This window comes from Streptomyces sp. NPDC017890 (genome assembly GCF_044328675.1).
GTDB lineage: Bacteria > Actinomycetota > Actinomycetes > Streptomycetales > Streptomycetaceae > Streptomyces.
The window spans coordinates 170,229-227,899 of record NZ_JBIRHU010000001.1 but is presented as its reverse complement, the minus strand read 5'-3'; the positions used below and the strand labels follow the sequence as shown (position 1 = coordinate 227,899).

The window sequence follows — 57,671 nt, the reverse complement described above, 5'->3', positions numbered from 1 at the left end:
CGCGGAGAAGCGTGCCGCGGGCACCTCCGCCTACTTCTACGTCGACACCCTCGACTACCTGCGCCGGGGCGGCCGGATCGGGGCGGCCCAGGCGCTGTTCGGTTCCGCGCTCGCCGTGAAACCGCTGCTGCGGCTGGACGACGGCCGCATCGAACCCCTGGAGAAGGTCCGGACGGCGTCGAAGGCGATCGCCCGGCTGGAGGAGATCGTCGCCGACCGGGCGGGCAGCGCACCCGTCGACATCGCCGTTCACCATCTCGCCGCCCCCGACCGGGCATCTGCCCTGGCGGACCGCCTGCGGGACCGGGTGCCCGGGCTGACCGACCTCCATGTGAGCGAAGTCGGAGCGGTGATCGGGGCGCACACGGGGCCGGGGCTGCTGGGGGTCGTGGTCTCGTCGCGTTGAAGGGCTGTCGGGTCGGCGTGCGGGTCCCGGCACTGTGAAGGGCCGACGTGTGTCACCCGTGTGGGGGCCGGAGTTGTCCCCAACCCGACGGTAGTCCCCGGAAATCGATCATGATCATCGCGGCTGTGCCGAGGTGACCGATCCTCGTCGCATGGCTCTTCGATCACGCTCACGCACGGCGACCGCGACCAGTGGCCCGGGCCGTGCACCGGCCTCCGACAACCGGCTTCGCCACCGCCGTTCACCTCGTTCCCGTTCCCTCGGTCGGGCACGGCACGAGCGCCGTCACGCACCGGCGGAGGAGCTCCGCCGGCGTGCGGAGGCGCTCTTCGCCGATCACGCCGGTCACGCCGAGCACGGCGGTCACGCCGGTCACGCCGATCACGGCGGACTGGTCGATCACGTCGATCACGTCGATCACGCCGAACACGGCGGACTGGTCGATCACGTCGAACATGGCCGACACGCTGGTCACGCCGGTCGGCGGGGCGAGTCGGGGAAGGGGCCGCCGCCGTGGAGGGAGGCGGAAGGAGCGAGGCAAGAGGGGGCGCGGGAAGCGGGGACGCAAGGAGAGGGGGTACCGCCGGACGCCGCCGCGCTGACCTGGCGGGCGCGGGGAGGGCAGGTGCTGCGGGAGCGGATGCCGGTGTGGCTGCAGACGCGGTGCGGGATGGAGCGGCGCAGCGTGGCCGCGCTCACGGTGCTGCTCCTCATCGTGGCGGCCTTCGCCGTGCAGCACTTCTGGACCGGCCGGACCCAGCCCGTGGCGGCCCCCGAGGTGGTGCGGGAGGCCACGGCACACGGCGCGGAGGGAGAGGGCGAGGCGGCCGGGGACCCCGCGACCGGCGCGCACACGGGCACGGCCAAGGGCACGGCCACGGCCGCAGTCGGGGCCGAGATCGTGGTGGATGTCGGCGGTAAGGTCCGCAAGCCCGGTATCCACCGCCTCCCGGCAGGTTCACGTGTCGCGGACGCCCTGCGTGCCGCCGGAGGCGTGCGGTCCGGTACGAGGACCGACGGGCTGAACCAGGCGCGCTTCCTGGTGGACGGCGAGCAGGTGATCGTCGGTGCCCCCGGGCCGGCCATGGGGTCCGGCACCGGCGGCACCGCTCCGGGCGGGACCGGCGGCCCGGCGGCGGGTGGGGCACCAGCGGCACCCGTCTCCCTCAACACGGCGACCACCGATCAGCTCGACACCCTGCCGGGCGTCGGACCCGTGCTGGCCCGGCACATCATCGACTACCGCACCCAGCACGGCGGTTTCCGCTCGGTGGACGAGTTGCGCGAGGTCAACGGCATCGGCGAGCGCCGCTTCGCCGACCTGCGGAATCTCGTGCGGCCGTGAGCACGGAGACGAGCACGGAGGCGAGTCGGCCGAGCGGACCGGAGGAACGCCACGACCGGGCAGCGCCCCCGCGCGCGGCCGTGCACGCCGCTTCCGGGCACCGGCTCGGCGCGGCCCATCCCCGGCAGGAGGGGCCGACGGATCTGCGGCTGGTCCCGCCCGCGCTCGCGGCCTGGGCGACTGCGGCGCTGGTGCTGGACGCACCGGCCGACCGGGCCGTGGTCCTCGTCATCGGGAGTTCGGTCCTGGCGGTGGCGCTGCTGCTGAGGCCGGTGCGCGGACGGCGCACGGTGCGCGGACGGCGCACGGTGCGCGGACGGCGCACGGTGCGGGGACGGCGCACGGCGCTCGGACGGCCCCACGCCGCGGTCGCCGCCCTGCTCCTCTGTGTTGCCGCGTCCGCCGTCTCGGCCGCGCTGCACGGCGCGGACCTTCGCCGTGGTCCGGTGCCCGAGCTGGCGCGGCAGTACGCCACCGTCACCGCGGAGGTGGAGGTCACCGCCGACCCCCGTCTCACCCGGCCGCGCGTCCGGGGAAACCGTGCGGTGCCGCCCACCGTGCTGATCGAGGCCGACGTGCGGCGGGTGACGGAGGCCGGCGGAAGGGAGGTGATGACGCGGACGCCGGTGCTGATACTCGTCGATGTGGGCGATGGCGAGGAGTCACCGAGACGCGCCTACGCGGGTGACCCGGACGGCTCGCGGCTCACCCGGGCCGGGCCGGGCGCCGCGCGCTGGCTGGGACTGCTGCCGACCACGCGGCTCGGCGTCACCGCCCGGACGGCGCCTCCGAGGGCGAGCGGGGACCGGATCGCCGCCGTGCTGCGGGTACAGGGCGGCCGGAAGGCACCGGAGGTGGTGGCCGGGCCGTCGGCGGCGCAGCGGCTGGCCGGGCGGCTGCGGGCCGGGCTGCGGGAGGCCACCGACGGACTGCCGCCGGACGCGCGGGCGCTGCTGCCGGGGCTGGTCGTCGGGGACACCTCGCGTATCACGCCGGAGCTGGAGGAGGCGTTCGAGGAGACCGATCTCGCCCACACACTGGCGGTATCCGGCGCCAACTTCACGATCGTGCTCGCCCTGCTGCTGGGACCGCCCGGACTGGCCCAGCGCAGCGAGCGCCGGGGGCTGGCGCCCCGGCTCGGCCTCTCCCTGCGGACGACCGCCCTGCTCGGCGGCGTTCTCGCACTCGGCTTCGTCGTCGTGTGCCGGCCCGACCCGAGCGTGCTGCGGGCCGCCGCGTGCGGGTCCGTCGCCCTGCTCGCCCTGGCCACGGGACGTCGCAGGTCGCTGCTTCCGGCGCTGGCGACGGCCGTACTGCTGCTGGTGCTGTACGACCCGTGGCTGGCCCGCAGTTACGGCTTCCTGCTCTCCGTGCTGGCCACGGGGGCGCTGCTCACGCTCGCTCCGCGGTGGAGCGGTACGTTGCGCCGGCACCGGGTGCCGCCTCGGCTGGCGGAGGCGCTGGCCGCCGCGGGTGCCGCGCAGGCCGTGTGCGCGCCGGTCGTCGCCGTGCTCTCGGCGCGGGTGAGCCTGGTGGGGGTGCCGTGCAACCTGCTCGTGGAGTTCGCGGTCGCGCCGGCCACGGTGCTGGGCTTCGCGGCGCTGGCGACGGCACCGGTGGCGATGCCGGTGGCCGAGGGACTGGCCTGGTGCGGAGGCTGGCCGGCCGAGTGGATCGCGGGGATCGCCCGCACCGGGGCCGCGCTGCCCGGCGCGGGAGTGGACTGGCCGGGCAGCTGGACCGGGGCGGCGCTGCTCGCCCTGGTGACGGTGGGCGTGCTGCTCGTCGGCCGGCGGCTGCTGAGACACCCCTGGTGGTGCGGTGTCTGCGTGGTGCTGCTGGTGCTGGCGGTGGTGCAGCCTCCGCCCTTGGCCCGGGTGATCACCGGGTGGCCTCCGCCGGGCTGGCGGATGGTGATGTGCGATGTCGGCCAGGGCGACGCCATGGTGCTCGCGGCGGGCGGGGGAGCGGGGGTGGTGGTGGACACCGGGCCCGACCCGGCGCTGGTCGACCACTGCCTGCGCTCGCTCGGCATCACCCGCGTCCCGCTCGTGGTGCTGACCCACTTCCACGCGGACCATGTGGCGGGACTGCCCGGAGTGCTGCGGGGACGTTCGGTGGGCGCGATCGAGACGACCGCCCTCGAAGAGCCCGCGGACCAGGCCGCGTCCGTCCGGAGACAGGCATCGGCGCGGCGGATTCCCCTGCGGCACGCCGCCGCCGGGGAACAGCGACGGGCCGGCCCGCTGTCCTGGCAGGTGGTGTGGCCACCGCCGAGCCCGCCACCGGGCCCGCCGACGACCGGGGTGCCGGGCCCGCCGACGACCGCGGTGCCGGACTTCCCGACGACCACGGAAGGCCCCAACGACGCCAGCGTCACCCTCCTGGTGCGGACGGCGGGGCTGCGCCTGCTGCTGCTCGGGGACCTGGAGCCCCCGGCACAGCGGGAGCTGGCGAGATCACCGGCGGCGGCGGCGCTGGACGGGGTCGACGTGCTGAAGGTGGCCCACCACGGCTCCGCCCACCAGGATCCCGGCCTCATGCGGAAGGTGGCCCCAAGGCTGGCCCTCATCAGCTGCGGCGAGGACAACACCTACGGCCACCCGGCTCCCGGCACGGTAGCGGCGCTGCGCGCCCACGGGGCGAGGGTGCTGCGGACGGACCGGGACGGGGCCCTGGCGGTCACCGGCACGGACAGGGCGTTGCGGGTGGCGGGAGACTGAGGGCATGGATTCAGCACAGGTCGATGCCTACCTCAGCCGTCTCGGAGCCGAGTACCCGGCGTGGCCCACCGTCGACGCCCTGCGCGAGCTGCACCTGCGTCATCTGCGCAACGTGCCCTTCGAGAACCTGTCCGTCCATCTGGGAGAGGAGATCACGCTGGAGCAGGAGCGGCTGCTGGACAAGGTGGTGGGCGCGCGCAGGGGCGGATTCTGTTATGAACTCAACGGCCTCTTCGGCGCGTTGCTCGCGGCGCTCGGGTACGAGGTCACCCTGCTGGCGGCGCGGGTGTACGGGGACGGGGGCCGGCTCGGGATCCCGTACGACCACCTGGCGCTGCGGGTGCGGACGGTGGACGGGGGCGACTGGCTGGCCGACGTCGGGTTCGGGGCGCACAGCCACGGTCCCCTGGAGTTCGGGGAGCGGGGTGAGCAGGAGGATCCCGGCGGCACGTTCCGGGTCGCCGAGGCGGGACCGGACGAGGCCGGGGTGCGCGGCGGGCACGACTCCGCCCGGGCGGCCGACCTGGACGTGCTGCGGGACGGGAAGTCCGTGTACCGGGTGGAGCTGCGCCCGCGGGTGCTCGGCGACTTCGTGTCCGGCGCGTGGTGGCACAGCACCTCGCCCCAGTCGCACTTCCTCCAGTCGCCGGTCTGCTCGCGGGTCACGGAGGACGGAGGGAGGGTCACGCTCAGCGGCCGCAGGCTCGTGTCCACGACGGCCGACGGCAGGCGGGAGGAGCGTGAGCTGGACACGGACGAGGAGGTCCTCGCGGCGTACCGGGACCGTTTCGGCATCATCCTCGACCAGGTGCCGGTCGTGCGCCGGCCGTGAGTGACCCGGCTCCGACCGCGAGGCGACCCGGTTCCGGCTGTCAGGAACGCCGTCCGGGGCGCCCAATTCGGACCACAGCGGGCCACAGCGGGCTACAGCGGGCCACAGAGGGCCACAGCGGGGCTACTCGTGAGTACTCCCAGCACATGCGTCGGTTTCCCGTGATGTGGTCCTGTGTTGCCTCGAAAGCCCCATCGGTGATCGAATGTTACTTCGTCAACTAGTTTTTCACGTCGCGCAGAGGATGTCGTAGATGATCGGCCGTTGGCTGGGAAGCCGAACGAAGCGGATGCAGCGGACGGGTCCCCTGGCGGCGGTGCGGACTCCGCCGAACGCGGGAGTGCTGAGCTGCCGGGTCCTCGACCCCGTCAACGAGCCGGTTCCGAACGCGGAGTTCGCGGTCAGCGACACCATGGGCCGCAAGGTGGTCAGCGGTGGCACGGACCCCTTCGGTTCGTTCGTGGCGACGGTGCCCACGGGGGAGTACCGGCTCGCGGTGTCCGCCGAGGGGTACACGCCGTACCGGGCGTCCGCCACCGTCACCGAGGATGCGCTGGCCTCGCTCGGCGACGTGACCCTGCAGGTGGCCCAGCCTCCGGAGCTGCCCGCGCCGGGCGACTGGGACATCGAGCCGGCGCACTCGTCGATCGCGTTCACCGCCCGGCACATCGGGCTGGCCCGGATCCACGGCCGGTTCAACTCCTTCGCGGGCGCGGTGCGGATCGCCGACGACATGGAGCAGTCGGCGATGCACGTGGTGATCGACGCGGCGTCCATCGACACCAACGTGAAGATGCGCGACGACCACCTGCGGTCTGGGGACTTCCTGGACGTGCAGCGGTATCCGACCCTGGAGTTCTACAGCGACCGGTTCACGCACCGGGGCGGCAACCGGTGGGCTGTCACGGGGGCGCTGTCCCTGCACGGCGTGACGCGCACGGTCACCCTGGACGCCGAGTATCTCGGCCTCGGCAACGGGATGGAGGGCGAGGTGCGGGCGGCCTGCCGCGCCACCACCGAGCTGCACCGCGACGACTTCACGGTGAGCTGGCAGACGATGCTGGCACGGGGCATCGCCGTGGTCGGACCCAGCATCAGGATCGACCTCGACATCCAGATCGTGCCCAAGGGCTGACCTGGCACCGACCCGGGGGTCCGGCTGCCGCGTGGTGTCCGACAATGGCACTCGTGAGCGATGTGAGACATGTGCTGGTGCTGCCCGACCGCGACGCCGCGGAGGAGGTGGTCCAGGTGCTCGGGGAGCGGTTCGGGCTCGACGAGGAGCCCCGGATCGTCCGTGACGCCCTGGCCGGCGAGGACGACGCCGAGGACGCCCAGTGGATCGTCGTCCTGCGCGACGAGCGGGAGCGGCTGGATCCCGGTGAGCTCGACGAGTTCGCGGGGGAGTGGGAGGGCTGGCGGGAGGAGCCCTAGCCCGGCGCGACCTCGCGAGCAGGGGAATACCGGATTCCTGTGGGCCGGGCCTCGTTGTCAGTGGTGCGTGCGATGCTTGTCGCGATGGCCAGGAAGACTGCGAATGACGACCCTCTCGCCCCGGTGACCCTTGCCGTGGGCCAGGAGGACCTCCTGCTCGACCGTGCCGTGCAGGAGGTGGTGGCCGCCGCGAAGGCCTCCGACGCCGACACGGACGTACGCGACCTGACCCCCGACCAGCTGCAGCCCGGCACGCTCGCCGAGCTCACCAGCCCCTCGCTCTTCGCCGAGCGCAAGGTCGTGGTCGTACGCAACGCGCAGGACCTGTCCGCCGACACGGTCAAGGACGTGAAGGCCTACCTCGGCGCACCCGCGGAGGAGATCACCCTTGTTCTGCTGCACGCGGGCGGCGCGAAGGGCAAGGGCCTGCTGGACGCCGCCCGCAAGGCGGGGGCGCGCGAGGTGGCGTGCCCGAAGATGACGAAGCCCGCCGACCGGCTGGCCTTCGTCCGGACGGAGTTCCGCACCACCGGGCGGTCGGCCACCCCCGAGGCGTGCCAGGCGCTGGTCGACTCGATCGGCAGCGACCTGCGGGAGCTGGCCTCGGCGGTGTCCCAGCTGACCGCGGACGTCGAGGGGACGATCGACGAGGCGGTCGTCGGGCGGTACTACACCGGACGGGCCGAGGCCTCCAGCTTCACGGTCGCCGACCGGGCGGTCGAGGGACGGGCGGCGGAGGCCCTGGAGGCGCTGCGCTGGTCGCTGGCGACCGGAGTGGCACCAGTGCTGATCACCAGCGCGCTGGCACAGGGCGTACGGGCCATCGGCAAGCTGTCCTCCGCCCGCGGCGGGCGCCCTGCCGACCTCGCCCGCGAGCTGGGCATGCCGCCGTGGAAGATCGACCGGGTCCGGCAGCAGATGCGCGGCTGGACACCGGACGGCGTCTCCGTGGCCCTGCGCGCGGTGGCAGAGGCTGACGCGGGGGTGAAGGGCGGCGGGGACGACCCCGAGTACGCCCTGGAGAAGGCCGTGGTGACCATCGCGCGCGCGGCACGGTCGAGAGGGCGGGCGTAAAGCCGGCTCCGTCGGCCTCAGCCTTCGTCAGCCCCGGCCCCAGTCCGTCAGCCCCAGCCCCGTCCTCTCATCCGTCAGCCCCAGCCTCGTCCCTCTCACCCCCGGCCCTCGTCGGCCCCGGTTCCCGCCGGCTTCGAATCCCGGGCAGACCGAAGGCCCCGGTGTCCGTCCTGGGGAAGGACGGCCACCGGGGCCTTCGGATCAAGCTCGGCGGATCCATGCCCGCGTGGCGAACGCAGGCCGCGCATGGATCCTGGGTGCCGGACGGGAGCGGATGAGAGAGGGCCCGCTCTGGGTCCTTCCGGCGATCAGACCAGATGAGGGGTTCAGCCCTTGAGGGCGCCGACCTTCTGCGACAGCGCCGACTTCTTGTTGGCGGCCTGGTTCTTGTGGATGACGCCCTTGGAGACGGCCTTGTCGAGCTGACGCGAAGCGACGCGCTGGTACTCGGTGGCCTTCTCGACGTCACCCGCGGCAGCGGCCTCACGGGCCTTGCGGATCGCGGTCTTCAGAGAGGACTTGACGGCCTTGTTGCGCAGCCGGGCCTTCTCGTTGGTCTTGTTCCGCTTGATCTGGGACTTGATGTTCGCCACGAATGAGCCTTTGCAGGTTCAGGCACGGGGCCGCGAGGGCCGCGTGCCGATGATTTCTTGAAGGAGTGCCTCGTGCTGAGAGGGCAAGAGACACAGCTCCTCACACTACCAGTGGCCCGTCGAGCAGCCCAAACCCGGCCCCGCACCCGTCCCCAAACCGGCCCCACACCCGTCCCCGAAGCCGACTCCGGACCCGACCCCGAATCCGCCCCGGCCCCGGTCCGCGTCCCGCCCCGGCCCCGGACCGCGTCCGCCCCGGCCCGGGTACGAATCCGCCCCGACCCACGGTCCGGATCCGGCCCGGTTCCGCCCTCAACCCGTCCCAAACCCATCCCAGCTCCCCACCCGTGGGACGATGGAAGCTACGTATCGATCCGACCCGAGACCGCAGACACTGCGGACGCCTCAAGAATCAGGACCCTGCGTGCCCGCGACCCCCAGCCATGTGCCCGAGCCGAGCCGTACCGACCCGGCGCTGATCCGCAACTTCTGCATCATCGCGCACATCGACCACGGCAAGTCCACGCTCGCCGACCGGATGCTCCAGCTGACCGGTGTGGTCGAGCAGCGGCAGATGCGCGCCCAGTACCTCGACCGCATGGACATCGAGCGCGAGCGCGGCATCACGATCAAGTCCCAGGCGGTGCGATTGCCGTGGGCTCCCACCCACGACAAGAGCAGCACGCACATCCTCAACATGATCGACACGCCGGGGCACGTCGACTTCACCTACGAGGTCTCGCGGTCGTTGGCCGCGTGCGAGGGCACCATCCTCCTCGTCGACGCCGCCCAGGGCATCGAGGCCCAGACCCTCGCCAACCTCTACCTGGCGATGGAGAACGACCTCACGATCGTCCCCGTGCTGAACAAGATCGACCTGCCGGCCGCGCAGCCCGAGAAGTTCGCCGAGGAACTCGCCAACCTGATCGGCTGCGACCCCGCCGACGTGCTCAAGGTCTCCGCCAAGACCGGCCTCGGGGTCGAGGCGCTGCTGGACAAGGTCGTCGCCGAGGTCCCGCCCCCGGTCGGCGTCAAGGACGCCCCCGCCCGCGCGATGATCTTCGACTCCGTCTACGACTCCTACCGGGGTGTCGTGACGTACGTCCGTGTCATCGACGGCCAGCTCAACAAGCGCGAGCGGATCCGGATGATGTCCACCGGCGCCACGCACGAGCTGCTGGAGATCGGCACCAACTCGCCGGAGATGCTCTCCGCCGACGGTCTCGGCGTCGGCGAGGTGGGATACCTGATCACCGGTGTGAAGGATGTCCGCCAGTCCAAGGTCGGTGACACCGTCACCAGCATGCACAAGGGCGCCGAGGAGGCGCTCGGCGGCTACAAGGACCCCAGGCCCATGGTCTTCTCCGGTCTGTATCCGCTGGACGGCTCGGACTACCCCCTGCTGCGTGAGGCCCTGGACAAGCTCCTGCTCAACGACGCCGCCCTGGTCTACGAGCCCGAGACCTCCGCGGCACTCGGTTTCGGCTTCCGCGTCGGCTTCCTGGGCCTGCTGCACCTCGACGTGATCCGCGAGCGGCTGGAGCGCGAGTTCGGCCTCGACCTGATCGCCACCGCGCCCAACGTGGTCTACCGCGTGATCATGGAGGACGGTACCGAGCACACCGTTACCAACCCGAGCGAGTTCCCCGAGGGCAAGATCAACGAGGTCTACGAGCCGGTCGTGCGCGCCACGATCCTGGCGCCGACCGAGTTCATCGGGGCGATCATGGAGCTGTGCCAGACCCGGCGCGGCACCCTGCTCGGCATGGACTACCTCTCCGAGGACCGGGTGGAGATCCGCTACACCCTCCCCCTCGCGGAGATCGTCTTCGACTTCTTCGACCAGCTGAAGTCGAAGACGCGCGGCTACGCCTCCCTCGACTACGAGCCCACCGGCGAGCAGACCTCCAGCCTGGTCAAGGTCGACATCCTGCTGCACGGCGACAAGGTGGACGCCTTCTCGGCGATCACGCACAAGGACGCGGCCTACGCGTACGGGGTGCGGCTCGTCGCCAAGCTGCGCGAGCTCATCCCGCGCCAGGCCTTCGAGGTGCCCATCCAGGCTGCCATCGGCTCCCGGGTGATCGCCCGTGAGACCATCCGCGCCATCCGCAAGGACGTCCTCGCCAAGTGCTACGGCGGTGACATCTCGCGTAAGCGGAAGCTGCTGGAGAAGCAGAAGGAAGGCAAGAAGCGGATGAAGATGGTGGGTTCCGTGGAGGTTCCGCAGGAGGCCTTCATCGCGGTCCTGTCCAGTGATGACAGCGCGGGGTCGGGCAAGGCCAAGAAGTAACAGCGGCCGTCCTCGCGGCGTATCCCGCCCGCCCGGGCAAAGCGGACACGAAGGGGCTCGTCGTGCGAAAGCGCGGCCGGCCCTTTCGCATGTCACGGGTGGGCCTCCGTACCAAGTGAAAGGGCGCGGAGGCTTACGCGTGGGCCGGTCGCCCTTTACTCTGATGCCTGCTCGCTAGTTACTCGCGAGTTAAACAACGCCTGAACAACTGCCCGAGAGCGAACCAGCCACACCTGGACCAGCCACACCTGAAGCAGCCGCGTCCGAGCCGGCCGCACCGAGCAGGCCGCACCGTCGCGGGCCCACGGAGGATGTCGTGAGCGACACACAGACACTGATCGAGAACCGTCCGCCCTCCGTGGCGGGACTCTTCCTGGAGCGGGTGACGGCCACGCCGGACGCCGAGGCGTACCGCCACCCGGTGCCGTCGGCCTCGGGCGAGGGGCCGGACGACTGGAAGTCGCTGACCTGGGCGCAGGCGGCCGAGCGCGTCTACGCGATCGCGGCCGGCCTGATCGAGCTGGGTATCCAGTCGCAGCAGCGCGTGGCACTGGCCTCCGCCACACGGCTGGAGTGGATCCTCGCCGACCTCGGCATCATGTGCGCGGGCGCGGCGACGACCACCGTCTACCCGCAGACCAACGCCGACGAGTCCGCGTACATCCTCTCGGACTCCGAGAGCCGGGTGCTGATCGCGGAGGACGCCGCGCAGCTGGCCAAGGCCAGGGATAAGAAGGCGGAGCTGCCCGACCTCACCCACGTCGTGGTGATCGACGCGACCGGCGCCGACACCACCGAGGACTGGGTCCTCACCCTCGGCGCGCTGGAGGCGCTCGGCGCGGCCCGCCTGGAGAAGGAGCCGGAGCTGATCAAGGAGCGGGTCGGCGCGCTCACCAAGGACCAGCTCGCCACCCTCATCTACACCTCCGGCACCACCGGCCGGCCCAAGGGCGTCCGCCTCCCGCACGACTGCTGGTCGTACATGGCGAAGGCGATCGCCGCGACCGGCCTGGTCACCGGCGACGACGTGCAGTACCTGTGGCTGCCGCTCGCGCACGTCTTCGGCAAGGTGCTGACCTCCGGCCAGATCGAGGTCGGTCACGTCACCGCCGTCGACGGCCGCGTCGACAAGATCATCGAGAACCTGCCGGTCGTCCAGCCGACCTACATGGCGGCCGTGCCGCGCATCTTCGAGAAGGTCTACAACGGCGTCGCCGCCAAGGCCCGGGCGGGCGGCGGAGCCAAGTACAAGATCTTCCAGTGGGCCGCCGGCGTCGCCCGCGAGTACGCCAAGGTCACCCAGGACAACTTCAAGCGCACCGGTACCGCGAGCGCCCCCTTCGGCCTGTCCGCCAAGCACGGCATCGCCGACAAGCTCGTCTACGCCAAGATCCGCGAGGCCTTCGGCGGCCGCCTGCGCGCCTGCGTCTCCGGCTCGGCGGCCCTCGCCCCCGACATCGGCTACTTCTTCGCCGGCGCAGGCATCCACATCCTCGAGGGCTACGGCCTCACCGAGTCCTCCGCCGCGTCCTTCGTCAACCCCGGGGAGGCCTACCGCACCGGCACGGTCGGCAAGCCGCTGCCCGGCACCGAGGTGCGCATCGCGGACGACGGCGAGATCCTGCTGCGCGGCCCCGGCATCATGGAGGGCTACCACAAGCTGCCCGAGAAGACCGCCGAGGTCCTGGAGTCGGACGGCTGGTTCCACACCGGCGACATCGGCGAGCTCTCACCCGACGGCTACCTGCGCATCACCGACCGCAAGAAGGACCTCATCAAGACCTCGGGCGGCAAGTACATCGCTCCCGCCGAGGTCGAGGGCCAGTTCAAGGCGGTCTGCCCCTACGTCTCCAACATCCTGGTGCACGGCGCCGACCGGAACTTCTGCACCGCCCTCATCGCCCTCGACGAGATCGCGATCACCCAGTGGGCGAACGAGAACGGCCTGGAGGGCAGGCCGTACGCGGAGATCGTCGCGGCGCCCGCGACCGTCGCGATGGTCGACGGCTACGTCAAGCAGCTCAACGAGGGCCTCCAGCGCTGGCAGACCATCAAGAAGTTCCGCCTGCTGCCCCGCGACCTCGACGTCGAGCACGGCGAGATCACGCCGAGCCTGAAACTGAAGCGGCCGGTCGTGGAGCGGGAGTACAAGCACCTGATCGAGGAGATGTACGACGGCTCGCGCGAGGCGTAGGGCGTGCGGGCGTCGCAGTCCGCACGGCTGATGGCCGAAACTGTCCGTCTTCCGGCCGTCTTCGAACATTCGCCTGGCACGGTTCTCGCGGTTCTCACTCGTGGCGGCCCACTTCGGTAACTCCGCGCTTATGGGCGGGGCCGGTCTGTCACTCTGTCGGCATCGACTGCGAAGTATTCGCACGAACTGCCCGGGGAGCCGTCATGGGGGCCATTCCGACGCAACGGGAGACCGTCTCCCGCGCCAGTGGGGTGCACGCGCACGCTGTTGAGGCATCCGCCCAGGAGTGCGCGCGGGCGCACGTGACCCTGCTCGGAAGCTCTCTTGCGCCGGGCGCGGCCCGCGAGATGGTGCGGGCCGCGCTCCGCGACTGGTCCGCGCTCGGTCTGCCCGGCACGCAACAGCTGACCGGGCATCTCGCCGCCGACGCCCTGGTGGTCGTCAGTGAGCTGGTCACCAACGCCGTGGTGCACGCCGGCACCGACGTCGAGGTGGTCTGCCGCCTGGAGGAGACGGGCACCCTCGTCGTCGAGGCCACGGATCACCACCCCGCCCGCGCGCCGAGGGGCGGCGACGACGAGACGCCGCACGAGATCCCGGAGTACGGGCGCGGCCTGCGGCTCGTCGCCGCGCTCTCGGAGGCCTGGGGCATCACCTACCGCCCGGGCACCAAGACGGTGTGGGCGCGGCTGCCGGCCGCGGGTGCCGAGGTCGCCGAACAGATCGAGACGTACGCAGGGGGCCGCGGCCTGCCGCGCACCGAGTCCCCGGCCCCGGAACCGTCGGGGGAGGGTCCCGACGGACGGACCCGCCCCAGGAGCCACGGCGGCTCGGGAGACCCTGGAGGCCTTGGCGGCGGCTCGGGAGGCCCCGGAGGCCTGGGCGGCGGCTCGGGAGACCCGGAAGGCGGGGCCGCGACGGACCTCGGGCGCCGGGAAGGCCCCGGCCATGAGAAGGACCCCGGCTACCGGGGAGGCCCAGGCCATGAGGATGGCCCCGGCCGTGGCGGAAACCCCCGGCGAGGGGGCCAGGGTCACCCCCAGCCCTGGGACGGCCCCGGCCGCAGGCAGAGCCCCGACCGTTCGGGCCCCCCTCAGTGGCCGGACTGGCGGGACGATGCGGCCGTGACCGGCCGGCTCGGCGTCCGAGACCGCGAGTGGCTGGGCCGCGGCGCGCTGTCCTTCCTCGCCGAGGCCTCCGACCTCCTGGCCGGGCAACTGGACGAGGACCTGGTCGCCTCCCTCACCGGACAGCTGATCGTGCCCCGGCTCGCCGACTGGTGCGGTGTGTGGCTGGAGGACGAGTCCCTGGGCCGGGGAGCCTGGAGCGACGAGCCGGGGGCGGCCGTGGGAGCGAGGCTGGCCCGCGTCTGGCACACCGGCGAGAGCCACATCGAGGACCTGCGCCTGGCCCTGGAGAAGGACCCGCCCCGCGCCCGCGACCCGTGGCGCTCCGGCCCCGTCGCCCACCCCTGGCCCGGCGAGGCGCTCGGTCCGGACGCCGCGCAGGGCGCCGCGCTCGCCTACCGCCTGGTCGCCGGCGGCCGGCCGCTGGGCACCCTGGTCATCGGGCGGGCCGGCACCGCGGGCTTCCCCGACGAGATCACCGGCCTCGTCGAGGACCTCAGCCGCCGGGTGGCGCTCGCCATCGGAGCCGCCCGCCAGTACGCCCGGCAGGCCACGATCAGCGCCGTCCTCCAGCGCGGCCTGCTGCCCGGCGCCGTCGCCGAGATCCCCGGCGTGCGCAGCGCCCTCGTCTACGAACCGTGCGACAAGGGCGGGCCCAGCGGCGACTTCTACGATCTCTTCCCGGCCGGCGAGGGCCGCTGGTGCTTCGCCGTCGGCGACGTCCAGGGCAAGGGCCCGGAGGCCGCCGTCGTCATCGGCCTCGCCCGGCCCTGGCTGCGGCTGCTGGCCCGCGAGGAGTACGAGGTCCCCGACGTCCTCGACCGTCTCAACCAGCTCCTCCTCGACGACGCCACGGAGGCCGCGGACGCCGCCGCCCGCGCCCTGGTCGCCGCGGGTCCTCCGGTTGCCCCGGGCGACGGACCGCAGACCCGTTTCCTGTCCCTGCTCTACGGCGAGCTGGTCCCGTTCGACGGCGGCGTACGCTGCACCCTCGCCTCCGCCGGGCATCCGCTGCCGCTGCTCCTGGGCCCCGACGGCACGGTGCGCACGGTGGCGCGGCCGCAGACCCTGCTCGGGGTCGTGGAGGACGCGACGTACACCAGCGAGACCTTCGAGCTGCGGTCCGGCGACACCCTGCTCTGCGTCACGGACGGGGTCACCGAGCGGCGCAGCGGGTCCCGCCAGTTCGACGACGGGGACGGTCTCGCCACCGCGCTCGCCGGATGCGCGGGGCTGGACGCAGGGCTGGTCGCCGAACGCATCAGGCGGCTGGTGCACGAGTTCGGGCCCCGCCCCCCGGAGGACGACCTCGCCCTGCTGGTGCTGCAGGCCGACTAGTCGCGTCGGGCCGAGCAGCCGCGTCGGTACGGGACAATGGAACGCATGCCCTCCGCACTCCCCGACGGCGAACCCGTCCCCGCCGACGGCGCCCTGCCGGCGTCCGCGCTCGCCGGCGCCGCCGACCGCCCCCTCGGCTTCTACCTGCACGTGCCGTACTGCGCGACCCGCTGCGGATACTGCGACTTCAACACCTACACCGCGACCGAGCTGCGCGGCACCGGCGGCGTCCTCGCCTCCCGCGACAACTACGCCGATACGCTCACCGACGAGGTCCGCCTGGCCCGCAAGGTCCTCGGCGACGACCCCCGCGAGGTCCGCACGGTCTTCGTCGGCGGCGGTACGCCCACCCTGCTGGCCGCCGACGACCTGGTACGGATGCTGCACGCGATCCGTGACGAGTTCGGTCTCGCGCCGGACGCGGAGATCACGACGGAGGCCAACCCGGAGTCCGTCGACCCGGCGTACCTGGCCACCCTCCGCGAGGGCGGCTTCAACCGGATCTCCTTCGGCATGCAGAGCGCGAGGCAGCACGTCCTGAAGGTGCTGGACCGCACCCACACCCCGGGCCGCCCGGAGGCCTGCGTCGCCGAGGCCCGCGCGGCCGGCTTCGACCACGTCAACCTCGACCTGATCTACGGCACCCCCGGCGAGAGTGACGACGACTGGCGCGCCTCCCTGGACGCGGCGCTCGGCGCCGGACCCGACCACGTCTCCGCGTACGCCCTGATCGTCGAGGAGGGCACCCAGCTCGCCCGCCGCATCCGGCGCGGCGAGGTCCCGATGACCGACGACGACGTCCACGCCGACCGGTACCTGATCGCCGAGGAGACTCTGTCGGCGGCGGGCTTCGACTGGTACGAGGTCTCCAACTGGGCCACCTCCGACGCGGGGCGCTGCCTGCACAACGAGCTGTACTGGCGGGGCGCCGACTGGTGGGGCGCGGGGCCGGGGGCGCACTCGCACGTGGGCGGGGTGCGCTGGTGGAACGTGAAGCACCCGGGGGCGTACGCGGGCGCGCTCGCGGCCGGGACGTCCCCGGGCGCCGGACGCGAGATCCTCACCGACGAGGACCGGCGGGTGGAGCGCATCCTGCTGGAGCTGCGTCTGAGGGAAGGCGCCCCGCTGTCCCTGCTGCGGGAGGCGGGACTCGCGGCGTCGCGCCGGGCGCTGGGCGAGGGGCTGCTGCAGGAAGGGCCCTACGCAGACGGGCGCGCGGTACTGACGCTGCGCGGGCGGTTGCTGGCCGACGCGGTGGTGCGGGACCTGGTGGACTGATCACTCGGGTGAGTGAATCGGTGCGGAACGATGGTTCGGCCCCTAACCTGATTCGTAGGCTGCCGCCGACAGTACGCGGCGGATGTGGAGGGCCACGGAGATGACAGCTGTGGACGAACGTGGAGTCGCGGAGTTCTTCGCGGGGTTCGAACCACCCGAGGGGCTCAAGGTGGAGCTACTCCGGGGGGAAATCGTGATGATGCCCAGCCCTGATCTGGTGCACAACCGGATCGTCACCTCTCTGATGGACCAGATCCCGCACCGGCGATGGGAGCGGCTCCAGACTCAGGACGTCGATGTTGTCGATGAGGCCAGCGAGCCTGTCCCCGACTTGGTCGTCATGGAGGTGGGTGTCGGCCCGGACTCAGGGCGTCTTCTGCCGTCCCAGGTGATCACGTTGGTCGTGGAAGTGGTCTCGAAGACCAGCGTGGACCGGGACTATGGCGTCAAACGCCTGATCTACGCCGCCGGTGAGGTGCCCGCTTACCTGATCATCGACCCGATCATGGCCCAGTGCGTTCTGTACTCGGAGCCGGCCGGACAAGGCGAACAGGCCGACTATCAGGTGCAGCGGGTCACTCAGTTCGGGGCGTCACTGCCACTGGAACAGTTGGGCGTCGAACTGGACACCACCACGTTCGGCACCTACAAGGGCGTCAAGCCCCATCACCGCCCGTGACGAAGTCGATCAGCTCCTCCACCCGCCCCAGCAGCTGCGGCTCCAGGTCCTTGTAAGACCCCACCCGCGCCAGGATCGCCTGCCACACCGCGCCCGTGTTCTCCGACGGCCACCCCAGCGCCCGGCACACCCCCGTCTTCCAGTCCTGGCCGTGCGGCACCCGGGGCCAGCCGGGAATCCCCACCGACGCCGGCTTCACCGCCTCCCAGATGTCGATGTACGGGTGCCCCACGACCAGCGCGTGCTCGCTCGTCACGGCCTCCGCGATCCGCCACTCCTTCGAACCCGGCACCAGGTGGTCCACCAGGACCCCGAGCCGCGCGTCCGGACCGGGGGCGAACTCGGCGACGATCGACGGGAGATCGTCCACGCCGCCCAGGTACTCCACGACGACCCCCTCGATGCGCAGGTCGTCGCCCCACACCTTCTCGACCAGCTCGGCGTCGTGCCGCCCCTCCACGTAGATGCGCCCGGCGCGCGCGACCCGCGCACGTGCCCCGGGGACGGCGACCGACCCGGACGCCGTACGGGAGGGGCGCGCCGTACCGGAGGAGGGGCGGACCAGCGTCACCACCCGCCCCTCGAGGAGGAAGCCGCGCGGCTCCATCGGAAAGACCCGGTGCTTGCCGAAACGGTCCTCCAGGGTCACCGTGCCCGCCTCGCAGCGGATCACCGCGCCGCAGAAACCGGTGCAGGGCTCCTCGACCACCAGGCCGGGATCGGCCGGGACCTCCGGAACCGGCTGCGATTTCTTCCACGGAGGGGTCAGGTCGGCGGAGTACTGGCGCATTCTGATGACGATACGAGGAGCGAGCGCGCCCTGATCAGCGCGACACGCCGAACCGGGCGGCCAGCGCGTCCCGTTGAGCCCGTACGAAAGCCGCGTCCACCACCGCTCCGTGACCGGGGACGTACAGAGCGTCCTCGCCGCCCAGGTCCAGCAGCCGGTCCAGCGCGGCCGGCCAGTGTGCCGGTACCGCGTCCGGGCCCGCCTGCGGCTCCCCCGACTCCTCGACCAGGTCGCCGCAGAAGACGACCGCCGGGTCGCCCGGCACCAGCACCGCGAGGTCGTGGCCGGTGTGTCCCGGGCCCACGTCGGCGAGCAGGACCTGCCGGCCGCCGCCCAGGTCGAGCGTCCACTCGCCGCGGACCTCGTGGCGGACGCGGACGAGCGCGTCGGCCGCCTGCTGGGCCTGCCGCGCGTCCAGCCCCTCGGCCACCGCGTCCGACCGCAGCGCCTCCCGCCCCTGTCCGCCCCGCGCGAACACCGCGCCCGTCCCCGCCGCGCCGTAGACCTCCGTGCCTCCCACGCCTTCCGCGCCTCCCGGGCCCTCCGCGCCTCCCGGGCCCGCGAACGCGGCGGCGCCGAAGACGTGGTCGAAGTGCGGATGGGTCAGCGCGAGATGTGTCACACGGTGACCGGCGAGCTCCCGCGCCTGGGCGCGCAACCGGGCGCCCTCGCCGAGGCTCGCCCCCGCGTCCACCATCAGTGCCGCGTCCGCGCCGACGACCAGCCCCGCCGTGCAGTCCCACACCGGCAGCCGGCGCCGTCCCACCCCGGCCGCCACCCTCTCCCATCCCAGGTCTTCCCAAGTCACCGTCACGACGACGACGCTAGCCGTACGGCGCCTCGGCGCACGGCCGCGTGCCCCCGCCCTTGCCGGGGGCGTACCCCACGGCCGTACACTGGGCCGGGGAAGTCTGGCACTCGCACACCGTGAGTGCCAGGGACAGACAGTGAGACAGGCAAGACGCCGGGCGGACGACGACATGCTGGAGGTGTGCGCGAGTGCTCAGTGAACGCAGGCTCCAGGTGCTGCGCGCCATCGTCCAGGACTACGTCGGCACCGAGGAGCCGGTCGGTTCCAAGGCCCTCACCGAGCGGCACAACCTCGGCGTCTCCCCGGCCACCGTGCGCAACGACATGGCGGCCCTCGAGGACGAGGGGTTCATCGCCCAGCCGCACACCAGCGCCGGGCGCATCCCGACCGACAAGGGCTACCGGCTCTTCGTCGACAAGCTGGCCGGCGTCAAGCCGATGACCGCGCCCGAGCGGCGTGCCATCCAGAACTTCCTGGAGGGCGCCGTCGACCTCGACGACGTGGTGGCCCGCACGGTGCGGCTGCTCGCGCAGCTGACCCGGCAGGTCGCCGTCGTGCAGTATCCGTCGCTGACCCGCTCGACCGTGCGGCACGTGGAGTTGCTCTCCCTGGCGCCCGCGCGGCTGATGCTCGTGCTGATCACGGACACCGGCCGGGTCGAGCAGCGGATGGTCGACTGCCCGGCGCCGTTCGGCGAGGCGTCCCTGGCGGACCTGCGCGCGCGGCTCAACAGCCGGGTCGCCGGGCGCCGTTTCTCGGACGTGCCGAGCCTGGTGGAGGATCTCGCGGAGGCCTTCGAGGCCGAGGACCGGGGTACGGTCTCCACCGTGCTCTCCACTCTCCTGGAGACGCTGGTCGAGGAGAACGAGGAGCGGCTGATGATCGGCGGCACCGCCAATCTGACCCGCTTCGGGCACGACTTCCCCTTGGTGATCCGACCCGTCCTCGAGGCGCTGGAGGAGCAGGTCGTGCTCCTCAAGCTGCTCGGCGAGGCGAAGGATCCGGGCGTGACCGTCCGTATCGGTCATGAGAACGCCCACGAAGGACTCAACTCAACGTCCGTCGTGTCGGTGGGCTACGGTTCGGGCGGCGAGGCGGTTGCCAAGCTCGGCGTGGTCGGACCGACCCGCATGGACTACCCGGGAACGATGGGAGCGGTACGCGCAGTGGCACGGTACGTCGGACAGATCCTGGCGGAGTCGTAGGTGGCCACGGACTACTACGCCGTACTCGGCGTACGCCGCGACGCGTCCCAGGACGAGATCAAGAAGGCGTTCCGGAGGCTCGCCCGCGAGCTGCACCCGGACGTCAACCCCGATCCGAAGACCCAGGAGCGGTTCAAGGAGATCAACGCCGCCTACGAGGTGCTGTCGGACCCGCAGAAGAAGCAGGTCTACGACCTCGGCGGCGACCCCCTCTCGCAGGCCGGCGGCGGTGGCGCGGGCGGCTTCGGCGCGGGTGGCTTCGGGAACTTCTCGGACATCATGGACGCGTTCTTCGGTACGGCGTCGCAGCGCGGGCCGCGCTCGCGCACGCGCCGCGGCCAGGACGCGATGATCCGCATCGAGGTCGAGCTGGACGAGGCCGCGTTCGGTACGACCAAGGACATCCAGGTCGACACCGCGGTCGTCTGCAACACCTGCAACGGCGAGGGCGCGGCGCCCGGCACGTCTGCCCAGACGTGTGACATGTGCCGCGGCCGCGGCGAGGTGTCGCAGGTCACCCGGTCCTTCCTGGGTCAGGTCATGACCTCCCGCCCCTGCCCGCAGTGCCAGGGCTTCGGCACCGTGGTCCCGACCCCGTGCCCCGAGTGCGCGGGCGACGGCCGGGTCCGCTCCCGGCGCACCCTGACCGTGAAGATCCCGGCCGGCGTCGACAACGGCACCCGGATCCAGCTCGCGGGCGAGGGCGAGGTCGGCCCCGGCGGCGGCCCCGCCGGCGACCTGTACGTCGAGATCCACGAGCTGCCCCACTCGACCTTCCAGCGGCGCGGCGACGACCTGCACTGCACGGTCACCATCCCGATGACGGCGGCGGCCCTCGGCACGAAGGTGCCGCTGGAGACGCTCGACGGCATGGAGGAGATCGACATCCGCCCGGGCACCCAGTCCGGCCAGTCGGTCCCGCTGCACGGCCGCGGCGTCACCCACCTGCGCGGCGGTGGCCGGGGCGACCTCATCGTCCACGTCGAGGTCCTGACCCCGAGCAAGCTCGACCCCGAGCAGGAGCGCCTGCTCCGCGAGCTGGCCAAGCTGCGCGGCGAGGAGCGTCCGCAGGGGCAGTTCCAGCCGGGGCAGCAGGGTTTGTTCTCGCGGTTGAAGGACGCGTTCAACGGGCGCTGACACCCGGTGCCCACAAGCCCCTGGCGAAGCCTGCGCCAGGGGCTTTCCCATGGGTACGGGACGGTTGTGCGACGGTGATGCTCCTGGCGTATGCCGACCCAAGCCCGGATTCGGACCCTTCCACAGGACGTGACACCATGCGCTCATGTCCTCCGCACTGACCGATCTCTTCCCCTACCCGATCGTGCAGGCGCCCATGGCGGGCGGCGTCTCCGTGCCGCAGCTCGCCGCCGCGGTCTGCGAGGCGGGCGGGCTGGGGTTCCTGGCCGCCGGGTACAAGACCGCGGACGGGATGTACCAGGAGATCAAGCAGCTGCGGGGGCTGACGAACCGCCCCTTCGGCGTCAACCTCTTCATGCCGCAGCCGGAGACCCCGGGTGCGAGCACCGGCTCCACCGGAGCGGCCAACGCCGCGCCCTTCAACGCCTCCGCCGTCGGCGTCTACGCCCACCAGCTGGCCGGTGAGGCCGCCTGGTACGAGACGGAGCTCGGCGACCCCGAGTGCGGCCGGGACGACGGCTACGACACCAAGATCGCGGTGCTGCTGGACAACCCGGTGCCGGTGGTGTCGTTCCACTTCGGCGTCCCGAGCCGTGACGTCGTCGACTCGCTGCACCGCGTCGGCACCTTCGCCCTGGCCGCCGCGACCACCCCGGAGGAGGCCCGGGCCGTCGAGCGGTCCGGCGCGGACGCGGTGATCGCGCAGGGCGTCGAGGCCGGCGGGCACCAGGGCACCCACCGGGACCACCCGGAGACGGGCGGTGCCGGCACGGGACTGCTGTCGCTGGTCGCCCAGGTCCGGGAGGCGGTGAGCCTGCCGATCGTCGCCGCCGGCGGCATCATGCGCGGCGGTCAGATCGCCGCCGTCCTCGCGGCCGGCGCGAGCGCCGCCCAGCTCGGCACGGCCTTCCTCGCCACCCCCGAGTCCGGGGCGCACGCCCTGCACAAGCAGGCACTGACCAACCCGCTGTTCGTCCGCACCGAACTGACCCGCGCCTTCTCCGGCCGCCCCGCCCGCGGTCTGGTCAACCGCTTCCTGCGCGAGCACGGACCCTACGCCCCCGCCGCCTACCCGGAGGTGCACCACCTCACCGCGCCGCTGCGCAAGGCGGCGGCGAAGGCGGGCGACGCTCAGGGCATGGCGCTGTGGGCGGGACAGGGCCACCGGATGGCCCGGGAACTGCCCGCAGGCCGGCTGGTGGAGGTGCTGGCGGCCGAACTCGCCGCCGCGGGGACAGCGTTGTCAGCGTTCGCGACGGGAGGTACGGGCCGATGACGGCACCGGTGTTCGTGGTCGACTCCCTCCGGCCGGGGGACCTGACCGGAGGCGAGTACGTCCTGGACGGCCCCGAGGGACGGCACGCCGTCTCGGTGAAACGGCTGCGGGCCGGTGAGGACGTCGTCCTCACCGACGGACGCGGTCGCTGGGCCGAGGGCGTGGTGAAGGCCGCCGAGGGCAAGGACCGCCTGGTCGTCGCGGACCTGGAGACCGTCCACGAGGAGCCGCCGGAGCAGCCCCGCATCACCGTCGTCCAGGCCCTGCCCAAGGGCGACCGCGGAGAGCTGGCCGTCGAGACGATGACCGAGGTCGGCGTCGACGCGATCGTGCCCTGGGCGGCGTCCCGCTGCGTCACCCAGTGGAAGGGCGAGCGCGGCCTGAAAGCGCTCGGCAAGTGGCGTGCGACGGCCCGGGAGGCAGGCAAGCAGTCCCGCAGGGTCCGCTTCCCCGACGTCGCGGACGCGGCGACGAGCAAGCAGGTTGCGTCACTTCTGGCCGACGCCGACTTCGCCGCCGTACTCCACGAGAGCGGCGACGAGCCCCTGGCCGTCACCGAACTCCCCACCGCCGGCCACATCGTGCTCGTCGTCGGCCCCGAAGGCGGGGTCTCGCCGGAGGAGTTGGCGCTCTTCGCCCAGGCCGGCGCCGATCCCTACCGCCTGGGACGCAGCGTGCTGCGCACCTCCACCGCCGGCACCGCGGCGGCGGCGGTACTCCTGACCCGCACCGGCCGCTGGTCCTGAGCCGGCGGCCACCGGCCCCGACGGTGCCGGCCACCGGCACTGATGCGGCAGCGACAGGCCGTGACGGAGTCGGCCACTCCCGACAGTCCGGCCACCGGCCCCGGCAGTGCCGGCCACCGGCCCCGACGGTGCCCGTCAGCCGTCCGCCGTGCGGGACGCCGCGACCGCCGGGAACAGTTCCCAGCCGTCCAGGTCCGCGGACCGGTCGAGCAGCCCGCGCCGGGCCGCCTCGTCGACGAAACCCCGTACGACGCCGGGTTCGTGCAGGTTGAGCGACGCCTCACCCACGGACACGCAGCCCGAGGGCAGGAAGCCGTCGGGGACGAACCGGCCCTCGCCGCCCTGGAACAGCAGACGGGTCCTCGTTCCCTCCCGGGAGAGGCTGAGTACCTCCTGGCAGGGCCCCGTGCGGCTGTGCCGGTGGCGCACCGACCACACGTAGGCGGTCCTTTCGTCCACGACGAGCCTTCTTCGGCGGCGTCCGCTGTGCATGTGCCCACGGTAGTGAGGAGTGGCCGTATGCGCCCTACCGTCCGCACCGCACCGGTGGCAGGCTGCCCTTCATGGGGGCATCGAGGCGGATTCGGCGCACGGCTGCGGTGGTCGTCGGCGTGCTCGTCACCGTGGGCGGCGCCGTGGCGTGCGAAGCGGGCGGACTCAGCTCCGCGTCGGTGGCGTACACGACCGACCAGACCGTGACACGCGAACTGGAGCGGCGCAAGGCCGACGTGCGGTGGCTCACCTGTACCGCGTCCTTCGGGGACGACGGCGCCACCGCCTCGGCGGGCGAGGACACCGTCGCCTCCGTCGACTGCAAGGGGGAGACCGACGACGGCAAGGACATCACCGTCGACGGGGAGGTGACCCGGGTCGTCAACGGCGCCTGTGTGCGCGGCGATCTGAGCGCCGAGGTGGACGGCAAGGAGTGGTTCCGCGTCCAGGGGCTGGGCAACTGCGACGCCACGAGCGCCCCGCCCGCCGACCGGCCCTCCCGGCACCAGCCGGGGCCCACGGTGACCGTCACCCGGACCATCTGGTGCCCGGACGACCCGCACTGCCGGCCGGTGGAGGGCAAGTAGCCGCCACGGCGCGCGTGCCGTGGCCGGTAAGTGATCCGAACCTCTGTCGGCGGGCGTCGCCCCTGCATAGGGTGAAGGGGTGACACAGCCCGCAGCGCCTGCCTACCTCCGCTTTCCGCACCCGCACGGCGAGTTGGTCGCCTTCACCGCCGAGGACGACGTGTGGCTCGCCCCGCTCGACGGCGGCCGGGCCTGGCGGGTCAGCGCCGACAACGTGCCGGTGAACCACCCGCGCGTCTCGCCCGACGGCACGACGGTCGCCTGGACGTCCACGCGCGACGGCGCCCCCGAGGTGCACATCGCCCCCGTCGACGGCGGACCCGCCAAGCGCCTCACGCACTGGGGCAGCCCGAAGACCCAGGTGCGCGGCTGGACCCCGCAGGGCCAGGTCCTCGCCGTCAGCGCCTACGGGCAGGCCAGCCTGCGCCGCAGCTGGGCCCGCGCCGTCCCGCTCGACGGCGGACCCGCCGCCACCCTGCCGTACGGGCCCGTCGGCGACGTCGCGTACGGGCCGCGCACCGTGCTGCTGTCCGCGCCGATGGGCCGCGAGGCCGCCTGGTGGAAGCGCTACCGGGGCGGCACCGCGGGCAAGCTGTGGATCGACGCCGAGGACGACGGCGAGTTCGTACGGCTGCACGGCGACCTCGACGGCAACGTCGAGTACCCCTTCTGGGTCGGCGACCGCATCGCGTTCCTCTGTGACCACGAGGGCACCGGCGCCCTCTACTCCTCCCTCGCCGACGGCTCCGACCTGCGCCGGCACACCCCCCTCGGGGGCACCTCCCGCTCGGGCGAGGCCGAGAGCGGGGGAGGCTTCTACGCCCGGCACGCCGCGACCGACGGCACCCGCGTCGTCTACTCCAGCGCCGGTGAACTGTGGACGCTGGACGACCTGGACGGCGCCGAGCCGCGCCGGCTCGACATCCGGCTCGGCGGCGCCCGCGTCGACCTCCAGGCGTACCCGGTGAACGCCGCCCGCTGGTTCGGCTCCGCGTCACCCGACCACACGGCGCGCGGCAGCGCCGTCGCCGTACGCGGCGGCGTGCACTGGGTCACCCACCGCGCCGGACCGGCCCGCGCGCTGGCCGCGCAACCCGGCGTACGGGCCCGGCTGCCGCGCACCTTCCGCGCCGACGGCGAGGAGTGGGTGGTGTGGGTGACGGACGCGGAGGGCGACGACGCCCTGGAGTTCGCGCCCGCCACCGGACTGGCGCCCGGCGCCACCGCGCGGCGCCTCGCCGCCGGACAGCTCGGCCGGGTGCTGGGCCTCGCCATGGCACCGGACGGCAGCCGCGCCGCCGTCGCCTCGCACGACGGACGGGTCCTGCTCGTCGAGCGGGAGACGGGCGAGGTCCGCGAGGTGGACCGCAGCGAGGACGGGGACGCCTCCGGACTGGTCTTCTCACCCGACTCCGCCTGGCTCGCCTGGTCCCACCCGGGGCCGAGCCCGCTGCGTCAGCTCAAGCTCGCAGGCACCACCGACCTGTCGGTGAGCGAGGCGACCCCGCTGCGCTTCAAGGACTACTCGCCGGCCTTCACCCTGGACGGCAAGCACCTCGCCTTCCTCTCCACCCGCTCCTTCGACCCGGTCTACGACGAGCACGTCTTCGACCTGGCCTTCGTCGAGGGCGCCCGCCCGTACCTGATCACGCTCGCCGCGACCACCCCGTCGCCCTTCGGCCCGCAGCGCCACGGCCGCCCCTTCGAGACCCCGGACCGGGACGAGACCCCCGACAGCGAGGGCACCCCGACCACCCGGATCGACATCGAGGGCCTCGCCGACCGCATCGTGCCGTTCCCCGTGGAGGCCGCCCGCTACTCCCGGCTGCGCGCCGCCAAGGACGGCGTCCTGTGGCTGCGCCACCCGGTCACCGGCGTCCTCGGCGCCTCCCGCGCCCACCCGGACGATCCCGACCCGCACACCGAGCTGGAGCGCTACGACCTCGCCCAGCAGCGCGTCGAGCACCTCGCCGCCGACGCCGACCACTTCGAGGTCAGCGGCGACGGCAAGCGGGTGCTGCTGTGGACCGACGGACGCCTCAAGGTCGTCCCCAGCGACCGGCGGGCCTCCGGCGACGAGGACAGCGACACCAACATCACCGTCGACCTGAGCCGCGTGCGGCAGACCGTCGACCCGGCCGCCGAGTGGCGGCAGATGTACGACGAGACGGGCCGCGTCATGCGGGACCACTTCTGGCGGCCCGACATGAACGGCGTCGACTGGGACGGCGTCCTCGACCGCTACCGCCCCGTCCTCGACCGCCTCGCCACCCACGACGACCTGGTCGACCTCCTGTGGGAGGTGCACGGCGAACTCGGCACCTCGCACGCCTACGTCACCCCGCGCGGCGGCCACGGCTCGGGCGCCCGGCAGGGCCTGCTCGGCGCCGACCTCTCCCGGCACGAGGACGGCACCTGGCGCGTCGACCGCGTCCTGCCCTCGGAGACGTCCGATCCCGACGCCCGTTCCCCGCTCGCCGCGCCCGGTGTCGCCGTGCGCGCCGGGGACGCGGTCGTCGCCGTCGCCGGACAGTCCGTCGACCCGGTCACCGGCCCCGGCCCGCTGCTGGTCGGCACGGCGGGCAAGCCGGTCGAGCTGACCATCGCCCCGACCGGCGGCGGCGAACTGCGGCACGCCGTCGTCGTCCCCCTCGCCGACGAGGAACCCCTGCGCTACCACGCCTGGGTCGCCGACCGTCGCGCCTACGTGCACGAGAAGTCCGGCGGCCGGCTCGGCTACCTCCACGTCCCCGACATGCAGGCCCCCGGCTGGGCCCAGATCCACCGCGACCTGCGGATCGAGGTGGCCCGGGAGGGCCTGGTCGTCGACGTGCGGGAGAACCGCGGCGGGCACACCTCCCAACTGGTCGTCGAGAAACTCGCCCGGCGGATCGTCGGCTGGGACCTGCCGCGCGGTATGCGGCCGTCCAGCTACCCGCTGGACGCGCCCCGCGGGCCGGTCGTCGCCGTCGCCAACGAGTTCTCCGGTTCCGACGGCGACATCGTCAACGCCGCGATCAAGGCGCTCGGTATCGGCCCGGTCGTCGGCACCCGCACCTGGGGCGGCGTCATCGGCATCGACAGCCGTTACCGCCTGGTCGACGGCACGCTGATCACCCAGCCCAAGTACGCCTTCTGGCTGGAGGGCCACGGCTGGGGCGTGGAGAACCACGGCGTCGACCCGGACGTGGAGGTCCCGCAGCGCCCTCAGGACCACGCGGCGGGCCGCGACCCCCAGCTGGACGAGGCGGTCAGGCTGGCCCTGGCGGCGCTGGAGGAGACCCCGGCGAAGACACCGCCGTCGCTTCCGTAGCCGCCGCGGCGGTGACCGGAGCGCGCGGTGCGCCCCGCACCGGCCCGGATACGATGCCGTAGAAGATCACCGGCGTGAGGAGACCCCCCATGACAGGGGAACCACAGGACGACTGCCTGTTCTGCAAGATCGTCGCAGGTCAGATCCCCGCGACGATCGTCCGCGAGACGGACACGACCATCGCGTTCCGGGACATCAACCCCCAGGCGCCCACCCACGTCCTGGTGATCCCCAAGGCGCACTACCGGGACGCCGCCGCCCTCGCCGCCGGCGCCCCGGAACTGGCCGCGGACGTGTTGCGCGAGACCCAGGCGGTCGCCGACCAGGAGAAGCTGGACAGCTACCGCACCATCTTCAACACCGGCAGCGGCGCCGGCCAGACCGTCTGGCACACCCACGCCCACGTCCTCGGCGGCCGCGGCCTCGAATGGCCCCCCGGATAACCGACGATGTCCGTACGCGAACTGGTGGTCCTCGGCACCGCCAGCCAGGTCCCGACCCGGCACCGCAACCACAACGGCTACCTGCTGCGCTGGGACGGCGAGGGCATCCTGTTCGACCCCGGCGAGGGCACACAGCGCCAGATGCTGCGGGCCGGGGTCGCCGCCCACGACCTGAACCGGATCTGCGTCACCCACTTCCACGGCGACCACAGCCTGGGCCTGGCAGGCGTCATCCAGCGGATCAACCTCGATCAGGTGCCGCACGAGGTCACCGCCCACTACCCGCGCTCCGGGCAGCGCTTCTTCGACCGCCTGCGGTACGCCACCGCCTACCGCGAGACGGTCGCCCTCACCGAGGCACCGGTCGCCGCGGACGGAACCCTGGCGGTCACCCCCGCCTACACCCTCGACGCCCGCCGGCTCTCCCACCCCGTCGAGTCGTACGGCTACCGCCTCACCGAGCCCGACGGCCGCCGCATGCTGCCCGAGCGCCTGGCCGCGCACGGCATCAAGGGCCCCGACGTGGGCCGCATCCAGCGCGACGGCTCGCTGAACGGCGTCCCCCTCGACGAGGTCAGCGAGATCCGCCGCGGGCAGCGGTTCGCGTTCGTCATGGACACCCGGCTCTGCGAGGGCGTGCACGCGCTCGCCGAGGGCTGCGACCTGCTGGTCATCGAGTCCACCTTCCTCGACGAGGACGAGGCCCTCGCCACCGACCACGGGCACCTCACCGCCGGCCAGGCCGCGCGGGCCGCCCGGGACGCGGGCGTACGGCACCTGGTCCTCACCCACTTCAGCCAGCGCTACTCGGACCCGGAGGAGTTCGAACGGCAGGCGCGGGCGGCGGGCTACGAGGGTGAGCTGACCGTGGCCCACGACCTACTGAGAGTCCCGGTTCCGAAACGTCGGTAAAACGGCCGTACGATTCTCTGATGCCCCTGCCCAAAGCTGAACTGCACCTCCACATCGAAGGCACCCTGGAGCCCGAGCTGGCCTTCGAGCTGGCCGCCCGCAACGGCGTGTCCCTGCCGTACGCGGACACGGACGCGCTGCGCGAGGCGTACCGGTTCGCGGACCTCCAGTCCTTCCTGAACCTGTACTACGAGCTCATGGCCGTTCTGCGCACCGAGCGGGACTTCGAGGACCTCGCGAACGCCTACCTCGCCCGCGCCGCCGCGCAGGGCGTGCGGCACGCGGAGATCTTCTTCGACCCGCAGGCGCACCTCGCCCGGGGCGTGGAGATGGGCACGGTCGTGGAGGGGCTGTGGCGGGCGCTCGGCCGCAGCCAGGAGCAGCACGGCGTCTCCACGCGCCTGATCATGTGCTTCCTGCGCGACGAGTCCGCCGAGTCGGCGCTGGAGACCCTGGAAGCCGCCAAGCCCCACCTCGACCGGATCACCGGCGTCGGCCTGGACTCCGCCGAGGTCGGCCACCCGCCGGTCAAGTTCCGCGAGGTGTACGAGGCCGCCGCCGCCCTCGGTCTGCGCAGGGTCGCGCACGCGGGCGAGGAAGGGCCGCCGGAGTACGTCACCGAGGCCCTGGACGTCCTCGGCGTCGAGCGGATCGACCACGGCCTGCGCTCGGTGGAGGACCCGGCACTGGTCGAACGGCTGGTGCGTGAGCGCGTCCCGCTGACCCTGTGCCCGCTGTCCAACGTCCGGCTGCGCACGGTCGACACCCTCGCCGACCACCCGCTGCCCGCGATGCTCGACGCGGGCCTCATGTGCACGGTCAACTCCGACGACCCCGCCTACTTCGGCGGCTACGCGGGCGACAACTTCGACGCCGTGCGCGAGGCCCTCGGCCTCACCGGGGAGCGGCTGCGGGAGCTGGCCCGCAACTCCTTCCTCGCCTCCTTCCTGGAGGACGACGAGGAACTGCGGGCGCGGTACCTCGCCGAGGTGGAGGCGTACGAGTTCCCCTCCGCGTGACTGAGCCCTTCCCCGCGTGACTCAGCCCGTTCCGGACCCCGGTGTGGCCGCCGCCTGCCGGGGTCCCGCCGTGTCGTAGGCGCGCCGGACGGCGACGGCCGGCGTGTCCACGGCGATCTCCACGACCGGCTGCTCCGTGGCGCCGACCTCGGGCACGGCACCGCTGGGCGTGCCGGTGGCGGCGGCGACCAGGGCGGCCGGGGTGCCACCGCGGCGCCGGATCGCGCCGGGCAGCAGCGGACGCCCGCCGGTGTGCAGGGCGACGGCGGTCATCGGCGCGGCGACCAGCAGCAGACCGGCGCCGAGGACCAGGCCCATGACCGGATAGCCGGCCTGCGCCGACAGCGCGGTCCCGGTCAGCGGCCCGGCCGCCGTGCCCAGCGAGGACGCCGACCCGACGAGCACCGCCCAGCGGCCGCGCGGGTCGAGGGAGGCGGCGAGGCCGATCAGGTACGACAGGACCACCGGGTACAGCGTGTTCCAGGCGATCTCCCCGGCCGCGAAGGTCGTGGGGGTGGTCGCGGACGCGGTCAGGGCGATGCAGCCGGCGATGACCACGGTCCCGGCCCCGATGGGCATCGCACGCCCCAGCCGCGGCCCGAGCGCACCCGCCACCAGCACGCCCACCAGTCCCGCGCCCAGCGCGGCGGCGAGGACGGCTCCGAGGGCGGCGTCGCCCAGGTGGGCCTGCGTCAGTCCGATCCGCCCGCTGACGCCCCACAGGGAGTTCTGCGCGAGGGACCAGCACAGCACGGCGACGGCGAGGACCAGCCCGGAGCGGCGACGGGGGAGCGTGACGGTGGTGCCGGTGCCGTGCCCGGCCGCCGGCGTGGCCCTCCCGCCCGGAGCCCTCCCGCCCGGCAGCCGGCCGGTCAGCGGCCACACCGCGAGAGCGGTCAGGGCGATGGCGGCCAGCGGCAGCCCGTGCGCCCGTCCGAGGTGCGGCACCGTCAGGTACACCGCGCCGGCCAGCGCGGACACGCTCAGCAGGCCCAGCGTGGAGGCTCGGTGCGGATCGTTCCCCGGGGCTCGAGCACCCTCGCGCGGGGGGACCCCCAAGGCGGCGATCAGGGTGGCGGCGACCGTGGTGGCCGTACCGGAGCCGAAGCCGCCCACGACCGCGCCGGCGACGACGGCCGGCACGGCGGTGGTGAGCGAGGCGGCGCCGTAGCCGAGGACGGCCAGGGCGAGGCCGAACCGGGCCAGCGCGCGGGCGCCGAACCGCTGCACCCGGGAGGCGAGCAGGAAGCCCGCGGTCGCCGAACTCAGCAGCAGCGCACTGCCGACGGCACCCGCCTGAGTGGTGGTCAGCGCGAGGCCGGTGTCGAGTCTGCCCACGGTGGTGGGCAGCAGATACGGAGGAAGGTAACCGGCCGTGAAAAGGGCGACGAGGGGCCAGGGGGCGGTACGGGGGGCGAACACGGGCGTTCCCAGGGCATGCGAAAGGAGGGTGGGGAGAAGAGGGGGCGACGACCGTCGACGGACAGGCACGCGCGGGCAATTTGTATCAAGCGCGGGGAACAGCGAAACAGGCGAGGGGGTGTGATCTGGATCACATAGGCGTTTGGGGGCTTCGGGTCCGGGTAGCCGAGTGCGCTACCTCCAGTGAACCGACCCGCCTCCGGCCGGAATCGTGGCCTCCATCTTGGCCCTGATATCCCGCATCACCGCGACGATCCGCGCCTCGTGATCGGGCGTCAGCCGGGCCACCGGCACCGAGCAGCTGATCGCGTCCAGGGCCGGGACCTCGTACCGCAGCGCGAAGCCGAAGCCGACGATTCCCGTCACGCCCTCCTCGCGGTCGACGGAGTAACCGCGCTCCCGGGTCCGGGCCAGGTCGGCGGCCAGGGCCTCCTTGCTGGTGTACGTGTTCGGGGTGAGCGCCTCGTACGGCCCCTCGGGCAGCTCCGCGTCCGGCCGCTGGGCCAGCAGCGCCTTGCCCAGCGCGCCCACGTGGGCGGGCAGCCGGCGCCCCACCCTGCTGATCGTGCGCAGGTACTCGTGCGACTCCCGCGTCGCCAGGTAGGCCACGTCGTGCCCGTCCAGCCGCCCCAGGTGGATCGTCTCGCCCAACGCCTGGGACGCCTCGTCGAGATACGGCCGCGCCACCCGCACGCGCGGGTCGGAGTCGAGGTAGCTGGTGCCGGTGAGCAGGGCGTGGATGCCGATGCCGTACAGCGAGCCGGTGACGTCGGTGCGGACCCAGCCGCGTGAGATCAGGGTCTGGAGCAGCGCGTACATGGAGCTGCGCGGCACCTCCAGCTCGTCCGCAAGCTCCTGGAGCCGCGCCGGACGGTCCCCGCGGGCGGCCAGTACCTCCAGCAGTTCCACCGTGCGCGCCGCGGACTTGACCTCACGGACGCCGGCCGCCGCGCCCCCTGTCTCCGACATGTGCCGATCGTAGACGGATGCCGCCGACCCATTGACGCCACCCGGTCACCTATCTAATCTCCATCTCCATACGTGGATGTCATCTATATACGGAGACAGAGGGAGTCAGAAGGATGACGATCGTGGAATCCGATACCGACGCCGCCCGGACGGCTGTGGTCCGGCGGCTGCGGGAGGGTATGGCGTCGGGCGTGCTGTCCTTCCCGCTGACCAGCTTCCGTGACGACGGGTCCCTGGACCCCGACGGCTACCGGGCCTACGTCGCCGAACGGCTCGCCGCCGGCCCCGGCGCCCTCTTCCCCGCGTGCGGCACCGGCGAGTTCTTCTCCCTGGACGAGGACGAGTACCGCAGGGTCGTCACCATCGCCGTCGAGGAGACCGCCGGGCGCGTGCCCGTCGTCGCCGGCACCGGGTACGGCTGGGCGCAGGCGGTACGGTTCGCGCGCATCGCCGAGGACGCCGGCGCCGACGCCCTCCTCGTCATGCCGCACTACCTCACCACCGCCCCGCAGGAGGGCCTGGTCGCCCAGCTGGAGCGGATCGCCGCCGGCACCCGCCTCCCGCTGATCGCCTACCAGCGCGGCCAGGTCACCTACACCGCCGAGTCCCTGAGGCACATCGCCGGCATCCCCGGCGTGATCGGCCTCAAGGACGGCCACAGCGACCTGGACCGCCTCCAGCGCATGGTCCTCGCCGCCCCCGAGGACTTCCTGTTCTTCAACGGCGCCGCGACCGCCGAGGTCCAGGCCCGCGCCTACGCCGCCGTCGGCGTCCCCGCCTACTCCTCCGCCGTGCACGCCTTCGCGCCCGAGATCGCGGGCGCCTTCCTCGCCGCACTGCGGGACGGCGACACCGGCACCGTCGACAGGCTGCTGCGCGACTTCTACGTCCCCTTCGTCGAACTGCGCGACCGCGTCCCCGGATACGCCGTGTCCCTCGTGAAGGCGGCGGCGGGGCTGCGCGGCTGCCCGGTCGGCCCCGTCCGCGCCCCGCTCACCGCTCCCTCCGCCACCGACCTGGCCGAACTCGAAACCCTGCTCACCGCCGGACTCGACCTCGTAGGAGCCGCCCTGTGACCCGCGACCTCACCATCACGGCCGTCCGCCTGACGCCGATCCTGGTCGCCGACCCGCCCCTGCTCAACACGCAGGGCGTCCACCAGCCGTACACCCCCCGCCTGATCGTCGAGGTCGAGACCGCCGACGGCGTCACCGGCGTCGGCGAGACCTACGGCGACGCCAAGTACCTGGAGCTGGCCCGCCCCTTCGCCGAGAAGCTGGTCGGCCGCCGGGTATGCGACCTCAACGGCCTGTTCCCGGCCGCCGACGAGGTGGCCGTCGACGCCGCCCGGGTCTCGGGCCAGGTGGACGTCGGCGGACTGCGCGGCGTCCAGACCGCCGACAAGCTGCGCCTGTCCGTCGTGTCCGGCTTCGAGGTCGCCTGCCTCGACGCCCTGGGCAAGGCGCTCGGCCTGCCCGTGCACGCCCTGCTGGGCGGCAAGGTGCGCGACGCCGTGGAGTACAGCGCGTACCTCTTCTACAAGTGGGCCGGCCACCCGGCGGGCGTGGCCGCGGAGAAGGACGACTGGGGCGCCGCCGTCGACCCGGCCGGGGTCGTCGCACAGGCCCGTACCTTCACCGAGCGCTACGGCTTCACCTCCTTCAAGCTCAAGGGCGGCGTCTTCCCGCCCGACGAGGAGATCGCCGCGATCAGGGCCCTCGCCGAGGCCTTCCCCGGCCACCCCCTGCGCCTGGACCCCAACGGGGCCTGGTCCGTGGAGACCTCGCTGAAGGTCGCCGACGAGCTCGGGGACGTCCTGGAGTACCTGGAGGACCCCGCGCTCGGCACCCCGGCCATGGCCGAGGTCGCCGCGAGGACCGGGGTGCCGCTCGCGACCAACATGTGCGTGACGACGTTCGCCGAGATCCAGGAGGCGTTCACCAAGGGCGCCGTGCAGGTCGTGCTCTCCGACCACCACTACTGGGGCGGACTGCGCAACACCCAGCGACTCGCCGCCGTCTGCCGGACCTTCGGCGTCGGCATCTCCATGCACTCCAACACCCACCTGGGCATCAGCCTGGCCGCCATGACCCACGTGGCGGCCACCGTCCCCGACCTCCACCACGCCTGCGACTCCCACTACCCCTGGCAGTCCGAGGACGTGCTCACCGAACGGCTCACCTTCCACGGCGGCAAGGTGGCCGTCTCCGACGCGCCCGGCCTCGGCGTCGAACTCGACCGCGACCGCCTCGAGTTCCTCCACCGCCGCTGGCTCGACGACGACGGCACGCTCCGCGACCGCGACGACGCGGCCGCCATGCGGGTCGCCGACCCCGAGTGGGTCACCCCGTCCGTCCCCCGTTGGTGAACCGCCCGCTTCCCCCCACCCCTGCCACGACCGGAGCCGCTCGTGTCCGCAGTGCCCCCAGTCCCCGAAGCGCAGCGCCCACCCGCCGTCCAGTCCGCCATCCGGAAGATCTTCCGCCGCGTGGTCCCCCTGTTCTTCGTCATGTTCGTGGCGAACTACATGGACCGCGTCAACCTGGGCTTCGCCCAGGACGAACTCCGCGCCGACGTGGGGCTGTCGGCCGCCGCGTTCGGACTCGGCGCGGGCATCTTCTTCATCGCGTACGCCATCTTCGAAGTCCCCTCCAACATCCTGATGGAGCGGTTCGGGCCCAAGGTGTGGCTCACCCGCATCATGATCAGCTGGGGCGTCGTCGCCACCGCGATGGCCTTCGTCAACAGCGTGGAGATGTTCTACGCCCTGCGCTTCCTGCTCGGCGTCGCCGAGGCCGGCTTCTTCCCGGCCGTCATCTACTACTTCAGCCGCTGGCTGCCCGACTCCCACCGGGGCCGCGCCACGTCGATCTTCCTGATGGGCTCCGGCACCGCGACCGTCATCGTCGGCCCGGTCTCCGGGGCGCTGATGGAGATGCACGGCATCTGGGGCCACTCGGGCTGGCAGTGGATGTTCTTCATCGAAGGCGTCTTCTCCGTCGTCCTCGGCTTCGTCGTCTACCGCTTCCTCGACTCCGGCATCGAGCAGGCGACCTGGCTCACCGACGAGGAGAAGACCGGCCTCGTCGCGGTGATCGACGCCGAGCAGGACGCGCGGGACGCGCGGCGCGGCACCGGGGCGGCCGAGGTCTCCCGGTGGAAACTCCTCGCCGACCCGCAGATGCTGCTCTTCCTGTGGATCTACTTCGCCATCAACGTGGCCCTGTACGCGGTGACGTTCTGGCTGCCGTCCATCGTGGACGACATCGGCGGAGTGAGTGACTTCCAGGTGGGGTTGCTGACCGCCGTGCCGTGGCTGTGCGCGCTGGTCGCCCTGTTCGTCAGCGGGCGGATCTCCGACCGGATCGGCAAGCGCCGGCCCGTGCTGGTGATCCTGCTCCTCCTCGGCGGCTGCGGCACCCTGCTGGCCGTGTTCGTCTCGCCCTGGGCCGGTCTGGGAGCGCTGTGCCTGGCCGCGATGGGCTTCAAGCCGGCATCCCCCATTTTCTGGACCATCCCGCAGAGCTATCTCGACGCCCGGGCCGCCGCACCCGGCATCGCGCTGATCAACTCCATCGGCAACCTCGGCGGGTTCGTCGCCCCGACTGCCTTCGGGATCATCGAGGACACCACCGGATCGACCAAGGGCGGCCTGGTCGGCCTCACCGTCGTCGGCTTCCTGGCCGCGCTGAGCGTGCTGCTGGTGCGCGGCGGCGGACGCAACGACCGGGTCCGTACACGCCCGGCGAAGGCACCCGTGCCCACCGCCCCGGAGACCACCCCGGGCGCCGCCCGGACCGCGCGGCCGGGACCGGCCACCGCCTGACACCTCCGGCGCCTGACACCCCCGGCGCGAACGCCGCCGCACTGTCGGCGGCGTGGTGCACACTGGCGGGGTCCGCACCATGCCAGGGAGCGCACCGTGTCAGCCTCCACCACGTCCACCGTCTCCACCGCGTCCGACGTACCGGCCACGCCCGTCATGCCGGCCGACGAGAGAACACACCGCCACGTCCCGGACGAGGCATCGCACCACCAACCCCGGGTCGACCCCCTCGCCGCCCTGCGCACACCGCAGGACCCGCCCTGGGACGTGTACCTGACCGGCACCGTCTTCCTCGACGTCGTCTTCACCGGGCTCGACTCCGCCCCGGTGCGCGGGACCGAGTCCTGGGCACGCGGGATGGGGTCGAGCCCGGGCGGCGTGGCGAACATGGCGACCGCGCTGGCCCGCCTGGGTCTGCGCACCTCGCTGGCGGCGGCCTTCGGCGACGACCACTACGGCGACTACTGCTGGGACGTCCTCGCCCAGGGCGAGGGCATCGACCTGACCCCCTCGCGCACCGTGCCCGGCTGGCACTCGCCGGTGACGGTCTCGATGGCGTACGAGGGGGAGCGCACGATGGTCTCCCACGGGCACGAGCCGCCGCCGGAGGAACCCACCCCCGACTGCCCGCCCCGCGCCCGCGCCGCCGTCGCCTCGCTCACACCCGGTGTCCGCGCCCCCTGGATCGCCCAGGCAGCGGCGCGCGGCACCCGTGTCTTCGCCGACGTCGGCTGGGACGAGACCGGCGCCTGGGACCTGGCCGGGCTGCCCGACCTCGCGCACTGCGAGGCCTTCCTGCCGAACGCGGCGGAGGCGATGCGCTACACGGGAGCCACCTGCCCCCGCGCCGCGGCGCACGCCCTGACCGAGCACGTGCCGCTCGCCGTGGTCACGCTCGGCGCGGACGGCGCGTACGCGGTGGACCGGCGTACGGGGGAGAGCGCCGAGGTCCCGGCCATCGAGGTCGAGGCCCTGGACCCGACCGGCGCCGGGGACGTCTTCGTCGCCGGGTTCGTCACCGGAACCCTGGCCGGCTGGCCGCTGGCCGACCGCCTCGCCTTCGCGGGCCTCACCGCCGCCCTCTCCGTCCAGGAGTTCGGCGGCTCGCTGTCGGCGCCCGGCTGGTGCGAGATCGCGACCTGGTGGCGCAAGGTCCAGTCGGTCGAGAGCCAGGACCCGACGGCCCTCAGCCGCTACGCGTTCCTGGCGGACCTGGTCCCGGACGACCTGCCCGGCTCGTGGCCCCTGCGCCGCGCGGTCCCGACCATCGGCTTCCGCCCCCCGACCTGACCGCCCACGCCGCCGCGAAGGCGCCCGGGGCGGGTCAGAAGCCGAGCCGTCGGAGCTGCTTCGGGTCGCGCTGCCAGTCCTTGGCGACCTTGACGTGCAGGTCCAGGAAGACCGGGGTCCCGAGCAGCGCCTCGATCTGCTTGCGGGACTTGATGCCGACGTCCTTCAGGCGCTTGCCCTTGGGGCCGATGATGATGCCCTTCTGGCTGGGACGCTCGATGTAGACGTTGGCGTGGATGTCCAGGAGCGGCTTGTCGGCGGGGCGGTCCTCGCGCGGGAGCATCTCCTCCACGACCACCGCGATGGAGTGCGGCAGCTCGTCCCGTACGCCCTCCAGCGCGGCCTCCCGGATCAGCTCGGCGACCATGACCTGCTCGGGCTCGTCGGTCAGGTCGCCCTCGGGGTAGAGCGCGGGACCCTCGGGCAGCAGCGGGGTCAGCAGGTCCGCGAGCAGGTCCACCTGCTGGTTCCCGGTGGCCGACACCGGGACGATCTCCGCCCAGGTGATCCCCAGTTCCTGGCCGAGCTGATCGATCGCGATCAGCTGCTCAGCCAGTGTCTTGGAGTCCACCAGGTCGGTCTTGGTGACGATCGCGACCTTCGGGGTCTTCTTGATCCCGGCCAGTTCCTTGGCGATGAAGCGGTCGCCGGGGCCCAGCTTCTCGTTCGCCGGCAGGCAGAACCCGATGACGTCCACCTCGGCCCACGTCGTCCGCACGACGTCGTTGAGCCGCTCGCCCAGCAGTGTGCGCGGCTTGTGCAGCCCCGGGGTGTCCACCAGGATCAGCTGCGCCTCCGGGCGGTGCACGATGCCCCGCACGGTGTGCCGGGTGGTCTGCGGACGGTTCGAGGTGATCGCCACCTTCTGCCCGACCAGAGCGTTCGTGAGGGTGGACTTGCCCGCGTTGGGGCGGCCCACGAAGCAGGCGAAGCCGGCCCTGTGGACAGCCTCGGCCGGCTCTTCGGATGACTGGGTACGAACGCTCATGGCGCCCATTGTCCCTGATCCCCGGAGCGTCGCCGTACCACGGTCGCCGATGCCCGCGCGGCCCGCGCCCGGGGGGAGGGAGACGACCGGGCCCCGGCCCCCTCCCGAGGGGGAGGCGGCCGGGGCCCGGCGGTACGGCGTCGCGGTGGCGTCAGCCGAAGGCCTTGACCGCGTTCCAGTCCACGGTCAGGACGACCTTCACGGGGGAATTCGTGTTGGTCCTGGAGGGGTGGTAGATCCGCGTCTGGCCGTCGGAGCGCAGGCGTGCCCAGATGTCGGGAACGCCGTCGCCGCTGACGTCGGGGATGCCGATGGCCGTCGGCACGTTGGCCTCCGTCCAGGACGTGCCGTAGGCCACGTCGCCGTTGAGGGAGCCGGTGGCCAGCTTCAGCGAGACGAGGTCGACGCTGCCGCTGACGGGCCCGGGCTTGCCGTGCCGGACGTACATGTTGCCGTTGTCCAGGTTGCGCCACAGCAGGTCGGGCGTCTTGTCGCCGTTGATGTCGGCGACGTTGACGATCTCGCGGCGCGCCCAGGCGTCGTCGTTCATCAGCGTGGCCGACTGGAAGGCGGCACCGGTGTAGCCGGACAGCGTCCAGAACTCGGCGCCGGCCCGCAGCACCAGGTCGGGATGCCGGTCGCCGGTGATGTCGCCGACCGCCTTGATCTGCGTCCAGGTCGAGGGTGCCGGGACGCCCGCGGGCAGGCGGACACCGAGCCGGTCGCCGACGTCGAAGCTGCCGTAGCCGTCACCGGGGTAGAGCCAGAACCTGCCGTCGGGGGTGACGGCGAACAGGTCGGTGGCGCCGTCGCCGGGGTAGGCGTCCGCGTAGTGGGTGATCAGCGCGGCCTTGCCGGTGGCCGGGTCGAACCAGTGGTTCGCCGGGTGCAGTTTCGTGTCCGAGGAGTTGTCGTCCTTGGTGTACGCGGCGCCCAGGCAGCCGTACAGCTCGCCGCCCTCGTTGCCCACGCAGTTGAACAGGTTGCCGCTCTCGTTCACGATCAGCAGGTCGGGGACCCCGTCGCCGCCGGTGTCACCGGGTGCGTCGGCCGTGTCCCGGGGCGGGACGTAGAAGGCGTGGTCCGAGCGGGCGCTCCTGTTGCCGTGCGCGTCGTAGGCGTACACGTTCAGCCAGTTGGGGCCGGCGTGCGGCGGCCTCAGGGCGGGGAGGGTGGCCTTGCCGGCCGCGTCGGCCGTCACGTAGACCCAGTCCAGGCCCTCGATCGCGTACTGGAACTTCGCCGCGCCCGCGGAGGTGAAGGTCACCGAGCCGGTCGTGCCGAACTTGACCCTCGACCAGGTCTGCCCGTCGGACGTGGCCGCCGGGAAGTCCACGCTCTCGATCTCGGGCTGGGGCGGAGCCGTGGCGTCGACCGTGAGCCGGCAGGGCTCGGTGCCCGTCGGGAAGTACGTGGAGGCCGCGCCCTCGGTGTCCACGGCGCGCACGTCCCACGAGTAGGTGGTCTTGTCCGCCAGCGGCAGGGTGGCCGGGATGACCGCCCTGGCGGTGCCGCCGGAGTCCGGGGTCTTCGTGTAGGTGACCGGAGTACCGCCGGTCTTCCAGAAGCGGAACTGCAGCGACTTGAGGTTGCCGTCCGGGTCCTTGGCGTTCGCCGACAGTGTGATGTCGGTCTTGCCGATGGTCACTCCCGCGCCCGGGCCGGGCGAGCAGACACCGCCGGGCGACGACTTGCCGCCGGTGGGCTGGCTGGGCTTGCGGTTGTAGTCGACCGTCAGGGTCGCCGAGGTCGCCCGGAACTTCCGCCAGGTCTGGGTGTCCGACTCGCTGGTGGCGCGCATGCCGAAGGTGATGTTCGACCAGCCGCTGTCCGCGCCCTTCTGGGCGGCCTGGTCCACGTCGAACGACTCGTACTCGTCGGGGCAGCCGCCGGAGGACCAGCCGTGCGCGAAGGACTGCTTGGCGAGTTCCGTGGACCAGCTCGGCTGCTTGTTCCACGTCGTGCCGGACGAGATCGACCCGGTCAGATAGAACTTGAACTCACGTTCGGTGCACGACCAGGAGTGGTTGTTCAGCACCTTGAACTTCGCGTCGGTGACCGTCGCTCCCTTCAGGCCGCTGCTGAACTTCATCCGCCAGAAGGAGCGGGCGGTGCCGTTCGAGTCGTCCTCGTGGCCGACGCGGGCGTCCGAGGTGCCGGAGCTGAAGTTGGTGCCGTTCCAGAAGCTGCTGTTCGGGTACGGCTTGTACGCCACCGTCCAGGCCTGCCACGGCCCGTTGAGGGTCGGGTCGACGAAGACGGGGAAGCGGGTCGCCGGGTCGGTCAGCAGCCCGGCCTCGCCCAGCCCGAGGTCGACCCGGGCCGTCTTCGTCCGGTCGCCCGCCAGCCGCATCGGCATCTGGGCCTGCCGCGCGCCGGGCTCGATGCCGCTGAGCCCGGACAGCTTCAGCACGTCGGCCGGCGTGGCCACGGAGGTGCGGAGCTCGCCCTCGGGCTGCTCGGGGTCACGGCCGCTGGAGTCCCAGGCGAACGGCGTCGGGAGGGAGCCGAGCTCCTTGCCGGCCCCGTCCAGCACGCTGACGCGGCTGCCCGCCTCGTCGTACTGGAACACGGCCGTTTGCGAGCGCAGCCCGTAGGAGACCTTCGCCAGTGCCTCGCTCCGCGCGGCCTCGCGGTCCTTGACGATGAGCAGCTGGGCGAAGCCGCCCTCCTCGCGTGCGACCAGGAGCAGATCGACGCCCGGCAGTACCTCCGGGTAGAGGGCCCGGGGGCCGTCGAGCACCGGCTCGGGCAGCTCGCCCGGCCAGGTGTAGGCGACGGTGTGGCCGTCGATGTCCATCTCGGCCAGCACGGTGTCCCGCGCGGCGACACCGTCGGCCAGCGGCAGCCGGGCGTAGGAGCGGTCGGCGCGGTCCTTCCCGCCGGCGGTGCCGCTGGAGAACCGCACCGGCATCACGGGGTTGACCGGGCGGACGCCGAGGGTGTCGCCGGCCTTCCCGGTCTTCCGGAGCCGGTTGTCGATCGGCGCCCACGCCCCCTCGGCGTTCTTCGCCCGCCGGGGCAGCGCGGTGATCTCGGTGCGCATCTTCCCGTCGGGGCGTGCCCAGGTCTGCGAGGTCGCGGTGGTCGCGGTGTCGACGAGGACCTGCTTGCGGGTGCGGCGGGCCTCAGCCGCGGCGGCCGCCTCGTCGCGGGGGCCGGTCGCGGCCGGCTTGGCGTCCGTCGCCCGGTCCGCCTGCGGCGTCGACGAGTCGTCGGGCGTCCACCAGGGCAGCAGGGCGGCGGTGAGGGCGGCCAGGACGAGGCCGAGGGTGAGGGCCAGCCTGGTGCGCGTGCGCACGAGGGGGCTGAGAAGACGGGGCGGCGCGGACACGGCGGTGGTCACTCCCGTGTGGACCAGGCGGATGGGGGCAGCACGGACAGCCCCGGGCGGCGGGCCGCGGGGCATGGGCGCGCACACGATCACACGATCCGCACGGGCCGTCCACGTATGAAGAATTTATGAATTTGTGATGACCGCCCCGTGACCGCGCCCGGCCGGAATCCAGGTGTCGCATGTACGGCTTTTGATCACCTGTTGTGCGGCGATGACGTCGCTTTTTCGCCATACATCTCGCCAGTGGCGAGAAGTGACGTTCTGATGTGACATCAGGCGTGGCGCGGATCACGTGAATTGAGCCACGAGTCGATTTGTCGATCTTGAAGCCTGTGGCGCGCATGTCAGATGGTGCGGGCACATTCGTTTGCCTGGGTGGGAGTCGACGCGCATGCGTGCTCAGAGTCCGCTGTCCTGGCTGGGGCGTAGACGCCCGGCCCTGACGGAGTCACAACGACGGCGTCGGCGGCACGGCCGCGTGGCGACCGTCCTCCTGTTGTCCTCGACGATGATGGTCACGACCCTCAGCGCTCAGGCATGGGCGGTACCGGGTCCCGGCATGAGCCGCGAAGGGGCGATCGACCTCCCCGACCTGCCCGAGAGCACCTCCCTCGACGGGGACGAGGAGGCGGAGAAGAACCTCACCACCGCGGACGTGGTCCCCGTCGACCCGTACGCGCCGGCCGCCGTCACGCCATGGACGGAGGGCAGCGGCACCGCGACCCTGGCCGCGGACGCCGCCGCCGGCACCACGGTCCCGGTCTCGGGCGGCCTGCCCGTCGCGGTCGGTGTGCCGGAAGGAACCGCCGCCGCCGCCGTCGCGGGTGAGTGGAAGGTCGACCTGGCCGCGCCCGCCGCGTCCCAGGAGGCCGGTGTCTCGGGCCTGATCATGCAGGTCACCCCGCCGGCCACCGCCGACCCGGCCGCACAGGTCGCGCTCACCGTCGACACCACCTCCTTCGCCGACCTCTACGGCCCGCAGGCCGCCGACCGCTTCGGCCTGGTGCTGCTGCCCGAGTGCGTGCTGACCTCCCCCGACACCGGTGACTGCGCCGCCGAGGGCGGTGCGCAGACCATGTCGGGGAAGGCCGGCGACAAGGCCGAGCGGCTGCCCAGCACGGTCGAGGTGGTGCCGGCGAAGGAGGCACCCACCAAGGCGAAGGCCCCCCGGAACGCCACCACCCACAAGGTCCTGACCGGCTCCGTACCGGTCGCCGACCTGCTCGGCGGCGAAGCGGCCGCCCGGCAGGTCCCGGAGACCGGCACGGATCAGACCCCCGAGTCCGCCCCGAAGCCGTCCGGTGCCTCCGCCCGCACCGCCTCCGCCCGCACCGGCGCCCTCCAGGCGGTCGACGCCTCCGGCCCGCAGGTGATCGGCGCCATGGACACCGGCGCCTCGGCCGCCGGCGACTTCACCGCGACGCCGCTGCTGACCTCGGGATCCTGGTCCGCCGGAGCCTCCTCCGGCGCCTTCACCTACGGCTACCAGGTCCAGGTCCCCGAGACCGCGGGCGGCCTGATGCCGAAGATCGCGCTGAGCTACTCCTCGCAGACCGTGGACGGACGCACCTCCGCCACCAACAACCAGGCCTCCTGGATCGGCGACGGCTGGGACTACAACCCGGGCTCCATCACCCGCACCTACGCCAACTGCCGTCAGGACTCCAAGAAGGCCGGGTCGAACAACGCCACCCACCGCACCGCGGACCTGTGCTGGGGTTCCGACAACGCCACCCTGTCACTCGGCGGCATGACCACCGAGCTGGTGTGGGACGACGACCAGGGCAAGTGGATCACGGCCAACGGCGACGGCGCCAAGGTCGAGCGCATCGAGGACCCCGAGACCAAGAACGGCGCCCGCAACGGCGAGTACTGGGTCGTCACCACCCGCGACGGCACCCGCTACCACTTCGGCCTGCACGAACTCCCCGGCCACACCGACGGCAGCCCGGTCACCGACTCGGTGCTGACCGTCCCGGTGTACGGCAACCACCCGGGTGAGGACTGCTACAAGGCCGGCGACTGGGCCGGCTCCTGGTGCACGCAGGGCTGGCGCTGGAACCTCGACTACGTCGAGGACGTCCACGGCAACGCCATGTCCCTGTGGTGGAAGACCGAGCAGAACCACTACGCGCGCAACTTCAACTTCAAGGCCCCCGTCGTCTACGACCGCGGCGGCTACCTGACCCGCATCGACTACGGCCAGCGCAAGGACAGCATCTTCTCCGCGCCCGCCCCGGCCCGCGTCAACTTCACCGTCGACGAACGCTGCTTCACCGAGGGCTCGCTGACCTGCTCCGAGGGGAACTTCACCGACAAGGACCCGGGCAAGTACCGCATCTGGTACGACACCCCGGCCGACCTGCGGTGCGCCTCCGGCAAGACCTGCTGGAACGCCGGCCCCTCCTTCTGGAGCCGCATGCGCCTGAAGGAGATCCAGACCTCCGCCCAGCGGCGCACCGACACCGAGGCCCGCCAGGTCGTCGACCGGTACGCGCTCCAGCAGAGCTTCCCGGTCCTGAAGACCGGCCCGAACACCGCCCTGTGGCTGGAGTCGATCCAGCGCACCGGCTACGCCCGCAACGGCTCCACCGACGACAGCGTCGAACTCAACGCGGTGCGCTTCGAGTCCAACGCGGACGACATGCCCAACCGGGTCATGCGGCCGAACGACCCGCGCCCCGGCTTCTCCCGGCTGCGTGTCGCGCGCGTCATCAACGAGTACGGCGGCGAGACCGTCGTCACCTACAAGCCGGCCGCGGGCGACTGCGCCACCGGCACCGGACTGCCCGGCAAGTCGGACACCGCCGCGCTGAAGTCCAACAACCGCCTGTGCTACCCCCAGTTCTGGAGCCCCGACCCCGAGGACGAGGAGATCGACTGGTTCCACAAGTACGTCGTCGACTCCATCGAGGAACTCCCCAACGTCGACGGATCCTTCAGCACACGCACCGGCTACGAGTACAAGAACGCCGGCTGGAGGCTCGCCGAGTCGGAGTTCACCAAGAAGTCCACCCGCACCTACTCCCACTTCGCCGGGTTCGAGCAGACCACGGTGATCACGGGCACGGACGAGCCGAGCATCGGCAGCAAGAAGTCCAAGGCCGTCACCCGCTACTTCCGCGGCATGGGCGACACCGTCCCGGTGAAGGACATCACCGGCGCCGAGATAGCCAAGGACCGTGAGCCCTTCGCCGGCCGCATCGCCGAGGAACTGACCTACACCAACGCCTCCGACGCCGACACCGACTGGCTGTCCCGCAGCGTCACCGTCCCCGCCGCCACCGAACTGGGCAGGCGCGACCGCGACGACGGACTGAGCCCGCTGCGCGCCTGGCGCGTCACGGAGCCCAGGGAGATCGCGTACACCAAGTCCTCCGGCACCGGTGACGACGACCGCACCCAGCGGGTCGTCGAGTCGAAGACGGAGTACGAGTCGACGCACGGCCTGCCCACCCAGGTCGAGTCGCTCGGCGACACCGGCAAGCCCGGCGACGAGTCCTGCACCCGGATGGAGTACCTCCACCACCCCGGCAAGAACCTCGTCGGCCTGACCAAGCAGGTCATGGTCTCGCCCACCACCTGCGCGAACGCCGACTTCTCCGACCTGTCCACGCTCAGCGGCGCCACCCGCACCGCCTACGACGGCACGGGCTACGGCACCGCGCTCTCCGGCACCACCCGCGGCCTGGCCACCGAGACCTGGTCCCTCAACGGCGCCGGCACCGGTTTCCAGACCAACGGCACCAGCCAGTTCGACGCCGTCGGCCGGGTCGTCAAGCAGACCGACCCGGACGGCAAGTCCGGCACGATCACCTACACCCCGGCCACCGGGCAGGTCTTCGAGGTCACCGAGACCAACGCGGTCGGCCACACCCAGAAGCAGGTGCTGGAGCCGGGCCGCTCCACCACCCTGAAGACCACCGACGCCAACGGACACGTCAGCGAGGCCAAGTACGACCCGCTGGGCCGCCTCCTGGAGGCCTGGGGTCCGGGCCGCACCCCGTCGAGCTCGTCCGTCGCGGACTTCAGGGCCGTCTACACCGTCCCGAAGTACGACCCGGCCAACCCGGACCGCAAGCCCCCCTTCGTCACCTCCTACACCCGCGGCCACAACGACCGCGTGGAAGCCTCCGTCACCCTCTACGACGGCCTCGGCCGCGAGCGGCAGACGCAGGAGGAGGCGGACGGCGGCGGTCACCTGATCACCGACACGCTGTTCAACAGCTCGGGCGAGATCTGGCAGACCAGGAACGCCTACCTCACCCACGAGGCGAAGCCGGGCGAGCTGTTCACCCCGCTCGCGGACACGGCCGTCCCCAACATCACCCAGTACACCTACGACGGCCTGGGCCGCGTGGTGCAGGAGACGCCGGTCCTCAAGGTCATGGACCCGGAGACCAAGGAAGCGACCTCGCAGCCGGTCGAGGCGAAGGCGACCCGCTACGAGTACGGCCAGGACTGGTCCAAGGTCGTCAACCCGGCCGGAACCTCCTCCTACCGCGTCTTCACCGACGCCCTCGGCCGCACCTCCCGCGTCGACACCTTCAACTCGGCGCCCAGCGGATTCACTTCGATGCGGTACACGTACGACCACCGCGGTCAGCTGGTGAAGGCGGCCAACTCGGCCGACCCCACGCACCCGTACACGTGGACGTACGACCACCGCGGCCGGCAGACCAGCGCCACCGACCCGGACACGGGCACCACCCGCACCACCTACGACCACCGCGACCGGACGCTGACCACCACCAACGCCCGCGGGGTCACCGTCTGGAACGGCTACGACGTCCTGTCCCGCCCGACCCAGCAGCGCCTGGACAGCGCCACCGGCAAGCTGCTCGCCGACCTGGGCTACGACTCGGCCCCCGGCGGCAAGGGCATGCCGGCCACCGCCACCCGCTACACCGACGGCGAGGCCTACACCCAGCGCGTCAACGGCTACACCAAGGACTACGACCCGACCGCGACCACGCTGACCCTGCCGCAGTCGCTGGCCGACACCTGGGGCCTGAAGACCTCCTACACCTACGGCTACACCTACAACGACACCGGCGCCCTCGAGGAAGCCACGCTGCCGGCCGTCGGCCGCCTCGACGCCGAGAAGCTCGTCGTCCGCTACAACAAGTACGGCAAGCCCCTCTCGATCTCCGGCAAGGACTGGTACGGCGCCGAGACGGTCTACGACTCCTACGGCCAGGTGCTGCGCTCGACGCTGGGCGCGCAGCCGTACCGGGTGTGGACGCAGAGCTCCTTCGACGAGTCCACCGGTGAGCTGAAGGACCAGTCGGTCTACCGCGAGGGGACCGGCGACCAGAGCGTGGTCTCCGGCCACCTCGTCTCCAACCGCTCCTACACCTACGACCCCTCCGGCAACGTCACCTCGATCCGCGAGCACTCGGACGGCATCGCCGAGCGCCAGTGCTTCGCCTACGACCCGCTCGGCCAGCTCAAGACGGCCTGGACCGCCAAGGACCAGACCGCCTGCGCCGCCCCGAAGAACACCGACGGCACGCTCGGCGTGGCCGCCGGCAAGGACGGCACCGGCTACTGGCAGGAGTACGAGTACGACCTCGTCGGCAACCGCACCAAGCTGACCGAGAAGGACCTCACCGGCGCCACCGCCAAGGACGCCACGACCACCTACTCCTACGGCAAGGCCGACGGCACCCAGCCGCACACGCTGACCAAGGTGTCCAAGACCTACACCACGCCGCAGGGCGCGCAGGTCAAGGCCGAGGCGGAGCGCTTGTACGAGCTGACCGGCGAGACCAAGTCGGTCACCTCCGTCGAGAACGGCGACAAGCAGGAACTGACCTGGACCTACGACGGCAAGATCGACCGGATCAAGGGCCAGGGAAGCGGTGGCAGGACCCCGTACGTGGGTCTGGCCGACAAGTGCCTGGACCTGAAGAGCGGCACGGCGGCGGCCGGGCAGCCCGTCCAGCTGTACTCCTGCAACGCCTCGGTGGCGCAGAGCTGGCGCTTCGCCCCCACCCCCGGGACGGCACAGACCGACCCCGACCGGGGCACCATGGTCATCCACGACGACTGGTGCGTGCAGCCCGCGGGCAACACGGCCGGTGCGGCCGTCCAGCTCCAGAAGTGCGACGGCTCGGCCGCCCAGGAACTGAAGCGCAACGCCTCCGGCCAGCTGACCCACATCGCCTCGGGCCTGTGCCTGACGGTGAAGGACGGCGTCTCCACGGACTCGACGCCGATCGTGCTCGCCGCCTGCGGCGCAGGCAAGACCGAGCAGCAGTGGTCCCCGCAGAACGACACCCGCTACATCTACGGCCCCGACGGCTCGCAGCTGCTGCGGATCAAGGACAAGCAGGCCACCCTGTACCTGGGCGAGGCCGAGGTCACCGTCCGTCCGGGCGGCGCCCTGGTCCACACCCAGCGCACCTACTCGGCGCCCGGCGGCGCGGTCATGCGCTACGCCAACGGCAACGGCAGCGAGGCCCTGGTCGCGCTCGCCGGTGACCACCAGGGCAGCACCTACGCGGAGGTCGCCCTCTCCGGCGACATGGCGGTACGCGTCCGCAAGCAGGACCCGTTCGGCAACCAGCGGGGCGCGGACACGGTCGGATCCGACCTGCAGACGCACTCCGGGTTCCTGGGCGCCACCCGCGACGACAGCTCCGGTTTCCAGCCACTGGGCGCCCGGCTGTACGACCCGGTGGTCGGACGATTCCTGTCCGCCGACCCGGTGCTGGACCTGAACGACCTGCTCCAGTCCAACGGCTATTCCTACGCGCACAACAACCCGGTGACGATGTCCGACCCGACGGGTCTGGCCATCTCCCTGACCGCCTCCGAGAAGGCCGCGGCCCTCGCGGGAGCGGGGCTGTCGGCGGCGGAGGTCTCGCAGGCCCAGGCCACCATGGGCAAGTCCCTGACCTCGGTGATCCTCGGCGCAGCATGGAGCACGCTGAAGGACTTCATCGGCATCAGCGACGCCATGGCCTGCTTCGGCGGTGACATGTGGTCCTGCGCGGGCATGGTCATCGGAGCCATCCCGTGGTTCAAGGCCGGCAAGATCCCGGGCGTCATCAAGGCCATCGACCGCACCATCGACGCCATCCAGGCCTTCCGCAAGGCCAAGAAGGCGGCCGAGGCCGTGCTCAAGGCCGCGAAGGCGGCCGAGGCGGCGGCGCTGAAGGCCAAGAAGGCGGCGATCGCGAAGGCGAAGAAGGAAGCCGCGCAACGCGCCAAGAAGAAGGCGGCGGAACAGGCGAAGAGAACCGCCGACAAGGCGGCGGCCCAGGCCAAGAAGACCGGCAACGCCGTCCAGAAACAGGCCCAGGCCAAGGCGGCACCGAAGGTGTCGTCGGTCAGCAAGGCATCGGGAGGCGGAAAGAAGGCGGCGTCCAAGCCCGGCGGCAACTCCGGCGGCTCCTCCCGCAGCAAGGGCGGCAGCAGCGGAAGCGGCGGCACCGGCAAGGCCGACGGCGGCTCGTGCCCGATCAACAACAGCTTCGTGCCGGGCACCCACGTCCTGATGGCCGACGGCACCACCAAGCCGATCGAGCAGGTCAAGGCCGGCGACAAGGTCGTCGCCACCGACCCGAGGACCGGCGAACGCCGGATCGAGACGGTCACCGCCGAGATCAAGGGCGAGGGCCTGAAGCACCTGGTCAAGGTCACGATCGACACCGACGGCGCGGCGGGCACGAAGACGGCCGAGGTCACCGCGACCGACGGCCACCCCTTCTGGGTCCCCGAACTGGGCAAGTGGCTCGACGCCACCGACCTCCGCTCCGGCCAGTGGCTCCAGACCAGCGCCGGCGCCTACGTCCAGATCACCGCGGTCCAGCGCTGGACGAGCCCCGGCACGACGGTCCACAACCTGACGGTCGGCAACGCCCACACGTACTTCGTGGCGGCGGGGGCGGCGCCGGTCCTGGTCCACAACTGCGGCACCGGTGGGGCAGATCCCGACCACCTCCAGGACATGGTCGACGACATGACCGACCTGGCCGGGGGAGGCGCCGGCTGGCGCACCATGGGAGCGCTGCACGCGGACACCCCGACCGGGGGTCTGGACCTCGTCGCAGTGGGAGCGCGCGCGGACCTCACGCAGCGCCAGTGGACGTCTCTTCCCTCGCTCGGCAACGGCACCCTCGCCATCCGCGTTCCGCAGCCGGCGAAGACAGTCGCCAAGGACGACCTGTGGCACGCCGAAGTGAAACTGTGGACGGAAGCGGCGGGTATTCTCCAGATTCAGCCGCGTCTGCTCGTGGTCAGCAGACCCATCTGCCCCGCGTGTCAGAACTTCCTGACAGGACGAGGCGCGAGCATTACCTCAGCCACCACTGCTCAGTGGTAGGCGACTGATGAGGGCTGTGGGGGGAGCGAAGGCATTCGCTCCCCCCACAGCCATAGTGATCGTCCAAGATGGAGCAAACACATGCAGGATGTGGCCCGCGGCGCTGCCCTGGCCTTCAATGCCTCCGTGGTCCTGCGGATAGGTGGCGCGGTCTTCGTCGCCTGCCCGGACGACCGTCTCCAGTCCCTCTATTACCGCGTGGACGCAGGGCTGAGAGCAGTCTGGCGCCATCTGCGCGGTTCCGACATCCATCCCAGGGTCGTGCGGGAGGCCGAGGACGCGAACCGCGCGCTCGGCGAGCAGGCTCGGGCGCTCTGCCTCCCCGCGGAGTTCCTCAGGGGCTACCGCGACCTCGCCGCCGCTGCGCTCGCCCACTTCGCACGGCACGAAACCGTGTCCCAGGACGAGATGTCCGCACTGGCCCTGGAGACGGTCGGCTTCCTGGAGGCTGGAGTGGACAGCGCGCGGGATGCGGTGGCCTTTGAACGGTCGTGCCAGGCGGCCACCGAGGCGTTGCTCGCAGGCTGGGCCGATGACTCGCTGTCCACGATGAGGGAAGTGCGTCGCCAGACCGATGTGTGGGCCCTGTCCTACCAGCGGTTCGTCACCCCGGAACCCGGAAACGACCCCGACGTCGCGGACTGACCCGCTCCTGGGCGCGGGTCAGTCCGTCGGACCCGAGAAGCACGCGTACGGCCTTGGTCAGCCCGCGCTCACCGTGGCCCGCACGGTCCCGTCGGGCGAAGCCACCAGGACCGGCGTCCCGGGACCGCCCAGGTCCCGCACCGCCGCCCGGTCCTCCTCCGACGCCGAGTCGGACTCGGTCACCACCGCCGCCGCCTCCAGCGACTTCGCGCCGGACGCGACCGCCATCGCCACCGCCGTGCGCAGGGCGCTGAGCTGCAGGGAGTCCAGGGCGACGGTGCCGGCGACGTACGTGCGGCCGGTCTCGTCGCGTACGGCGGCGCCCTCGGGGACGCCGTTGCGGGCCCGGGCCGAGCGGGCCAGGGTGACGATCTTGCGGTCCTCGGGATCGAGGGCGGGAGTCTCGGTCATGAGGTGAGCATACGGAGCACTGCTGCGCGCCCGGCCCTCAGGGACGGTCGAGCCGGAGCCGCTCGGCGCGCGGCAGGCCGGCGACCACCAGGTCGTACGAGTCCTCCACGAGCTCCCGGACGAGACGGTCCGGGAGCGCTCCGGCCGGATCGCCGGCCACGGTCACCGTGTTCCAGTGCCGCTTGTTCATGTGCCAGCCGGGGACGATCAGCCCCGGGTGGCCGGCCCGGAGCCGGATCGCGTCGTCCGGGTCGCACTTCAGGTTGACCGTGAGCGGGTGCCCGTCCAGCGAGGACAGCGCGAACATCTTCCCCAGCACCTTGAAGACCGAGATCTCCGGGCCGAAGGGAAAGTCCTCCACCGCGGCGTTGAAGGACACACAGAAGCCGCGCAGCTCCCCGGGGGTCATTCCGGCACAGCCTCCTCGGCCGGTTTCACCGCGCCCACCGGTTCCACCAGCACCGTCACGATCTTGTTCCGGCGGCCCGCCGCGGCCTCCGCCGTCAGCCGCAGTTCGCGGCCGTCGGGCAGCTCCACGATCGACGAGGCAGCGGCGATCGGCACCCGGCCGAGCGCCTTCGCCAACAGACCGCCCACCGTCTCCACGTCCTCGTCGTCGAACTCCTCCAGGCCGTACAGATCGCCCAGGTCGCCGATGTCGAGGCGGGCGGTGACCCGGAAGCGGTCCTCGCCCAGCTCCTCGACGGGCGGGAGCTCCCGGTCGTACTCGTCGGTGATCTCGCCGACGATCTCCTCCAGGATGTCCTCGATGGTGACGATGCCCGCGGTGCCGCCGTACTCGTCGATGACGACGGCGACGTGGTTGCGCTCCTTCTGCATCTCGCGCAGCAGGTCACCGGCGTTCTTGGTGTCGGGCACGAAGAACGCCGGCCGCATGGCCGTGGAGAGGAGATCGCTCTCCGCCTCCCGGCTGATGTGCGTCCGGCGGACCAGGTCCTTCAGGTACACGATGCCCACGATGTCGTCCTCGCTGTCACCGGTGACCGGTATCCGCGAGAAACCGGAGCGCAGGGCGAGGGTGAGCGCCTGCCGGATGGTCTTGTAGCGCTCGATGACGACGAGGTCGGTCCGCGGGACCATGACCTCCCTCACGAGCGTGTCGCCCAGTTCGAAGACCGAGTGCACCATGCGGCGCTCCTCCGCCTCGATCAGGGACTCCTTCTCGGCGTAGTCGACCAGCGCCCGCAGCTCCGCCTCGGAGGCGAAGGGGCCGCGGCGGAAGCCCTTGCCGGGGGTGAGGGCGTTGCCGATGAGGATGAGCAGCGACGGGATCGGGCCCATGATCCGGGCCAGCGGCACCAGGACGTACGCCGCCGCGGTCGCGGTGTTCAGCGGGTGCTGGCGTCCGATGGTGCGCGGGGAGACCCCGACGGCCACGTACGACAGGAGCACCATCACCGCGATGGCGATCACCAGCGCCTCGCCGGTGCCGTCGAACTGCTTCAGACAGGCGTACGTGACCAGCGCGGCGGCCGCCATCTCGCAGGCGACGCGGACCAGCAGCGCCACGTTGAGGTAGCGCGTCGGGTCGGCGGCGACCTTGGCGAGCTTCTCGCCGCCGCGCCGCCCGGACCGTACGGCCTCCTCGGCGCGGAAGCTGGAGACCCTCGCGAGCCCCGCCTCCGCGCACGCGGCGAGCCAGGCGATCACCACCAGGGCGACCGCGCCGGCGATCAGCGGGAGGCTCATGAGACGGTCGGAGCCGGGGACGGGCCGGTCAGGCCCTTCTCCGCACGCCAGCCGTCCACGATGGCGGCCTGCAGACCGAACATCTCGGCCTTCTCGTCCGGCTCCTCGTGGTCGTAGCCGAGCAGGTGCAGCACCCCGTGGACGGTGAGGAGCTGGAGCTCCTCGTCCATGGAGTGCCGCGTCGGTGCCTCGGTGCCCTGCTGGGCGGCGACCTCCGGGCAGAGCACGATGTCGCCGAGCAGCCCCTGCGGCGGCTCCTCCTCGTCCTTCGCCGGCGGACGCAGCTCGTCCATCGGGAAGGACATGACATCCGTCGGACCCGGCAGGTCCATCCACTGGACGTGCAGCTGCTCCATGGCGTCGGCGTCCACGACGATCACCGAGAGCTCGGAGAGCGGGTGGATGCGCATCCGCGTGAGCGCGTAGCGGGCGATGTCGAGGATCGCCTGCTCGTCGACCTCGGTTCCGGACTCGTTGTTGACGTCGATCGACATGGTCGTGCTGGTCTACTTCCCCTTGGCCTTGGCACCGTGTTTCCCGTGGCCCTTGTGACCACCGTTCTCGGTGCCGTTCAAGCTGTCGTACTGCTCGTACGCGTCGACGATACGGCCCACCAGCTTGTGCCGGACGACGTCCTGCGACGACAGCCGGGAGAAGTGGACGTCCTCGACGCCCTCCAGGATGTCCTGCACCTGCCGCAGACCGGACTTCGTCCCGCCGGGCAGGTCGACCTGCGTCACGTCACCCGTGATCACGATCTTCGATTCGAAGCCGAGGCGGGTCAGGAACATCTTCATCTGCTCGGGGCTGGTGTTCTGGGCCTCGTCGAGAATGATGAAGGCGTCATTAAGAGTTCTTCCCCGCATGTAAGCCAGCGGCGCCACCTCGATCGTCCCCGCCGCCATCAGCCGCGGGATCGAGTCCGGGTCGAGCATGTCGTGCAGCGCGTCGTACAGCGGGCGCAGGTACGGGTCGATCTTCTCGTAGAGCGTGCCCGGCAGGAAGCCGAGCCGCTCGCCGGCCTCGACCGCCGGGCGGGTCAGGATGATGCGGTTGACCTGCTTGGACTGCAGGGCCTGCACCGCCTTGGCCATCGCCAGGTAGGTCTTGCCGGTGCCCGCGGGGCCGATGCCGAAGACGATGGTGTGCTTGTCGATCGCGTCGACGTACCGCTTCTGGTTCAGCGTCTTGGGGCGGATCGTGCGGCCGCGAGAGGACAGGATGTTCTGCGTGAGCACCTCGGCCGGGGTCTCCCGGCCGTCGCTCTCCCCGTTCTCGCTCGCCTTGAGCATGGCGATCGAGCGTTCCACTGCGTCCTCCGTCATCGGCTGCCCCGTGCGGAGCACCAGCATCATCTCGTCGAACACGCGCTGTATGAGGGCGACGTCATGGGTGTCGCCCACCGCGCTGATCTCGTTTCCCCGGACGTGGATGTCGGCCGCCGGGAAGGCCTTCTCGATCACGCGCAGCAGGGAGTCGCCTGATCCCAGCACGGTCACCATGGGGTGCTGGGCGGGGACGGTGAACTGTGCTCTCGCCTGTCCCTGCGCGAGGGTGTGAGCTGAGGGTGTCTGAGTCATGGGCCGGCGCTCGAGGCCTGCACATCCTCCTCTGCGGCGTGCGCCGCGTGACGGGTGTGGTCTGCTCCCTCCAGCGTACGACTCCCCGCCGACAGCGCCGAGACCTTTTATCCGACCGGCACTCACCGTCGTGTGCGGATCACGTCCCGGAACCAGCGGTACGACGCCTGGGCGCGCCTGCGCACGGGTCGAAGTCGACGTGCGCCAGTCCGAACCGGCGCACGCACCCCGACGGGAATGTCAACGCCCGCGCGTGGCGACAGCGTTACGCCCCCTCCTTCAGTACCCGCGAGACCAGCCTGCGCTGCTCGTCCGTCAGCCGCGGGTCGGCGGCGTACACCGTCCTCCCGTCCACGGTGATCTGGTAGCCGAACCCGTCCGGCACCCCGACGGGCGGTGTGCTCCGCCCGTCGGCGACCGCCCGCTCCGCCAGGGCGTGCCACTCGGCCGCGTCGGGGCGTCCCGTGGTGTCGATCTCCGCGTGGCGTTCGATGCCCGCGAAGCCTCCTGTGCGCCTCACCTGAATCCGCATGGGTCCGTGTCTAGTACGGAACTACAGGGTGTGCACCCCGACCTGTTCCCAGGCCTTGGTGACCGCCTCCAGTTCCTCGGCGTCGCCGTAGCGCTCCCGGGCGGCTCGCACGGTCAGCGTCGCGAAGTCCGTGAACAGCGCGTCCTGGGCCAGCTCGCCGCCGGTGAGCACGTCGTACCAGACCTGCCCGGCCCGTTCCCAGGCGTGTCCGCCGAGCTCGGTGGCGACGAGGTAGAAGGCGTGGTTGGGGATGCCGGAGTTGATGTGGACGCCGCCGTTGTCGCGGCCGGTGCGCACGAAGCCGTCCATCGTCGCGGGCTGCGGGTCCTTGCCGAGGACGTCGTCGTCGTACGCCGTGCCCGGCGCCTTCATGGAGCGCAGCGCCACCCCGGTCACGCGCGGGGCGAGCAGTCCGGCGCCGATCAGCCAGTCGGCCTCGGCGGCGGTCTGGCCGAGCGAGTACTGCTTGATGAGGGCGCCGAAGACGTCCGACACCGACTCGTTGAGCGCGCCGGGCTGGCCGTAGTAGGTCAGGTTGGCGGTGTGCTGGGTGACGCCGTGGGTCAGCTCGTGGCCGATCACGTCGAGGGGGATGGTGAAGTCGAGGAAGATCTCCCCGTCCCCGTCGCCGAAGACCATCTGCTCGCCGTTCCAGAAGGCGTTGTTGTACTCGCGGTCGAAGTGCACGGTCGCGTCCAGCGGCAGCCCGTCGCCGTCGATGGAGTTGCGCCCGTACACCTTGAGGAAGTGCTCGAAGGTGGCGCCGAGGCCCGCGTAGGCGCGGTTCACGGTGGCGTCCTGGCCGGGCTCGTCGCCCTCGCCGCGCACCTTCTTGCCCGGCAGGTCGGTGCCGTGCCGGGCGTCGAAGATCGTGCGGTGCGGCTTCTCGGGCTCGGCGCCGGCCCGCGGGGCGACGGTGGGGGCGCCGATGACCGTGGTCAGCGAGCGGTGGGTGCGCTCGAAGGCGTCGCGCTGGAGGGTCCGGCGGGCGGGTCCGGCGAGCACGGGGTCAGCGTGCTGGGCGAGCTTGTCGAGGACGTGGGGCGGCACGATGGTGCAGAAGACGGGCTCGAAGCCCCCGTTTGTCGTCATACCCGAAACCATCGCACTGCGTGACAGTGCTGTCACTAGCCGCAACCACGATTGGGGAAAAGCGGAGCCAACGCACCCCTCTGACCGGCGGCGAGTGGTATACAGCACTTTTTGTCCCGGTTCCCTCCATGATCCCGCATACTGATACGGACCCACGCGCGCCGCGTGACTCGGCTAGGGTGCTGGGCATCATGCGTTTCGGGCTGCTTCTCCTTAGCTGCCGCGGCGAGGGCCTGTAGAGGCCGACTCCCTCCCCGCGGAGCTTGGTGGTGCCGTCGGCCGTCCTTCCGGAACACGCGGACGTCGCGGACGTGCCGCACACCGCGGACATCACGAGGAGCCCACGCCATCATGGCCAACCGCCAGCAGCCCAGTTCCATGCCGATCGCCAAGTACCGCGGGTACGAGCAGGTCGACATCGCCGACCGCACCTGGCCCGACCGGCGCGTCACCACCGCCCCCCGCTGGCTCTCCACCGACCTGCGCGACGGCAACCAGGCCCTGATCGACCCCATGTCGCCCGCCCGCAAGCGCGCGATGTTCGACCTGCTGGTCAAGATGGGTTACAAGGAGATCGAGGTCGGTTTCCCGGCCTCCGGCCAGACCGACTTCGACTTCGTACGCTCGATCATCGAGGACCCGGACGCCATCCCGGACGACGTGACGATCTCCGTACTGACCCAGGCCCGCGAGGACCTGATCGAGCGCACGGTGGAGTCCCTGCAGGGCGCCAGGCGGGCCACCGTCCACCTGTACAACGCCACCGCCCCCGTCTTCCGCCGCGTCGTCTTCCGCGGCTCCAGGGACGACATCAAGCAGATCGCCGTGGACGGCACCCGGCTGGTCATGGAGTACGCGGAGAAGCTGCTGGGCCCGGAGACGGAGTTCGGCTACCAGTACTCGCCGGAGATCTTCACCGACACCGAGCTGGACTTCGCGCTGGAGGTCTGCGAGGCGGTGATGGACACCTACCAGCCCGGTCCCGGCCGCGAGATCATCCTCAACCTGCCCGCCACCGTGGAGCGTTCGACGCCGTCCACGCACGCGGACCGCTTCGAGTGGATGGGCCGCAACCTCTCCCGCCGCGAGTACGTCTGCCTGTCCGTGCACCCGCACAACGACCGCGGTACGGCGGTGGCGGCGGCCGAGCTGGCGCTGATGGCCGGCGCCGACCGCGTCGAGGGCTGCCTGTTCGGGCAGGGCGAGCGCACCGGCAACGTCGACCTGGTCACCCTGGGCATGAACCTCTTCTCCCAGGGCGTCGACCCGCAGATCGACTTCTCCGGCATCGACGAGATCCGTCGCACGTGGGAGTACTGCAACCAGATGGAGGTCCACCCGCGCCACCCGTACGTGGGCGACCTGGTCTACACGTCCTTCTCCGGCTCCCACCAGGACGCCATCAAGAAGGGCTTCGACGCCATGGAGGCCGACGCGAAGGCCAAGGGCGTCACCGTCGACGACATCGAGTGGGCCGTCCCCTACCTGCC

General features: G+C 71.9%; 43 protein-coding genes (2 of these 43 cut by a window edge). 28 read left to right on the top strand and 15 right to left on the bottom strand.

The window, feature by feature from the left end; translation table 11 throughout:
* From ACH4F2_RS00970 to holA, 7 genes are all read left to right on the top strand, one after another.
* On the top strand, positions 1-406 hold the end of the coding sequence (locus ACH4F2_RS00970) for a DegV family protein (protein ID WP_398130554.1). The gene continues 440 nt to the left of window position 1, outside the view; 406 of the gene's 846 nt are visible here — the last part of the coding sequence; its start codon lies off the left edge, out of view; its stop codon occupies positions 404-406.
* A 151-nt stretch (positions 407-557) separates the two neighbouring features.
* A complete protein-coding gene (locus ACH4F2_RS00965; RefSeq protein ID WP_398130553.1) occupies positions 558-1,751 on the top strand; it encodes a helix-hairpin-helix domain-containing protein in 1,194 nt (397 codons plus the stop codon).
* Between the two features lie 80 nt (positions 1,752-1,831).
* Positions 1,832-4,474 carry a ComEC/Rec2 family competence protein gene (locus ACH4F2_RS00960; protein ID WP_398130888.1) on the top strand — a complete coding sequence of 881 codons (2,643 nt, stop codon included), beginning with the start codon at positions 1,832-1,834 and terminating at the stop codon, positions 4,472-4,474.
* Positions 4,475-4,478: 4 nt separating this feature from the next.
* Positions 4,479-5,306 carry an arylamine N-acetyltransferase gene (locus ACH4F2_RS00955; protein WP_398130552.1) on the top strand — a complete coding sequence of 276 codons (828 nt, stop codon included), beginning with the start codon at positions 4,479-4,481 and terminating at the stop codon, positions 5,304-5,306.
* A gap of 253 nt (positions 5,307-5,559) precedes the next feature.
* Positions 5,560-6,441, top strand: a complete 882-nt coding sequence (locus tag ACH4F2_RS00950; protein WP_398130551.1) for a YceI family protein — start codon at positions 5,560-5,562, stop codon at positions 6,439-6,441.
* Between the two features lie 53 nt (positions 6,442-6,494).
* Positions 6,495-6,740, top strand: a complete 246-nt coding sequence (locus ACH4F2_RS00945) for a hypothetical protein (RefSeq protein ID WP_398130550.1) — start codon at positions 6,495-6,497, stop codon at positions 6,738-6,740.
* 84 nt (positions 6,741-6,824) lie between these two features.
* Positions 6,825-7,814 carry a DNA polymerase III subunit delta gene (gene holA, locus ACH4F2_RS00940; RefSeq protein WP_398130549.1) on the top strand — a complete coding sequence of 330 codons (990 nt, stop codon included), beginning with the start codon at positions 6,825-6,827 and terminating at the stop codon, positions 7,812-7,814.
* Positions 7,815-8,140: 326 nt separating this feature from the next.
* Here holA and rpsT read toward each other — a convergent pair whose 3' ends face one another.
* Positions 8,141-8,407 carry a 30S ribosomal protein S20 gene (gene rpsT / locus ACH4F2_RS00935; RefSeq protein WP_121746971.1) on the bottom strand — a complete coding sequence of 89 codons (267 nt, stop codon included), beginning with the start codon at positions 8,405-8,407 and terminating at the stop codon, positions 8,141-8,143.
* 424 nt (positions 8,408-8,831) lie between these two features.
* Between rpsT and lepA the strand changes: the two genes are divergently transcribed.
* From lepA to ACH4F2_RS00910, 5 genes are all read left to right on the top strand, one after another.
* Positions 8,832-10,700 (top strand): translation elongation factor 4, encoded by a 1,869-nt coding sequence (lepA, locus tag ACH4F2_RS00930; protein ID WP_398130548.1) that lies wholly within the window; start codon positions 8,832-8,834, stop codon positions 10,698-10,700.
* A gap of 316 nt (positions 10,701-11,016) precedes the next feature.
* Positions 11,017-12,894, top strand: a complete 1,878-nt coding sequence (locus tag ACH4F2_RS00925) for an AMP-dependent synthetase/ligase (protein WP_398130547.1) — start codon at positions 11,017-11,019, stop codon at positions 12,892-12,894.
* A 203-nt stretch (positions 12,895-13,097) separates the two neighbouring features.
* Complete coding sequence (locus ACH4F2_RS00920; protein WP_398130546.1) at positions 13,098-15,359, top strand: SpoIIE family protein phosphatase; 2,262 nt, start codon at positions 13,098-13,100, stop codon at positions 15,357-15,359.
* Positions 15,360-15,404: 45 nt separating this feature from the next.
* A complete protein-coding gene (gene hemW / locus ACH4F2_RS00915) occupies positions 15,405-16,637 on the top strand; it encodes a radical SAM family heme chaperone HemW (RefSeq protein WP_398130545.1) in 1,233 nt (410 codons plus the stop codon).
* A 100-nt stretch (positions 16,638-16,737) separates the two neighbouring features.
* Positions 16,738-17,316: a Uma2 family endonuclease gene (locus tag ACH4F2_RS00910; protein ID WP_398130544.1), complete on the top strand. Its 579-nt coding sequence runs from the start codon at positions 16,738-16,740 to the stop codon at positions 17,314-17,316.
* Here the strand turns inward: ACH4F2_RS00910 and ACH4F2_RS00905 are convergent.
* Positions 17,294-18,106: a DUF3097 domain-containing protein gene (locus tag ACH4F2_RS00905; RefSeq protein WP_398130543.1), complete on the bottom strand. Its 813-nt coding sequence runs from the start codon at positions 18,104-18,106 to the stop codon at positions 17,294-17,296. The genes ACH4F2_RS00910 and ACH4F2_RS00905 overlap by 23 nt on opposite strands.
* A gap of 34 nt (positions 18,107-18,140) precedes the next feature.
* The gene (locus ACH4F2_RS00900) at positions 18,141-18,920 is read right to left on the bottom strand and encodes an MBL fold metallo-hydrolase (protein WP_398130542.1); all 780 of its coding nucleotides are present in this window, start codon (positions 18,918-18,920) and stop codon (positions 18,141-18,143) included.
* A gap of 185 nt (positions 18,921-19,105) precedes the next feature.
* Here ACH4F2_RS00900 and hrcA point away from each other — a divergent pair, with 185 nt between their 5' ends.
* The 4 genes from hrcA to ACH4F2_RS00880 all read left to right on the top strand — a co-directional run bounded on the left by hrcA (position 19,106) and on the right by ACH4F2_RS00880 (position 23,281).
* Positions 19,106-20,122, top strand: coding sequence for a heat-inducible transcriptional repressor HrcA (gene hrcA / locus ACH4F2_RS00895; protein ID WP_398130541.1), 1,017 nt, complete (start codon positions 19,106-19,108; stop codon positions 20,120-20,122).
* Positions 20,123-21,259: a molecular chaperone DnaJ gene (gene dnaJ, locus ACH4F2_RS00890; protein WP_279559335.1), complete on the top strand. Its 1,137-nt coding sequence runs from the start codon at positions 20,123-20,125 to the stop codon at positions 21,257-21,259.
* 145 nt (positions 21,260-21,404) lie between these two features.
* A complete protein-coding gene (locus ACH4F2_RS00885) occupies positions 21,405-22,535 on the top strand; it encodes a nitronate monooxygenase (RefSeq protein WP_398130540.1) in 1,131 nt (376 codons plus the stop codon).
* On the top strand, positions 22,532-23,281 hold the full coding sequence (locus ACH4F2_RS00880) for a 16S rRNA (uracil(1498)-N(3))-methyltransferase (protein WP_398130539.1): 750 nt from the start codon (positions 22,532-22,534) through the stop codon (positions 23,279-23,281). Before ACH4F2_RS00885 ends, ACH4F2_RS00880 begins: the two co-directional genes overlap by 4 nt.
* A 135-nt stretch (positions 23,282-23,416) precedes the next feature.
* Here the strand turns inward: ACH4F2_RS00880 and ACH4F2_RS00875 are convergent, their stop codons facing one another.
* Complete coding sequence (locus ACH4F2_RS00875) at positions 23,417-23,740, bottom strand: hypothetical protein (protein WP_398130538.1); 324 nt, start codon at positions 23,738-23,740, stop codon at positions 23,417-23,419.
* A gap of 104 nt (positions 23,741-23,844) precedes the next feature.
* Between ACH4F2_RS00875 and ACH4F2_RS00870 the strand changes: the two genes are divergently transcribed.
* The 5 genes from ACH4F2_RS00870 to ACH4F2_RS00850 all read left to right on the top strand — a co-directional run bounded on the left by ACH4F2_RS00870 (position 23,845) and on the right by ACH4F2_RS00850 (position 30,047).
* Positions 23,845-24,360: a hypothetical protein gene (locus ACH4F2_RS00870; protein WP_398130537.1), complete on the top strand. Its 516-nt coding sequence runs from the start codon at positions 23,845-23,847 to the stop codon at positions 24,358-24,360.
* Positions 24,361-24,439: 79 nt separating this feature from the next.
* A complete protein-coding gene (locus tag ACH4F2_RS00865; RefSeq protein ID WP_398130536.1) occupies positions 24,440-27,673 on the top strand; it encodes a S41 family peptidase in 3,234 nt (1,077 codons plus the stop codon).
* An 89-nt stretch (positions 27,674-27,762) separates the two neighbouring features.
* Positions 27,763-28,116 carry a histidine triad nucleotide-binding protein gene (locus ACH4F2_RS00860; RefSeq protein WP_398130535.1) on the top strand — a complete coding sequence of 118 codons (354 nt, stop codon included), beginning with the start codon at positions 27,763-27,765 and terminating at the stop codon, positions 28,114-28,116.
* Positions 28,117-28,122: 6 nt separating this feature from the next.
* On the top strand, positions 28,123-29,028 hold the full coding sequence (locus ACH4F2_RS00855; protein ID WP_398130534.1) for a ribonuclease Z: 906 nt from the start codon (positions 28,123-28,125) through the stop codon (positions 29,026-29,028).
* Between the two features lie 20 nt (positions 29,029-29,048).
* Positions 29,049-30,047, top strand: a complete 999-nt coding sequence (locus ACH4F2_RS00850; protein WP_398130533.1) for an adenosine deaminase — start codon at positions 29,049-29,051, stop codon at positions 30,045-30,047.
* 21 nt (positions 30,048-30,068) lie between these two features.
* Here ACH4F2_RS00850 and ACH4F2_RS00845 read toward each other — a convergent pair whose 3' ends face one another.
* Together ACH4F2_RS00845 and ACH4F2_RS00840 are read right to left on the bottom strand one after the other, a co-directional pair.
* A complete protein-coding gene (locus ACH4F2_RS00845; protein ID WP_398130532.1) occupies positions 30,069-31,469 on the bottom strand; it encodes an MFS transporter in 1,401 nt (466 codons plus the stop codon).
* 174 nt (positions 31,470-31,643) lie between these two features.
* Positions 31,644-32,438 carry an IclR family transcriptional regulator gene (locus ACH4F2_RS00840; protein ID WP_398130531.1) on the bottom strand — a complete coding sequence of 265 codons (795 nt, stop codon included), beginning with the start codon at positions 32,436-32,438 and terminating at the stop codon, positions 31,644-31,646.
* Positions 32,439-32,551: 113 nt separating this feature from the next.
* Between ACH4F2_RS00840 and ACH4F2_RS00835 the strand changes: the two genes are divergently transcribed.
* The 4 genes from ACH4F2_RS00835 to ACH4F2_RS00820 all read left to right on the top strand — a co-directional run bounded on the left by ACH4F2_RS00835 (position 32,552) and on the right by ACH4F2_RS00820 (position 37,554).
* Positions 32,552-33,514: a 5-dehydro-4-deoxyglucarate dehydratase gene (locus ACH4F2_RS00835; protein ID WP_398130530.1), complete on the top strand. Its 963-nt coding sequence runs from the start codon at positions 32,552-32,554 to the stop codon at positions 33,512-33,514.
* Positions 33,511-34,806: a glucarate dehydratase family protein gene (locus ACH4F2_RS00830; protein ID WP_398130529.1), complete on the top strand. Its 1,296-nt coding sequence runs from the start codon at positions 33,511-33,513 to the stop codon at positions 34,804-34,806. Before ACH4F2_RS00835 ends, ACH4F2_RS00830 begins: the two co-directional genes overlap by 4 nt.
* A 141-nt stretch (positions 34,807-34,947) precedes the next feature.
* Entirely contained in the window at positions 34,948-36,264 is a 1,317-nt protein-coding gene (locus ACH4F2_RS00825; RefSeq protein WP_398130887.1) for an MFS transporter, read from the top strand.
* A gap of 156 nt (positions 36,265-36,420) precedes the next feature.
* Positions 36,421-37,554, top strand: a complete 1,134-nt coding sequence (locus ACH4F2_RS00820; RefSeq protein ID WP_398130886.1) for a carbohydrate kinase family protein — start codon at positions 36,421-36,423, stop codon at positions 37,552-37,554.
* 34 nt (positions 37,555-37,588) lie between these two features.
* Here ACH4F2_RS00820 and era read toward each other — a convergent pair whose 3' ends face one another.
* Positions 37,589-38,542: a GTPase Era gene (gene era, locus ACH4F2_RS00815; RefSeq protein WP_361728896.1), complete on the bottom strand. Its 954-nt coding sequence runs from the start codon at positions 38,540-38,542 to the stop codon at positions 37,589-37,591.
* A 151-nt stretch (positions 38,543-38,693) separates the two neighbouring features.
* A complete protein-coding gene (locus ACH4F2_RS00810) occupies positions 38,694-41,876 on the bottom strand; it encodes a DNRLRE domain-containing protein (protein WP_398130528.1) in 3,183 nt (1,060 codons plus the stop codon).
* Positions 41,877-42,390: 514 nt separating this feature from the next.
* Here ACH4F2_RS00810 and ACH4F2_RS00805 point away from each other — a divergent pair.
* A complete protein-coding gene (locus ACH4F2_RS00805; RefSeq protein ID WP_398130885.1) occupies positions 42,391-50,211 on the top strand; it encodes a ricin-type beta-trefoil lectin domain protein in 7,821 nt (2,606 codons plus the stop codon).
* Positions 50,212-50,292: 81 nt separating this feature from the next.
* Entirely contained in the window at positions 50,293-50,856 is a 564-nt protein-coding gene (locus tag ACH4F2_RS00800; protein ID WP_398130527.1) for a hypothetical protein, read from the top strand.
* A gap of 57 nt (positions 50,857-50,913) precedes the next feature.
* Here the strand turns inward: ACH4F2_RS00800 and ACH4F2_RS00795 are convergent, their stop codons facing one another.
* The 7 genes from ACH4F2_RS00795 to ACH4F2_RS00765 form a co-directional block, all read right to left on the bottom strand.
* Positions 50,914-51,267: a cytidine deaminase gene (locus ACH4F2_RS00795; protein ID WP_398130526.1), complete on the bottom strand. Its 354-nt coding sequence runs from the start codon at positions 51,265-51,267 to the stop codon at positions 50,914-50,916.
* A 37-nt stretch (positions 51,268-51,304) separates the two neighbouring features.
* Positions 51,305-51,676: an MmcQ/YjbR family DNA-binding protein gene (locus ACH4F2_RS00790; protein ID WP_398130525.1), complete on the bottom strand. Its 372-nt coding sequence runs from the start codon at positions 51,674-51,676 to the stop codon at positions 51,305-51,307.
* On the bottom strand, positions 51,673-52,977 hold the full coding sequence (locus ACH4F2_RS00785; protein WP_398130524.1) for a hemolysin family protein: 1,305 nt from the start codon (positions 52,975-52,977) through the stop codon (positions 51,673-51,675). Before ACH4F2_RS00785 ends, ACH4F2_RS00790 begins: the two co-directional genes overlap by 4 nt.
* Entirely contained in the window at positions 52,974-53,471 is a 498-nt protein-coding gene (gene ybeY, locus ACH4F2_RS00780) for an rRNA maturation RNase YbeY (RefSeq protein ID WP_398130523.1), read from the bottom strand. The genes ACH4F2_RS00785 and ybeY overlap by 4 nt, the downstream gene beginning before the upstream one ends.
* Positions 53,472-53,483: 12 nt before the next feature.
* On the bottom strand, positions 53,484-54,557 hold the full coding sequence (locus ACH4F2_RS00775) for a PhoH family protein (RefSeq protein WP_398130522.1): 1,074 nt from the start codon (positions 54,555-54,557) through the stop codon (positions 53,484-53,486).
* A gap of 265 nt (positions 54,558-54,822) precedes the next feature.
* A complete protein-coding gene (locus ACH4F2_RS00770; protein ID WP_398130521.1) occupies positions 54,823-55,089 on the bottom strand; it encodes a protealysin inhibitor emfourin in 267 nt (88 codons plus the stop codon).
* Between the two features lie 21 nt (positions 55,090-55,110).
* On the bottom strand, positions 55,111-56,181 hold the full coding sequence (locus ACH4F2_RS00765; protein WP_398130520.1) for a M4 family metallopeptidase: 1,071 nt from the start codon (positions 56,179-56,181) through the stop codon (positions 55,111-55,113).
* 351 nt (positions 56,182-56,532) lie between these two features.
* Between ACH4F2_RS00765 and leuA the strand changes: the two genes are divergently transcribed.
* A protein-coding gene (leuA, locus tag ACH4F2_RS00760; protein ID WP_398130519.1) for a 2-isopropylmalate synthase crosses the window boundary here: on the top strand, positions 56,533-57,671 show its 5' portion. 583 nt of this gene lie beyond the right edge of the window; only the first 1,139 of its 1,722 coding nucleotides appear in the window; its start codon is at positions 56,533-56,535; the stop codon falls past the right edge of the window.

Bases quoted from the DNA above. Each gene is read 5' to 3' on its own strand.
- ACH4F2_RS00905 (WP_398130543.1), bottom strand. From the start codon at position 18,106: ATGCGCCAGTACTCCGCCGACCTGACCCCTCCGTGGAAGAAATCGCAG.
- ACH4F2_RS00805 (WP_398130885.1), top strand. From the start codon at position 42,391: ATGGTCACGACCCTCAGCGCTCAGGCATGGGCGGTACCGGGTCCCGGC.
- ACH4F2_RS00820 (WP_398130886.1), top strand. From the start codon at position 36,421: ATGCCGGCCGACGAGAGAACACACCGCCACGTCCCGGACGAGGCATCG.
- ACH4F2_RS00880 (WP_398130539.1), top strand. From the start codon at position 22,532: ATGACGGCACCGGTGTTCGTGGTCGACTCCCTCCGGCCGGGGGACCTG.
- ACH4F2_RS00835 (WP_398130530.1), top strand. From the start codon at position 32,552: ATGACGATCGTGGAATCCGATACCGACGCCGCCCGGACGGCTGTGGTC.
- ACH4F2_RS00800 (WP_398130527.1), top strand. From the start codon at position 50,293: ATGCAGGATGTGGCCCGCGGCGCTGCCCTGGCCTTCAATGCCTCCGTG.
- ACH4F2_RS00965 (WP_398130553.1), top strand. From the start codon at position 558: ATGGCTCTTCGATCACGCTCACGCACGGCGACCGCGACCAGTGGCCCG.
- ACH4F2_RS00765 (WP_398130520.1), bottom strand. From the start codon at position 56,181: ATGACGACAAACGGGGGCTTCGAGCCCGTCTTCTGCACCATCGTGCCG.
- holA (WP_398130549.1), top strand. From the start codon at position 6,825: ATGGCCAGGAAGACTGCGAATGACGACCCTCTCGCCCCGGTGACCCTT.
- ybeY (WP_398130523.1), bottom strand. From the start codon at position 53,471: ATGTCGATCGACGTCAACAACGAGTCCGGAACCGAGGTCGACGAGCAG.
- ACH4F2_RS00885 (WP_398130540.1), top strand. From the start codon at position 21,405: ATGTCCTCCGCACTGACCGATCTCTTCCCCTACCCGATCGTGCAGGCG.
- hemW (WP_398130545.1), top strand. From the start codon at position 15,405: ATGCCCTCCGCACTCCCCGACGGCGAACCCGTCCCCGCCGACGGCGCC.
- ACH4F2_RS00920 (WP_398130546.1), top strand. From the start codon at position 13,098: ATGGGGGCCATTCCGACGCAACGGGAGACCGTCTCCCGCGCCAGTGGG.
- ACH4F2_RS00790 (WP_398130525.1), bottom strand. From the start codon at position 51,676: ATGACCCCCGGGGAGCTGCGCGGCTTCTGTGTGTCCTTCAACGCCGCG.
- ACH4F2_RS00795 (WP_398130526.1), bottom strand. From the start codon at position 51,267: ATGACCGAGACTCCCGCCCTCGATCCCGAGGACCGCAAGATCGTCACC.
- ACH4F2_RS00770 (WP_398130521.1), bottom strand. From the start codon at position 55,089: ATGCGGATTCAGGTGAGGCGCACAGGAGGCTTCGCGGGCATCGAACGC.
- ACH4F2_RS00870 (WP_398130537.1), top strand. From the start codon at position 23,845: ATGGGGGCATCGAGGCGGATTCGGCGCACGGCTGCGGTGGTCGTCGGC.
- ACH4F2_RS00860 (WP_398130535.1), top strand. From the start codon at position 27,763: ATGACAGGGGAACCACAGGACGACTGCCTGTTCTGCAAGATCGTCGCA.
- era (WP_361728896.1), bottom strand. From the start codon at position 38,542: ATGAGCGTTCGTACCCAGTCATCCGAAGAGCCGGCCGAGGCTGTCCAC.
- ACH4F2_RS00785 (WP_398130524.1), bottom strand. From the start codon at position 52,977: ATGAGCCTCCCGCTGATCGCCGGCGCGGTCGCCCTGGTGGTGATCGCC.
- ACH4F2_RS00910 (WP_398130544.1), top strand. From the start codon at position 16,738: ATGACAGCTGTGGACGAACGTGGAGTCGCGGAGTTCTTCGCGGGGTTC.
- ACH4F2_RS00825 (WP_398130887.1), top strand. From the start codon at position 34,948: ATGTTCGTGGCGAACTACATGGACCGCGTCAACCTGGGCTTCGCCCAG.
- ACH4F2_RS00855 (WP_398130534.1), top strand. From the start codon at position 28,123: ATGTCCGTACGCGAACTGGTGGTCCTCGGCACCGCCAGCCAGGTCCCG.
- ACH4F2_RS00775 (WP_398130522.1), bottom strand. From the start codon at position 54,557: ATGACTCAGACACCCTCAGCTCACACCCTCGCGCAGGGACAGGCGAGA.
- ACH4F2_RS00950 (WP_398130551.1), top strand. From the start codon at position 5,560: ATGATCGGCCGTTGGCTGGGAAGCCGAACGAAGCGGATGCAGCGGACG.
- ACH4F2_RS00955 (WP_398130552.1), top strand. From the start codon at position 4,479: ATGGATTCAGCACAGGTCGATGCCTACCTCAGCCGTCTCGGAGCCGAG.
- ACH4F2_RS00840 (WP_398130531.1), bottom strand. From the start codon at position 32,438: ATGTCGGAGACAGGGGGCGCGGCGGCCGGCGTCCGTGAGGTCAAGTCC.
- ACH4F2_RS00850 (WP_398130533.1), top strand. From the start codon at position 29,049: ATGCCCCTGCCCAAAGCTGAACTGCACCTCCACATCGAAGGCACCCTG.